The sequence below is a fragment of the Pseudoalteromonas sp. N1230-9 genome (assembly GCF_032716425.1).
Taxonomy (GTDB): Bacteria; Pseudomonadota; Gammaproteobacteria; order Enterobacterales; family Alteromonadaceae; genus Pseudoalteromonas.
In genome coordinates, this window is the sequence record NZ_CP090419.1 from 42,501 (window position 1) to 99,661 (window position 57,161).

Here is a 57,161-nt window from a genome sequence, read left to right on the forward strand (position 1 = left end):
GTGACACCTGCCCGGTGCCGGAAGGTTAATTGATGGGGTTAGTTTTCGGACGAAGCTCTTGATCGAAGCCCCGGTAAACGGCGGCCGTAACTATAACGGTCCTAAGGTAGCGAAATTCCTTGTCGGGTAAGTTCCGACCTGCACGAATGGTGTAACCATGGCCACGCTGTCTCCACCCGAGACTCAGTGAAATTGAAATCGCAGTGAAGATGCTGTGTACCCGCGGCTAGACGGAAAGACCCCGTGAACCTTTACTACAGCTTGGCACTGAACATTGACCCTACATGTGTAGGATAGGTGGGAGGCTTTGAAGCAGAGACGCTAGTCTTTGTGGAGCCGTCCTTGAAATACCACCCTTGTAGTGTTGATGTTCTAACGTTGGTCCCTGATCGGGATTACGGACAGTGCCTGGTGGGTAGTTTGACTGGGGCGGTCTCCTCCCAAAGAGTAACGGAGGAGCACGAAGGTTGGCTAAGTACGGTCGGACATCGTACGGTTAGTGTAATGGTAGAAGCCAGCTTAACTGCGAGACAGACACGTCGAGCAGGTACGAAAGTAGGTCATAGTGATCCGGTGGTTCTGAATGGAAGGGCCATCGCTCAACGGATAAAAGGTACTCCGGGGATAACAGGCTGATACCGCCCAAGAGTTCATATCGACGGCGGTGTTTGGCACCTCGATGTCGGCTCATCACATCCTGGGGCTGAAGTCGGTCCCAAGGGTATGGCTGTTCGCCATTTAAAGTGGTACGCGAGCTGGGTTTAGAACGTCGTGAGACAGTTCGGTCCCTATCTGCCGTGGGCGTTTGAGAATTGAGAGGGGTTGCTCCTAGTACGAGAGGACCGGAGTGAACGAACCGCTGGTGTTCGGGTTGTCATGCCAATGGCACTGCCCGGTAGCTACGTTCGGAACTGATAAGCGCTGAAAGCATCTAAGCGCGAAGCAGGCCTCGAGATGAGTTCTCACTAGACTTTTAAAGTCTCTGAAGGGCCGTTGAAGACTACAACGTTGATAGGCAGGATGTGGAAGTGGTGTGAGCCATTAAGCTAACCTGTACTAATTACCCGTGAGGCTTAACCATACAACGCCAAACGCGTTTTGTGGCAGCGTAACAGACAGAAGTTAAGAAACTAAAGTAGACATTTACTTAAAATCAGCATTCCGAATTTAGTAGTCGCGATTTTATATCGCGCTTACAACAGAATACGCTTGGTGACAATAGCGTTTTGGACCCACCTGACCCCATGCCGAACTCAGTAGTGAAACGAAACAGCGCCGATGATAGTGTGGCATTTGCCATGTGAAAGTAGGACATCGCCAGGCTCCTAATTAAAGAAACCCGTTGCAGCAATGCAGCGGGTTTTTTGTGTTTGTCGTCGCGCTCCATCCGCGAACAGACAGCCCATGATGCGGGATAAACCCGCTGCTACTCACTATCAAAATGCCAAAGCGTAGGCGTGATTGTATATTTGATTTTCACTCACTCCACAACCTTCCACTATATTTACTCTTTGTTGCAATTTTAATCTTGGTTTAGTACCTGAGCTATGTAAAACTATTTGGGATTTTTAAACCTCAATCAGGTGACATGAATGTCTCAAATTAAAGCTTGGAAACTTATAAGCCTGTTTTGTTTGATAAGCTTGCTTATGGGCTGTCAGTCTAAAGAAGAGCAGCTAAAACAAACAATTCAACAATCTATAGAAAAAGCTGAAGTCGAGTTGAACCAGCTAGGTACAGCGCTTGATAATGGCTCACTTCGCAATGCGACGATACTAAAACAATACGGAAAGGTTTTAGCTGAGCAGCAACCGCAACTTTCTGAGATCGCCCGTGTTATTAGCCTTGATGCGACTCGTGAAGGTGCTATCTATTCTGGCCTTACTCAGCGTTTAGCTGACGCTAAATCAACTTACTTAATTCCACCCTATGAAGATACGCTTCATCAACTTGATTTAATACGTGATGCTGCAAAACCGTCATTATTTCAAGATGCACTCACAGATCCCATCAATATGCTTGCAGATATGTCGAATGGCACGCTTGCACGTGTTGGCGCAATTAGTGGAGCAGCTGAAGGCGAAAGTGTCGGTAACCAGTTAGTTGGTAACCCTAACTATGGGCAGTGGCAAACGAATAGCAGCGGCACCAGCTTTTGGGTTTGGTACGGGATGTATCGTATGTTGGGCGATGTATTCGACCGAGTTGAATATGGTCGTTGGAGCCGTCATAGAAAGTACAGCTATTACAATGACTATGGCCGTTATCGTTATTCAAGCCCAAAACAGATTAAAGCACAGCAAACGGTAGAGACGCGCACTCGTCAGTCTTATCAACGCCAAGGTAAACAATTCACTAGTCCGTATGCCACTAAGCGCAGTGGCGCATCTGGATTAAGCCGTAGCAGCTATACGCCGCCACGCACACGTAGTAGCTATGCTTCTAGCAGTAGTTACAGTAAAAGCTCTGGGTCATTACGTAACAGCTCGAGCAGAACATCACGTGGCATTAGCCGCGGTAAGTAGTGAAAAGAATAACCACCGGAGTTACAACATATGTATGAATTTAATGGAATAACAACTTGGTCGTTGCAAGCTTTAGCAATCGACTTTGCAATCATTATCGCTTTATTTGTAAGCTTAAAATTTATTAAAGGCTGGGTATCTAACTTACACGCCAATGATGAAATTACTGAACGTGATAACTTTGCATTTGGTATTAGCTTTGCGGCAGGACTAGTGGCACTGGCTATTGTTCTAAGTGGCGTGAGCAGTGGCTCATTTGCACCGACCTTGCAACAAGAAGCATTACAAATGCTTGGTTATGGTGTGATGGCGATTGTACTTATTAAGCTAGGTCATTTCTTCCAAGACAAAGTAGCGCTACGTAAAGTGAGCCTGCACGACGAAATTGTAAAAGGTAATGCGACTGCTGCACTCATTGATTTTGGCCATGTAGTGAGTGTGGCTATCGTTATTCGCTCAGCTTTATTTTGGGTGGCGACCGAAGGCTGGCATGGTATTCCAATTGTGATCGCAGCCTTTGCGATTGGTAGCATCGCGATGCTACTGATCAGCCAATATCGAGTACAGTTATTTAAACGTACTAACCGCAGTGGTGATTGCCTACAACAAGCGGTTATTGATGGCAACTTAGCGGTGGGTATTCGTTACGCTGGCTTTTTAGTGGGTAGTGCATTGGCATTAACTGCTGCATCAGGTATTGCTCCTTATGCCGCTGACAACATTGTAGCTAGTTTAGGTTACTGGGCATTGAGTGCAGCAGTGAGCTTAGTTGCCTTCATTTTACTGCATTTAGTGACTATTAAAATCATCTTATCTGGTTGTGATATTTCAGATGAAGTAAATCGCCAAAAGAACGTGGGTGTAGCTGCTATCTCTGCAGCGGTTTCATTTGCGATAGGTTCGACCATGGCAACCTTATTAGGTGCCTAGTTAAGTGTCTACTACAACTACAGCCCCAAGTAGAGCCAATCTACTTGGGCATGATTTCCTATTAATAACTGTTATGGCCGTACTCGCTGGGTGCGGCCTTATTTATGAATACCTTCTCTCTCATTACGCAGGTCGTGTCTTAGGCTCGGTTGAGAGTGCTATTTATGCGATGATCGGCACCATGATTGTGGCTATGGGGATAGGTGCATTTTTAGCACGCTGGTTTAAAGATGCATTTACTGCTTTTGCTTGGTTAGAGAGTCTTATTGCTTTGGTCGGCATGGGCTGTATTTTAGCGATTGCCAGTGTTATCGCCGTTAGTTATTCATTACCACATATCTTCTCTGAGATTTTTAACCTACCAGCCGACACAGTACTCAATGGTTACGTGTTTGAAAGGCTGCAAGAATGGTCTCGTTTTTTACCTTATGTGTTTGGTTTATTACTTGGGCTATTAATTGGTATGGAGATCCCGCTAATTGCGCGTATTCGCCAGCAAGTTTATGGGCGCTTCTTAGAGAACAATGCGGGCACCATTTACGGCGCAGATTATATCGGTGCCGGTATAGGTGCTGCGATTTGGGTGAGCATTATGCTGGCGATGCCAATTATGCAGGCAGCAGCGTGGACAGCGTTATTTAATATTATTGCCGGTCTGGTATTTTTATGGCGCTATCATCAACACGTTCGCTTCGCTAAGTTACTGTTAGTTTGCCATGTACTGTTGTTGGTGTTTTTTGCGTTTGTGCTCGTGCTTGGCACTAACTGGATGAAAAACCTCAGTAATGTTTTATACAAAGACAAAGTCATCTACTCGCAAGCAACTAAGTATCAGCACTTGGTGTTAACTGAGCGTTTGAGTCGCAATCAGCCGAATGCAATTACCGATCTTTATCTCAATGGTCGTTTACAGTTCTCAAGTGTGGATGAGCAAATTTATCATTCAATGCTTGTCTATCCTGCAATGCTCGCCTCAAATCGTCACGACCGCGTACTGATCATCGGTGGTGGTGACGGGCTTGCATTGCGTGATGTTTTGAAGTGGCCAGTAAAGCATGTCACCTTGGTTGACCTAGATGGTCAACTGTTAAACTTATTTGGTAATGATGTGGGCGACTATGATGCACCAGAAAAGATCAGAACACGTTTAGCAACCCTTAATAATCACTCTATGAGTGATCCTCGCGCTGAAATACGTACTGCTGATGCCTTTTTAGAAGTTGAAGCTATGCTGGCAAAGGGCGAGCGTTTTGACACTATTTTAATTGACTTACCAGACCCTAATCACCCTGATCTCAACAAGATGTACAGTGACTATTTTTATAATCATGTGCGTCAGTTGCTCGCACCTGACGGGGCTGTGGCCGTGCAATCAACATCGCCTTACCATGCGAAGAAAGCCTTTTTGAGTATCGCTAAAACAATGAAAGCTGCGGGCTTTGGTTATGTTGAGCAATATCAACAAAATATTCCTTCATTTGGTCAGTGGGGTTGGACAATCGCGACAACTGCTGGTAAATCAGCAAGTCAACGAATTCGTGAAACTAATGAATTACCCGTGCCATCTCGTTGGGTAAGCAAAGAATATTTATTAGCTTCTTTTGTATTTCCGAATCATTTTTTTGAACAAATAAATACGATTGAAGTCAATAGATTAGGCTCTGGAACCTTGTACGATTATTACCGCCAAGCATGGCAAGTTGAAACCGAATTGTACAAAAATTGATATTTTACAGTTGACATAATATGTCGGCTATGCAAATCTTAACTCAAGACATAATATGTCAAAACGAAAAAGGTGAGACATGGAATTAAATGAACTATCAATCAAATTAGCGTCTTTTGAAACCGAAGGTGTGAGCTTTGAGTCTTTCTTGATTGCCAATCCAGGTGAGCAAGATGTGTTACAAGTTATCGTCGATGGGAATGATGAGTTACCTATCTTTGTTACTCAAACAGAAGAGCAATTACTGTGTATTAGCTACCTGTTTGCCGAAAACGAAGTGCAAGCAGATATGCGTAATGAGTTAAACGAAACGTTACTACGTTTAAATGTACCAATTCCATTAAGCGCATTTGCAAAAATTGATGATAAATACGCTATTTTTGGCGCACTATCGGTTAATTCATCGTTTGATGATATTACCCATGAGTTGGTAACACTGGCAGACAATGCGATTGATGCACTTGAAGCCGTGACCATTTATTTAAACGATTAATTAGCAATTTCTGGAGTTAAGATTATGAGTATTTTAAAGAAACTATTTACAGCTGTACGTGGTGGCGCTCGTGAAGCAGGACAAGCAATTGTTGATGCAAACGGTATCCGTATTTTTGAACAAGAAATTGCTGATGCACAAAATGCCTTGCAGCGTGCTAAGAAAAGCCTGACTGAAGTGATGGCAAAAGAGATGCAAACAAAGCGTAAAATTAGCGCATTAGATGCATCAATTGCAGAGCACGAAGCGTATGCAGGCCAAGCACTTGAAAAAGGCAATGAAGCACTTGCATTAGAAATCGCAGAAAAAATCGGTGATTTTGAAGCAGAGAAAGCTGAAAATGAAGAAGTGTTAGCTGGTTTTAGTAACCACATTGTGCAACTAAAGCAACAAGTTAAAGATGCAGAAAAGTCGATTAAAGAAAATCAGCGCCAATTAACAATGGTTAAAACGACTGAAAGCGTGCAACAGGCTACAATGGCTGTTAACAGCACGCTAAATACTAATAGCTCATCAATGACATCTGCGCGTGAGTCTCTAGAGCGTATTAAGCAGCGTCAACAAGACCGTCAAGACCAGTTAGGTGCGGCTAAGCAATTAGAAGCGGATACTAACGGCGATGATTTAAAAGCGAAAATGGCTGAAGCGGGCATTGGTGATACCAATCCGAAAAGCGCAGATATTTTGGCGCGTATTAAAGCAAAACAAAATAGCTAATTAGTTAGTGGAAAGGCAAAAGGTAACCCATGCACTGGGTTACTTTTTTGCTTCAACAAGGAGTCAGCCAATGTTTAACTTTTTCAAATCTAAAAAAGCACCGGAGCGTCAACTCACCGAGCCTAGCCAATTGCAAGTTGGTGATATGTTAAGCGTCATAGATTCATTTGCTTATCCGAGCTGGCTAAAGGGACAAACATTACGTGTTGTTGATGTACAAACGTATCAGTATCAACGTAGTGCGGAGTATGAGTTGGTACTTGAAAGCGAGTCAGGACAAGTGGTGTTTTTGCAAATTGAGTCTGATGACGGTGAACAGTGGGCAAACTTTGCGATCAAAATTCAACGCGACGATGTTGATGAGATTTTTTCCCTTGATGAGTTCGCTCGTATTTTTGATGAAGACGAATTAACGGCAATTAATGTGCAAAATAGCCCAGAGCGTTTTAGTCACTTTTTAGCATCAAGCTACAAACAAACAGAAGCACCTTATGTGTGTTATTTCCACAACAAAGATTACCGTAATAAGCCTTTACCTCGTTATGAAGACGAAGGCGGGGAGCCGTGCGAAATGATCTGTTTAAGCTCTGATGATGAATCACATGGTTTAAATATTGAGGTTTGGGAAGGGGGTGAAACAGAAGTATCACTGACGTTAACCAGACCAATAAGTGATATTGTTGATTTATTTCCTGGGGATGCCAAGTGAGTGATGCAAAAGCCAAGTGGCAGCGTCAGGAGCAAGCAGTTAGAGCAACGCAAATGGCGTTTGATTTAAGCTCTGAAGTGCAAAAATCAATTAAGAAGCAAGCCATTGACCAAGAGCTTACCCCCTCAGATATGATCCGTAAGATTTTGGAACTCGATGTTAAGTCGAAAAAAACCAGACAGCGTTTATCGTTTAACTTAAATGATGAAGAAATTGCCTTATTGGCTGAGCGGTTTGGGGTTGCTGCTGATGATAAGCGCGCAGTGAAACAACAAGTTGCTGAGTTACTGATTGCACACAGTAAAAAAAGCTAAGGTTTTGCCTTTACTTCTTTAAGCCCTTACACTGAGAAAAGATGTTTTAACGAAGTGGCATAACTGTGGATATTATTTTACTTGCTTATTTAGTTATTTTTGCATTATTTGGCACCGCGGCAAGTTACTTTGTACGTTACATTTATGCTTACTGGGTGCATAACACGATGCACATAAAATACATTTATAAGGCCGGTATTTGCATCATCAGTGTGGTGATAATATCCGGCCTTATTGCATTATTTACTTAATCTCGATTGCTTGACACTGCTGTGAAATACACAGCGACTGTACAGGCAGTACAGGCGAGCAATCATTCACAGTTAAGGACTGTTCTGTGTTTTTTTCTGCCATTGTAATTCGCTCGGCAAGTTGTTCAGCCTGTTCTTGCGCTGCGTTTAAGGTTGAATAAACAACGTAGCGGCTTGGCCCTCCACATGTGCGTTCTCCAACTTCTAATACCTTGCACTGGAAAGTTGCTGTGCAGCTATTGTTGCTCGCTAACTCGTTCAATTGTTCATTTAAATCGCTTAAATCAACCTTACTAGAATTGCTTGATGTTGTTGTTTCACAACCTGTTAATGCTATTACCGCAAATATACCAGTAGTGATGAAAAGTTTTTTTAACGTTGAACGAACCATTATTGCTTATTCCTTAGTACACACTTTGCGCAGAGCCATCGATTTTAACACAAGTGTTATTAGAACACTGCGTACTGGGCGTGGTTAAATGCTGACAAATACTCATCATGTCGTTCACTGCATTGAATTGTTTTTCGAGGGCTGTGATGTCTTTTGCAAGTTTTTCAACCTCAGCTGTGTTAGCTGTTTTAGTTGAATAAACAATAAAGTTACTTGGGCCACCACAAGCGCGACTACCTATAGGGAGCACTTTACATTGGCTGCTGTTATCACAGCTAGGGTCATCAATAAGTTGATTTAGTTGTTCATGTGTAGACTTAATCGTGGCTTGGTCTGGCGCAATTTTGTTAACATCAACAGCTGATTTTTTTACTTCAACGGTTTTTTGAGGATCAATAACTTTATTGCGATTGCTTGTAGTTTCGGCTTGCTCATTAATGACTGCATCTGAGCAGGCAGTGAGTAAAACAGGAAATAAAATAGCCAATAGAGGATAGCGCATAACATACCTAAAAATCGTTGAATAAGTACTCACTATCATACACATTGCTCAAAGTGGGGCAATAAAAACGTTAGCTTTCAGTGAGTAGCTCTGTATTCACAGAGCTACAGTAAGATGAAAGTTTTATACCACTCCACAATAAGTAGGTATTACAAACCACCTTGGGTTAGTTTGGCAGGGTTAAGTAACTCGCTCAGTTCTTCGCGCGAAATATCAGTATGCTCTGCAGCAACATCAATAATTGGACGGCCTTCTTGGTAAGCTAATTTGGCAATTTTTGCTGCTTTGCTATAGCCGATCACCGGATTGAGCGCGGTAACTAGGATAGGGTTTTTCGCGAGAGCTTTATCAACATTGCTTTGGTTTACTTTAAAGCTAGCAATCGCTTTGTCCGCAAGAGCTTCACTGCTATTGGCAAGCAGTTCGATACTTTGCAGAATATTTAAGGCAATCACAGGTAGCATCACATTGAGCTCAAAGTTACCCGCTTGGCCAGCTACGGTTATGGTGGCATCATTACCAATTACTTGTGCGCTGACCATAGCTGCAGCTTCTGGGATCACAGGGTTTACTTTACCAGGCATAATTGAAGAACCAGGCTGTAAGGCTTCAAGCTCAATTTCACCAAGACCTGCAAGTGGACCTGAGTTCATCCAGCGTAAGTCATTGGCTATTTTCATTTGTGCTACTGCCAAAACTTTGAGCTGACCTGAAAGTGCAACAATGGCGTCTTGTGACCCTATGTTATAAAAAAAGTTTTTGCTAGGGCTAAAGCGAATTCCTACATTCGCACTTAAATGCTGACAAAATTCACTGGTAAATGCTGGGTCGGCATTAATGCCGGTACCAACGGCTGTACCACCTTGCGCAAGTTCACAGACTCGTTCGAGTGTTTGGCGAATGCCAGCCATTGCATGATCCACTTGTAACTGCCATGCAGCGAGTGTTTGTGCAAAACTCACAGGCATAGCGTCCATTAAGTGAGTACGGCCGGTCTTAACTATATGGCCCACTTCGGCTTGTTTATTTTGTAGGCTTTGACTGAGCCTATCGAGTTTAGGAAACAGTTCATAAATGATGTTAATGGCGCTGCTTACTGCAATAGCCGTAGGGATCACATCATTTGAGCTTTGTCCCATATTCACATCATCGTTGGGGTGAATAGTCTCGCCTGCTAATTCACTGGCTAGTGTGGCAATCACTTCATTAGCATTCATATTTGAGCTTGTGCCAGAACCTGTTTGGAATACATCAACAGGAAACTCTGAAAAATGTTTACCGTCGATAATCGCTTGGCATGCTTGCTCAATGGCTTTGGCTTTACCTTGGCTTAAATGGCCTAATGCTGCGTTACTTTGTGCAGCGGCTTGCTTAATGTACGCGAGGGCGGTGATAAATTGCTTAGGCATGGCTAAGCCACTAATTTTAAAGTTGTTGATAGCGCGTTGCGTTTGAGCTTGATACAAAGCATTGGCAGGGACTTGTAACTCACCCATGCTATCAGATTCGGTTCTAAATTGGCTCATAAACACTCCTAAATCGGGTTAAATTCTTGGCTGAGAAGGCACGCTTCTCGCTCCAAACTGAAATACTTTTCAATACAGTTATGAGTTTTGTAGTAACGCTTTAGTGCAAGTTGCGGCTTGTAAAGCTGAGCTAAACATTGTTTACGAATTGCATTATGTATTAATGAATCACACATTTTTTCAAGTAGCTCATGAAAGGTACGTCTTAAATAAAGCTCTTGTAAAATAAAATTGTGGTGCTTTTCGTAATAGCGTGCAACGTTTAAGCCCGCTTCAACATAGTTAGCAACAAGTGCTGGGGCGTGTAACCCAGGTCTTTGGCAAACACATTTCATTTGCCATTGATAATGGAGCATAGCATTGTGAGTGTGCATAGAAAACCGATTAACTGTAATGATAATTGTTATCATTACAGTTAATCGGTTTTAGTGCAAGTTTTATGTAGAGTTATAAAGCTTGAAGTGACTAACTGTTTTGGTTTAATTGTAACCAAGAATAAAAATCTGGTCTGTTTCATGTTTTTTCGGCGCCTGTACATTTTCTTTATTACATTGAGAAAGAAGATCAATTACAGTTGCTCTGTCATCACAACTTGTTAAGGCGGCTTTTTCGCTTTCTGCTCGCTCACTGGCGGCAAGTGCTGCATCTACAGCGGTGTAGGGTGAAATATACATAATGTATCTCCAGTTGGTTAATTCATAGAATAAATAGCATAAGCTGTACCAGTCTTTATAAAAGTCCTTAACCCAATGAAAATATTGAATTTATAATTTTAAGCTATAAATTACCCGCGACTTTACGGGTTATTTTTGCTTTACTGTTGTGCACTGATTACCAAACATGGTGCACATAATTTGTATGGATAAACCCTTCTCTCAAGCCTGTGAAAACAACAAATTACCTATTTTAAACGTATTAGAAGCGTTCTTTTGTGATGTGACGGATGTATTAGAGGTCGGCTCAGGTACTGGGCAACATAGTGTGCATTTTGCAACGCATTTAGCACATTTACAGTGGCATTGTAGTGATCGCGAGGTTAATCACCCTGGGATTTTACAGTGGCATCAAGAAGCTGCACTAACGAATTTGCATGCGCCATTAACACTCGATCTCAATGATCCTTGGCCGATTGAAACTGTGAATGCTATTTTTACGGCGAATACAATGCACATAATTAGCTGGCCACTGGTAGAGCGTTTTTTCCAAGGTGTAGCAAAGCATTTAGCGCCTAAAGGTAAATTATGTATTTATGGACCATTTAAGTACCAAGGTAAGTATACCAGTGCCAGTAATGCAGAATTCGATGCTTTTTTAAAACAGCAAGATGCCAATAGTGCAATTCGTGATTTTGAAGCGATTTGCCAACTTGCAGAGCAAGCTGGCTTATCCTTTGTTGAAGATGTGCAAATGCCAGCGAATAACCAATTATTGCTGTTTAAAAGGCAGTAAGCTTTCGCATTGTGCTTTATAGAGCGTCATATGCTGGCGTTCTCTAATAATAAAGTCACTAATGGCTGCTGCAAACTCACCGTGCTGAATATGATGCAGTGAATAAGTATTTACGGGCTTAAAGCCACGACTTATTTTATGCTCACCTTGCGCGCCAGAGTGAAACTGTTTAAGTTTGTTGGCAATACAGTACTCAATGCCTTGATAGTAGCAAAGCTCAAAGTGCAAACTATCGAGCTCATAGTTCGTTCCCCAGTAACGACCATATAAACAGTTCTGATCTTTAAAACTGAGCGTGGCGGCAATCACCTCGCCTTTATACTTAGCGAACATTAACACTAGCTTGTCGGTAATGCTTTGCTGTAATAACTCAAAAAAGGCAGTATTCAAGTAACCATTGTGGCCAGAGCGTTTTAAATAGGTTTGTCGGTAAAAGTGACTAAATTGCTGCATGTGTTGTTTGCAGATGTCAGCACCTTCAAGCCATTCTATGGTTATTTGCTGCTCACTAATTTTACCACGTTCTTTTTTAATTGATTTACGCTTTCTTGCGGTGAGTGAAGCTAAAAAGTCATCAAAGCAATGATAGCCTTCGTTAAACCACTGAAACTGCACGCCCAGACGTTGCATTACGGTGTCGCTAGTTAACGCATTGGCTTGCTGTTGATGGCAAAAGTTTATATGCCACCCTGACCAGCCTAACTGCGCTGCTGTTGCTTTGAGTACATTATTAATATAGGTATAGACATCAGCGGGGTCAGTATCGTTGGTACCAATTCTTTGTCCTGCAATTGGGGTAAATGGCACACCACACAGCCATTTAGGATAGTAATCTAGGCCATGTTGTTGATAGGCTTCAGCCCAAGCCCAGTCAAATACATATTCACCATAAGAGTGATGTTTTAGATACCCGGCTAGTAAGGCAATGACCTGTTCTTTCTGGTAAATAACTAAGTGCATGGGCTGCCAGCCAGACTCTTCACTAACACAACCACTTTGCTCTAGGGCAGCTAGAAATGCGTGATCCGTAAAGGGTGTATCATCAAAAAATGACTGCCAAAGAGCGGCATCAATCTCGCTTATTTGATTAAACCAGCGGTGGCTAAATTCACTCATCGCGCAGCCGATTCAATATCGTTGATAAAGTCGTTGATATGCATAGCGAGCTTATCGAAATACGGGTTAAAAGTAAGCCGTGCAAAGGGTTTATGTTTTGCTAAATTGGCCTCTGTGCGCTCTCCGAAAACAATATTTTCCTGATACTTACAGGCTTTATACAAGGTGTCATCATCTAAATAGCTGCCACAATTACGATAATAGGCGTGCTGACCGTAATAAGGATTACTAGGCTTATTAACGATGCCTATGTGTGACATTCCTTGTATTTTTTTACAGGTATCGTTGTCGCAATCATCACGAATAATTTTGTAATCAGTCGGAAAGTTAGTTGGGATATTGCTATCGTCGCCATAATAAATAAGACGATCTAATTTATTCTTTATGCGCTTTTTAGGATCATGTAAAGCGGCCAGAAGTTTAAAAGTAACTTGGTTATCAATAGTGGTATCAATATCACTAAAGGTAGTGAATAACGCGATATTTGGTAATTGACGCGGTGCAAGTTCATCAATATTGATACGACTCATGGCTTGATGACTTGCTGTTGCAGCACTAAAGGGGAATGACTCATATTTTGCGAAGTCGAGATCAGCATCTTTATCAATCCAGTTGACAAAAGGTATAGCGTCAATCCACTTGGCTAGCCAACCATTTTTATTATGGGGTTCTGTGGCTGGAGAAAATAGCATCGCTGCTAAAATTTTTTCATTGGTAGGGCCTTGCGTTAAATAATCAATCACCAGTGCTGCCCCTGTTGAGTAACCTCCTAATATGACTTGATCAAAGTCTTTCAATGTACGCTCTATAGCGTAGATGCTGGCTGTTCGCCAGTCATCGGCATCCATGTCTCTAAGTGCTGCAGGCGCAGTACCGTGACCTGGCAAGAGGATAGTGCGTACCGTATAACCTTGTTGATAATAGACCTGTGCAAGGTCATGGTAGGTAAAGGGTGAATCGGTTAAACCATGAATCAATAGTACCGCCTTACGGCTATTGCCATGCTTTAGCTCAAACGGGCTTATTAAGTCGGCAATAGTGGCATTTTCGGGTCGCGAGCCTTGCGCAACCAGTTGTTGATAGGTGTCGGTATAAACAGGGCATGGCAAGTTTGCGCGTGGGTTTTCGCTGCTAATTTGTAAATAAGCTGCGGTTAAGTAGTCACTAAATGCCTGCTCGGTATTAAAGCTAAAAGTACTTTGTGTTCGAGGTAGCGGTTCTCTAAATAGCCCTTCGCGCTTACTTTTCATCATCAGTGCTTGGTCTTTAAGCTGAGTAAGGCAGGTTTGTTGCTGTGCCATTAATGGGCTACTAAATAGTCCACTGATGGTCAAAGAGATAGCAACTAAGGTGATGAATTTCATATTTTAAGCGTCCTTTTAAAGCCTGTTTTTAGCTTATCGAGTTATGTTTTATTTGCAAGCAAGCTGCGTCAAGCGAGCGGTAAGTGGCGCTTGGTAAATGCTTGTTTTAATACCACCGTCGACTCGATATTAGCGATGCAGTTAATACTGCCTAATTTATGTTTCACAAAGCTTTCATAGCTTTCTAAATCAGCGGCAATAATCTTGAGCAGATAATCATAACTGCCTGAAATAACAGAGCACTCAAGCACATGTTCAAGCTTCTCAACTTGTTGTTCAAATTGCTCAGCAGCGGCAACTGAGTTTTGGTTTAAGCGAACAAAGGCGTACACAGAGACATTTAAATCAACCGCTTTAGGATTGATGGCAGCATGGTAACCAATGATCACATTTGCTGATTCGAGCTTTTTAATGCGGCGTAGGCAAGGGGTATCTGACAGGCTAACCGAGTGTGCCAGCTCTGAGACAGAAGTTCTCGCATTATCTTGTAGCGCATTAAGTAATTGTTGGTCTTTTTTGTCTAATTTCATTTTTATTTGAGTGATTTTCACTAATCTAGATGGATTCTAGTCTATATTTTGGCGATTAGCACTCATTGAACTCTGTTAACATTATCGCAATATAATTATTTTGGAGTGAGCCTGTGACTGAGAACACCAAGGCATTTGATAGCTGGCTTCGCACCCGTTTTGTTGAGATCAACAGCGAATTAGAAAAACTATATTGGCAACAAGACGATAAAGCGAATGTAGAGGGTGTCGGTGAGCACTTAAAGCATCAATTAGAGCAAGAAGGTAATGAGCATATTCGCACCTTACTTGCAGAGGGTAATACTGATGAAGGCTTTGATAACGCCTTTGACTTGTTAGGTAATGTTGGTTTGTATATGGCGGCATGCCGTCGACATGAGATAACAGAGCCTTCTCGTGAAACAAGTTCACCGCTTGTTGAAGCTTCTGCGCTGGCAATGCACATTGGTGCATCAATTGGTGTAACCCCGCGTTTTGCTACGGCGCATTTAACCACCCACAATAAAGCGGTTGATGGTGTGTATAAGCGCTTTACTGACCTTGAAGATGAGAAAATCTTTATCGATTACAATACCAAGGGTATTTTAGCGTATAAGCGTGCGGCGGATGCTTTATTAAAAATTCAGCCGTTAGGAATATCGCATCCTATCACGGCAGATTTACTTGCAGTGGCAAAACAAGCGCTGCTTGATGTGATTGAGTCGAATAATGCGCTATACAACAAGCTCGATACAGACCGCTTTTTCTATTGTGTAAGGCCGTATTACAAGCCGTATCGAGTAGGTAAAGAGATATATCGTGGCGCGAATGCTGGTGATTTTGCGGGCATTAATGTCATCGATTTATTGCTTGGGCTTTGTTTTGCCAATGAACCTAGCTACTCGCAAATGCTGGTGGATAAATTCTTGTATATGATGCCTGAAGATCAGCAGATTCTGCGCGAAAGCATGCGTATGACAAGTATTATGGATGACTTTTTAGCGGCAGAAGCTGAGCGCGATAGCGAATGGCTACAAACTAACTTAAAACTGTTTATTCAAGTGTGCAAATTGCATGGTGATACTGCGATTGGCCACCATAATCAATTGGTCAGTAAATACATTGCGCAACCTTCACAGCAAATGCAGCAACAACATATGGATAAAGTCACAGCCAGTGGGCCGCCTTTGCATGTGTTACTAAACTCACTAGAGCAGTTGCGTGATCGCCGTGCGGCAGCAAAGCGGGATGATATTCGCACTCGGTTTGATGATTTAACTAAGTTAAAACAGTGGATTAAGTAATGAACAAAAACGATTTTCTAATTCCACAAGGCAGCTATTTGCTTAACCACTCTGTGGGGCGACCCTTAAAATCTGCTGAGCAGCATTTTCATCAGCAATTTTTTGCCGCTTGGCAAAATGAAAATAAAGAACCATGGCAACAGTGGCTGCAAGGTGTCGAGGCATTTACGAGTAGTCTCGCTAAATTATTTAACTCGCAAAGTGAGTTGTTTTGCCCACAGGTTAACTTATCGAGCGGTTTAACCAAGCTTTTGATGTCACACCCGCGACTTCAGCAAGAAAATTGCAAAGTGTTGATGGCCGAAAGTGACTTTCCAAGTATGGGTTTTGCAATGCAAAAAGCCCTACCTGAAAGTGCTGAAATTGTGTTTATTGGTAAACATGAAGATTTAACAGATGCACAGGTTTGGCAGTCATATTTAGCGAATAATAATATTGATTTAGTTTTTATCAGCCATGTTTATTCAAACACGGGTCAGCAAGCGCCTATTCATGAAATTATAAATATTGCAAAGCAACACAACACATTGAGCTTACTTGATGTTGCGCAGTCTGCGGGCATTTTAGAGGTCGACTTAACTAAGCTTGATGCCGATTTTATGTTGGGCTCGAGTGTCAAATGGCTATGTGGTGGACCTGGTGCTGCTTATTTATGGGTTAACCGCAAGCAGCTATCACTTTGTCAGCCACAAGATGTTGGCTGGTTTTCTCATCAAAATCCGTTTGAATTTGATATTAAGCACTTTGCTTATCATCAAACCGCGTTGCGCTTTTGGGGTGGTACCCCTTCAGTTGCACCTTATATCCTGGCTTCGCATAGTATTAATTACTTTGCAGAGCTTGGTATCGAAAAAGTGCGCGCATATAACTTAGCAATGCTTGCCCAGTTTCATGATCAATTAGCTGATTATATGGGTTCACCAATACAGGCTGACAAATGCTCTGGAACGGCCATTATGCATTTTGGCGAGCAACAAGCGGCTGTTAAAGCTGCGCTTATTGCAGCGAATATTGCGGTTGATGAACGTCACTTAGGCTTAAGAGTCTCTGCTCATATTTACAATGATCAGCAGGATATAGATGCCTTTATTACGACTGTGAAAAGCGCTTTATACCAACGCGCTTAATTAAGTGAGCTCTTTTGAGGCAATAAAACCTTGTTGATAACAAGGCAAAAATTTCGTAGTTAAGTTGTTCTTAATGAAAAATTTTTAACGCAGGTAGCGACAGGTTTTATCCCTCAAAATGATTAAGTATTATTGCGAGTTGGTATTACGTTAAGTGCTTGTCGAGCCTTTGCTTTGACTGAACGCCAGTGCGTCATTGGTTTTTCGGGGACCAATGCTAAAACTTGCGCAAAGTCGATGTCTTCGATACCGACTTCGTTACTGTGGGCAAACATAATTCGTTTGGGTTGCAGCGCTTTTAGCATGAGCAAAGAGTTTAAATACAGCTTTGGGTAAAAAACAGGAAAGGGTGGCACGAGCTGCCCTTTTACTTTTACCAATAAATCAGCAATGTAAATTCGCTCACTGGGAATATGGTACAGGCTAATATCTCGGTCGGTATGACCTGGGCTATGTAGTGCTTGCCAATCCTCAAAGCCCGGTAGGGTTGCATCTGCCCCAAGGTAATAATCAGCATCTAGATGGCGGCTGTACCAAAGATTGTGGCGTTTTTTATTTAACCTACCTGCGACCCACCAAGCAAGCGCGATATCGGTTAAGTGCATTAAGAAACCATCAATGCCTCTATACCATTGTCCTGGGGCGTTTGACGTGGCTATTTTAGCACCACTTAACTTTCTTAATGCGTGTGCTCCACCGGCATGATCTGGGTGCATATGGGTCACCACAATAAGCTTTAAGTCAGTGACAGGGCGCTTTAGTTGCTCGGTAATATAGTCAAATACAGTATTCACATCAGCACGGCAACAACCATCAAGCAGCATCAATTTATCTGGATATTCAACCAAATAGATATTTTGGATATAACCTTCGAGCGTGTGAATTTGCAAAACGATTGATCCCTAAACTTAATCAGCAAATCAGTTATATCATGTCTGACCAGTTTTGGTAAGCTAAGCTAATTGGATTGTGTACCTCGCTCTTTGAGCTGTTTTTTGCTTTCTTCTAGCTGTGCTACTTGCTTTTCTAGGGTGGCGATTTGACTTTTATAGTAAGCGTTAATACGTTCGCTTTGTTTGCTAATAGCATCGTCAATGGACGCTGCCCCCAATCTATTGGCGGCATCTTGCGTCATATTTTTGAGTTTATCGATGCGCTCACTTTGTTGTTTTTGTAGTTCTTTGAGCTCTAATTGGAGGCGGTCTATTTCGCGATCGACTTTTTGGATTTTTAAATAATCCTCAACACTTAAGTCTGCTGGTTTTTGCGGCTGCTCTGTGGCTGGGATTTGATTACTTGCTGGTGGCGGTGTAATTTTCACGATTGCTGCATCTTTACCACAAGGCTGCTCGGTAAAGGTGGCAACCCCGTCAATGATACACTGATAAATAGTGGCTTGACTGTTGGCGCTGGCAAATAGAGCAAGAGTAACAAATACAAAACGAAACATAGCATCACTTTGTGTAGCAAATAGATACTTAGCATGCATGAAATATAATGAGGTGTGCAAGTTTTTCGAGCATAAAAAAACCGCTAAAAAGCGGTTTTTAATAATAAAATGGTGGAGAAGGAGGGATTCGAACCCTCGATAGAGCTACAAACCCTATACTCCCTTAGCAGGGGAGCGCCTTCGGCCACTCGGCCACCTCTCCAGCGCATAATTCTGATTGTAATTTGCTGAAATAAATCAACAAATAAAAATAAGTGGTGGAGAGATAGGGATTTGAACCCTAGAGGGGCTACAAACCCCTGCCGGTTTTCAAGACCGGTGCATTCGACCACTCTGCCATCTCTCCACATCGTGATGCGAGAATAATACTTAGCTGAATCGGCTGTGTAAATAGGAAAAAGTTCGTTTGCTTGTTTTTTGAGCGTAAAGAGGGTGTTTTTTGTAAAAAGGTTTAATTATTTGCTGTTTTTAACTTAAAAGAAGGGTTGGAGCAGTAAACGGAGGAGCTAAAGAAGGATCTTCATTAGTGGTTGGGTGTTTACTGCACCGATAAAGTAACCATGGTTGGGGATTACTTGTGTTGTACTGCGCCGCCAAGTGCCAGTTTTTTTCCGTAACGGTTTAACTTAGCAAGCATTTTTGCTTTTCTGTTAGTTGGTTTTACGGCAACATGAGTTGCTGCACTTTGGTTTAGTGTATTAATCGGGTTCATTACTTTGCTCCAGGTTGTGTTTGGTTGAAAACATGGGTATTTTGCAACCAAAATGGACAAAAATAAAACGATAAAAATTGAGTCTATCGGATAACTTTTTTTAATCCGAATTCACTTTATTAACAATGGGTTAAGTTTTCTGTTTTGCTATAGTTTGCATGGTTATGCAAGGTGCTTTTTTATTAACTTTAGGCATATAAAGAGTTTTTGCTTTATGTTGTTTTGTTTATGCGTTTTTAAATTTATAAAGTGACTAAATATTCAGATTAATATAATTTGAATGAGTGGCTGTTTTTGCCCTGCTTGAAAAGAAGTAATCGTTGATGTTGATAATAATAAAGCCAAGCGACAAAAAAAATCATAAAAACAGTGTTGATTGGCTACTAAAAGAATGTAAAAAAAGACAGATTGAGCCTGAATTGTATTTAACCACAGGTAAGTTTGAGAATGATTGCGCTGATATTGCGCTTTTGGCTAAGAAGCAAACTCAAATCGTGGTGATTGGTGGTGACGGAACTTTACACTTAGCTGTTAATGCAGTCATAGAGAGTGATTGTTCAATTGCGTTAATTCCGGCAGGCACAGGTAATGATTTTGCTCGTGGCTTTGCGTGTAAACAACAGGCTTGGTATGAAGCCGTTTTTAATAGCCGTACAGAGTTAATCGATGTTGGACAAGTAAACCAGCGGTATTTTATCAATGTTGCGGGTATAGGCTTTGACGCTGAAGTGGTGGCTCAACTAAACAAAGCCGGAACTTTTAGCTCGTTTGGCTACACTTGGCAGGGTATTAAGCAGCTATTTTTATTTCAGGCACGGTCACTTCAGGGTGAGTTTAATGGTAAAGCACTCAACTACAGTAACTTAGCGACGATTTTTGCCAATCATCACTACTTTGGTGGTGGCTTAAAAATCGCTCCAAAAGCACAGCTAAATGATGGCCAGCTTGACTGTTACTGCATGCCCGCAGGTGGTTTGCTGAAAAACCTGCTCAGTTTTGTGTATTTACTACTGGTAAAGCATCATAGTTTGAAAAAGCTAGAATATTCACAACTAGCCAGTGCTGAAGTAACCACCACTGGACAGCTTATTGAGGCCGATGGTGAGTTGGTGGGTTTTACGCCTGCGAAGATCAGTATTCACCCGCAAGCGCTACGTTTTCATATGCCATAAAAAAGCGCCGGCAAAATTTGCCAGCGCTTGGTGTTAGAGGCGACATAGTCACTTCTAACTGGGGACGGAGCCTTTTTGCTGAATACTGCGAGCAGCAAAAAAAGCTTTAATTTGTTTTGTCGGTGTTAGCACAATGGCATTGCCAAATAAAACTAAGCTAAATCCGATAAAGGTGTTCGCTTGCCATTCGAATCCTTCAAATAAGGTACTTAGTACCACTGCAACCAGTGGGAATAATACGATCACATAACTTGCCCGTTCTGGGCCGATATTTTTTAGTAGTGCAAAATAACAAGCAAATGCGATTACTGTACCGAACACAGCTAAATAGAGCAGCGACACCCAATAACTTGTTGGAGCATTCAAGGTAAGCTCTACATCACTGACTAAAACATAAGCAGCCAAGCCTAAAGCGCTATATAACATACCCCACGCGTTGCCTTGTAGTACGCCAATGTTACGCTGAGAGTTTCGAACACTGACCATATTTCCCAATGAAGCCACAAAGGTTCCTGATAGCGCAAGTAGTAACCCGACCAACGCACCATTACTCAAGTTGAATTGCTGAATTTGTGGCCAAAACAAGCTAGCAATTCCCATCACGCCAAGAAGTGCACCAAAGTAAATTCGCTTGGCGATAGGTTTGGCAAAAAATAACCGTGTATTGATGATATTCATCAATAACAGCATGGAAAAAGCAATCGATGCCATGGCTGAAGTGAGGTAATTTTGTGCCCAATATAAAACAAGATAGTTTAAACCAAAGTTGAACAATGCCAGTAAAGCGAAAAAGCCATGGTCACGTAGTGAATATTGCATAGGTAGCTTTTTTATCAGCACGAAAGCCCACATTAAAACGGCTGCAATAGCAAAGCGATAAAACAAGGAGATTTCAACGGCAACATTGCCTAATTGAAACTCAATCGCTAGCCAAGTTGACCCCCAAATTAGTACCGTGACGAGGTAAAGAGCGGCACTTTTCATAGTTAGTACTCAAAAGTTTAAAGTATGTTCATTTTAGGCCTCTTCTGTATACTTAACATATACAGAAAACTAAAAATATAACCTATACAGTTTGGTGTCCGATGTCACAAGTAATCAGTCGCAGTAATAGTGAGTTTTTATATCAACAGGTGATTCAGCTAATAAGAGATCTTTGCTCTCAAGGGTCGTTATTGCCTGGAGAGAAGTTACCGTCGCTAAGAAAAATGGCTGATAAGTTAAACGTAAGTATCCCAACAGTGAAACAAGCTTATCAACTTTTAGAAGGGCAAGGGTTGATAGAAGCCAGAGAAAAGTCAGGATACTTTTTAAAGTCTTCTCAATTAAATCAATCGCGGCCGAAACGAGTGAAGCTAAGTCGCGAACCAATGATGGTGAATAAGCAAGGCTTGATTGAGCAAGTTTATAGTGCCATACATAAAGCCAATGTTGTGCCATTCGGTATTGCAAACCCTATTGCAGCAGCACCTACAGATAAAGCGCTAGCACGAACAATGCGACGTGTAATGACACTGGCTGGCGCATCGGCAATTAACTACGGTCCAATGGATGGTTTTGCACCATTGAAAAAGCAATTGATCCACCGCTATTTAGATTTTGGCATTGGTGTTGATAGTGATGAATTGGTGATCACCAATGGCGCACAAGAGGCATTGGCAATAGCACTTAAATGTGTCGCTAAACCTGGCGATATTATCGCCATCGAATCGCCTTGTTATTTTGGCATTATTGAATTAATTGAAAGCTTAGGCTTAAAGGCGCTGGAAATCCCCCTGTGTCCTGATGAAGGAATTTGGCTAGATGATTTGGCTCAAGCCCTCGATGAGCATGATATCAAAGCGTGTGTTTTTTCAACGTCGTTAAATAACCCCGTTGGTAGTTTTATGCCAGAGACTAAACGCGAGCAGTTAGTGACTCTTTTAGAAGAGCGTAACGTTGTGCTCATAGAAGACGATGTTTATGGCGATCTACATTTTACTGCTAAACGTGCTACACCAGCGCAAGCTTATTCAAAAAAAGGCTTAGTGATCACCTGTGCGTCGTTTTCAAAAACGGCTGCACCAAGCTATCGTATTGGTTGGATCATTGCGGGCAAGTTTGCAGAGCAAGCAAGGCGTTATAAACGTGCTCTGAGTTGCTCCGCGCCACTTATTAATCAATGGACTCTGTATGAGTTTATCGCCAGCGGTGAGTACGATCGTAATCTGCGTTTGTTGAGGCAGCGCTTGAGTACAAATAAAGAACGTATGATTTGGTGCTTACAGCAATATATGCCAAGTTGCGCGCGCATTAGTAATCCGCAGGGTGGCTGTGTGATTTGGATTGATCTTGGAGGGCAGTATGATGCGGTAAAGTTATTCCATTTAGCGTTAGAGGCGGGGATTAGCATTACTCCAGGGTTAATATTTTCAGCGGGTAAAAAATACCGCAGCTGTTTTCGCTTAAGCTATGGTTTACCTTGGTCTGAGCATTTAGAACAAGCAATTAAAACCTTGTCACAGCTCACAGTATTAGCCAAAAAATAAAAAGCGCAGAGCAAGCTCTGCGCAAAACCAAGTGCGTTGGTTCAGGGATATCTTACTCAGCATGCTGTTTAAATGTGAACAGCTGGTATTCTTTTAATTCAGGTACTAAAGCGACTAGCTCTTGCTCTTTATGGGCAATATCTGCAAAACTGCCACAGAGTGCATCGGCACGCTCTTCTAGTTGTGCGGCTTGGGTTTCTACGCGTGCTTCGATTTGTTCACCCATGTTTTCCATGCGCTTTTCAAAAGCATCCATATCACCACCTGAGCCGATTAATGCAGAACCAAGAGCAACTAAAATACTGCCCATTGATTTCATCATGGCTGACTCAACCGCGGATTCGATTTGCTCATCAAACTGATTCTCAAAGTTTTGGCCAAACTTTTCGAAATTTTGCTGACCCATAGTGAATGCACCTTGTTGATAGAAAGCGTTCTGCACTTCTACGCTAATGTCATCCATTAATTCAGATATGTCGTTTAGGCCGTCAATGTTAAAAGCATTAGCAACTTCTTCGATTGCTACACCTGCGATTTTTACCCCATCAAGCGCGATGTTTGCCACCTCAGGGAGTTGGCTGCGTAAGCTGTCGGAATAAGCGGCAATAGCCTCTTGCTGCGAAGAATTGAGGGATACGCTTTGACCATCAATATATAGATTATTTTGGTTGATGATTTTCATAGTACGATTATCGGCTGTGTAAACTTCTAGCTCGCTTGGCGTAATACGAACATCATTTTTAAATTCAACATCACATTGCTCACCACTGAATGAAATATTTGTATCATTATCGTTATGAGCCATAGCACTTGTGGCGATAAATAAAGAACTTGCTAACAATAACTTTTTCATTTTTTTCTTTCCTGTTTGAAATGACAAAATTTAGTAATCAAATAGAGTGCCAAGCTTTTAAAGTTATTTAATATCAAAAGCTTGCTTGTTTTTATTCATTTGTGGATAAGAAATAAAAATTAATTTTTAACCATTTTTTGGTCAAATTAACCAAAAAATCCATATACATAAATGAGTTTTATCGAAACGATAAAAAACTCTCACTTTTCAGAAATCGAATTTAGCGCTATTTATTCACAATATTGACATATCACCTATTTAGCATGGGGCTATGGCTTTATTTTGGTAGTTTTTAGGTACTAAATTACTACTGAGCTTTTTAAACTTTGCCAATTCATGGAATAAATTTAAAACCGTTGAATTGGTCTCAAACACTTTATGGAGTGGGTTGTGGGTAAGACATTTAGTTATGACGCGCTAGATGACGATTTTGTTGAAGACGAGTACGAAATGGTCGGGCGTAATCAACACGACAAGAAAAAGCAACGCGTTAAGAAGAAGTTGGAAGACTATCTTGAACAAAAACGCTTGCGAAGAAACTTAGGTGAAGATGATTTTGATGATTATTTGAACGACTAAGTATAAATTTAGATAAAGAGGTGCTGCGCCTCTTTATTGCTTTTTGACGTACGCTTTATTTATGTAATGCTGCTACAATGGTTGATTCTATTTGTTCTGGTTTTGTTAGTGGTGCAAAGCGTTTAATGGCTTTACCATCTTTGCCAATTAAAAACTTGGTAAAGTTCCATTTTATTTTGCGGGTGATAAAGCCAGGCAATTCGGACTTTAGATGTCGAAAAACGGGGTGTGCGTGTTCGCCGTTTACATCAACTTTGCTCATCATTAAAAAGCTGACACCATAGTTGATTAGACAGCCCTCTTTTATTTCTTTAGCGTCACCAGGTTCTTGCTTACCAAATTGATTACAGGGAAAACCTATAATTACTAAGCCCTTATCATGGTATTTTTCATGTAGCTTTTGGAGTCCTTCATACTGTGGCGTAAAACCGCATTCACTGGCTGTGTTTACCACGAGCACAACCTTATTTTCAAAGTCGGAAAAGTCGATAGTTTGGCCTTGAAGGCTAGTAGCAGAAAGTTGGTAAAATTCGCTCATAATGATAACTTTTTATTATTGTTACACTGATTCTAACTTGCTTGAGATTTTTCTAAAAGCGTAAATTTTAATCAGCGAATGCATCGGTTAAATGTTCTATCAGCAAACGTACGCGAAACGGTAATAGATCTTTGCGAGGGTATACTAACCAAGATGCATTATCGCTGACTTGAAACTCATCAAGTACACTCACTAATTGGCCATTACTTAAATAAGGTTCAACAATATCCAGAGCAAGGTGTGCAATACCAACACCCGCAACAGCAGCATTTAAAATAGCTTGTGGATGGTTGCTACGCCAATTACCATCAATGCGAACCTCTTTAACTTGATTATCAATATTAAATCGCCAGCGTTTTCGCATGGTAATTAGACAGTTATGCTCAGTGAGATCAAAAGGTGTGTTAAGAGTTGGATGCTTAGCTAAATACTCTGGGCTTGCTACGAGTGTCATTACGCGTTTACAGAGTGGTCGTGCAATTAAATTTGAGTCTTGCATTCTGCCAAAGCGAATAGCTAAGTCAAAACCTTCTTCAACTAAGTTAACGTTACGACTATTAAAGTCGAGGTCGACTTCAACCTCAGGGTAGCGTTTGACAAACTCTGCGACTTTGGGGGCGACTTGGTTTGCTACAAATTCGCCAGCACCTGTAATACGTATTAGGCCTTTTGGTTGGCGTTGCTCGCCCTGTAATTGATTGTTTGCATCAATCAATTCTTGGCGTATCGCTTTTAATTTAATGGCGTATTCACGCCCTGCATCAGTGAGGCTAATTTTTCGTGTGGTGCGTTGAAATAATACGGAACCTAAACGATTCTCCAGCTGTTGTACTTGCCGACTTATGTGTGAGGTGGATACTTCCATAGCCTTGGCTGCATGCGTAAAGCTACCATGCTCAACGACATATAAAAATTCTTCTAAGCCTTGCCACATTTTCGACCCTTAGGATGCTGCATTTAATTACGACTAGTTTATGATGATTATTGTTGCATGTCTGCAAAAGTGATTATTCATTTTCATCCTTTATCCCTATATAAAAATAACTACAATAGCCGGGTCACTGATTAATACTCACAAATATGAGAGAGTAAGCATGTTAAATTTTAGCTTTGAGAATCCAACCAAAATTCATTTTGGTGAACAACAAATTAAAGAAATTCAAAATGAGATCCCAAAAAATGCCAAGATACTGGTTACTTATGGCGGCGGCAGCATTAAGAAAAACGGTGTGTATGATCAAGTTAAAACCGCATTAAGCGAGCATACTTGGTTTGAGTTTGCTGGTATTGAACCAAACCCTAGCTACCAAACGTGCATGAAAGCAGTCGAACTAGTCAAAGAGCAGCAAATTGACTACATCCTCGCGGTTGGTGGTGGTTCTGTAGTTGATGGTAGCAAGTTCATCGCAGCTGCAGCTGAGTTTGCTGGCGAACCATGGGATATTTTAGCAAAAGGCGCTGAAGTAAAGTCAGCAGTCGCATTGGGTGTTGTTTTAACCTTACCTGCAACAGGGTCTGAATCGAACACCTTCAGCGTGGTATCAAATTTAGAGACACAAGATAAACTACCGTTTGCCAGTGAATTTGTGCGTCCTCGTTTTGCTGTGCTAGACCCTGCTGTGACATTCTCATTACCTGAGCGTCAGGTAACGAATGGTATTGTTGATGCGTTTGTGCATACGATGGAACAGTACCTAACTTATGATGTGGGTGCCAAATTACAAGATCGCTTTGCTGAAGGGATTTTAATGACACTTATCGAAGAAGGTCCTAAAGCATTCTCTGAACCCGATAACTATCAAGTGCGTGCTAATATTATGTGGTCAGCGACTATGGCACTCAATGGTCTAATCGGTGCTGGCGTTCCGCAAGACTGGGCAACTCACATGATTGGTCATGAAATGACTGCTGTGTATGGCTTGGATCACGCTCAAACATTAGCGATTGTATTACCACGTATGATGGCAGAGCAAAAAGACACTAAGCGTGGCAAGTTATTGCAATATGCTGAGCGAGTATTAGGCCTTGATATTAGCGATGAAGATACGGCAATTGATAACGCGATAGCTGCAACAGAAGCATTTTTCCACAGTGTTAAAATGCCAACTCGCTTAAGCGATTACGAGTTGGATGAAAGTGTTGCCGATAAACTTGTGGCTCAGCTTGAACGTCATGGTATGACGGCTCTTGGTGAGCGCGAGCAAGTTACGCTTGAGAAAAGCCGCGCGATTTTACTTGCAAGTGTCTAACTTAAGATTATAAATAATCCCATCCCTGCCAGTGTTGTGTAGTAAATATTGTGTGTTTTATAAGCCACAATAACGGATACGATTGCAGCACTTAGGTAGGGATTTTGCCAATCTAGATTTATCCCTTCGTCATTAATAAACACAATGGGTACCCAAATTGCAGTAAGTACTGCAGGGGCACTAAAACTTAAAAATTGCTGCATTTTCGGGCCGACTTTAAACGGTAGCGCACGGTGTAAAAATAAGTAACGGGTGAAGAAGGTGATACACGCCATCAATAAAATAGTCATCATCATTGTACGTGCTCCTCTTTTGCTCGCCAGCGACTAATTACATAACCCACCGTCATAGCGATAAGGGCTGCTGTGACTAGCCACAGCTGAAAGCCTTGGCTTTTCAATAGCGTTGCAACTGTACCTGCGGTGATCACGGTCGCCAAGGTAGCAAGGTTCTTTACGCCAGGAATAACTAAAGCAATAAAGGTGGCTGCAATGGCAAAGTCAAGACCGAGATTTGTTAAATCGGGGAGCAAGCTTCCCGCGACTATGCCTAGCAGGGTCCAAATATTCCACGCAATATAAAAACTAAACCCAGCACTTAAAGCATAAATAAGGCGTACTTTTGTTCGATAAGCTTTGCGATGGTGCGAGAAAGCAAATAATTCATCAGTGAGAACAAAACTAACAGGAAGCCGCCAACGAAAAGGCTGATCGATGACCTTGTGGCGTACTGCCAAGCCATATAAAAAGTGCCGCGAGCTAATAATGAGTGTGGTAAACAAAATAGTTAAAAGCGGCGTATTGCCAGCCATTAATTCTATGGCGACCAACTGCGCAGACCCTGCAAATACCAGTAACGACATCGCTTGTGTTTCAAATGCGCTAAACCCATTTTGAATTGCTAAAGAGCCACATAAAATTCCCCAAGGTAATACCGCAAGACATAAAGGAAGCATGTCAAAAAAACCTTTAAGTAAGGCTCTTAGAATGGGTTTTTGCATCTTATCGCTCTTGTTTGTTGTTATAGCTCAGATCAAAACACCTATTATTGGAGTGTGTCAAAATCGTCGAAGTTTGCAATAATATACATTTCTTAGGGAGGGTTACAATGTCTAAAGTCAAAGTATGGGATGGCTTTATAAGAAGTTTCCATTGGTTGTTGGTTGCGGCTATCGCGACACTTTATTTTAGTGCCGAAGAGGGCATGCTTGAGCTGCATTTTGCAGCAGGGTATTTCACCCTTGCATTGCTAGTTACTCGTCTTATCTGGGGTCTTATTGGTAGTAAAACTGCGAGGCTCTCAGCACTAATTCACTCTCCTGTTGCTGCGATTAAGTCGTTCACGAGTAATGAGCACAAAGCGGGTCATGGTGCGGCGGGTAGCTATATGGTGATAGCCTTTTTTGCTTTGCTCATCGTGCAATTAACCTCTGGCTTAATGACGAGTGACGATATATTAACGGATGGTCCGCTGGTGGCGCATGTATCCTCAGATACCGTGGAGTTTGCAGGTTGGTTGCATCATCTTAATTTTGATATTTTGTTGTATGCCATTGTGTTGCATGTTTTGGCGATTGTTATTTATCGTATAAAGGGTAAGAACTTGGTAAAGCCTATGCTTACGGGCAGTAGCGATCAAATCTCAGTCACGGAGCCTGTGACTAAATCACCCGTTATGGCATTCGTTATTTTTGCCGTGTGCTTAGTGGTATTATTTACGACTTGGGGAGCAGAGCCTTTAAATTACTTGTTTGGCTAAGGTGCTTCAAAACATTAAAAAAGGCGCTGATAAGCGCCTTTTTTGGTCAACGTTTTTTGCTAGTCTTTGAACGACTTATGGCAATCTTTACAACCTTTAGCCCATGCGCCAAATGCTTTACCAATAACTTTTTGGTCGCCACTTTGTGCTGCAACTGCTAGTTCATCAGCATACTGTTGGAAAGCAACGGCTTTTTTCATAAAGGTTTCGTTGTCGCTCCATACAGCTGCAAGTGCAGATGTATCGCCCTTATCAGAACCCGCTACGAAAGCTTCCCAAGGCATTTTTGATAGTGCTGCTGCATTGTTTGCACGCATCTGAAAACGTTCTGCATCAAAAGGTACTTTTCCTTTTAGCATATCGCCCATGTCACCAATTTGTACGCGAATCATTGAAAATGCCGCTTGGCGGTATTCGATAGCGTCACTTGGCTCTTCAAATACAGAGTCTGCCGATGCGCTAAGTGCCATAGTCGACAGTATCGTACCTAATACTAATTGTTTTAATTTCATTCCTTTTGCCCCTTAATATGTCATAAAGATAAATTAACCGAGTTTTATCTCAGCTAAATAGATTATTCAAGTGTAATGCGGTTAATCTTAACTTAAGTTTAATTTAATCATTTATGTCTATGTCTGCGAAGATCATACCACGGCGCATACTTCGTGTTGCTAAGAAAACTTCACCAAGTAGTGATAAAAAGGCAAAAATGAGTAATGCCATTGCTGCAACAAAGCAGCTGGCAATCGTCACACTTAAATTAATAGATTGAATGTGTGATAAAAACAGACACATGACCACAGCACAGACAAGTAGAGCACTAAGTACGCTTAAGCTAAATGCAATATGGATACAGCGCGAGCGTTTGAGCAAAGCTCTTAATTCGGTCGTTAATGATAGATTAAAATCTTCGTCGGTACTTACTTTTAGCTTTCGCTCAAGCTGTCTTGCGCGGTCGGTAATGCGTGCAAGACGATTAGATAAAACCCCCAGTGTTGCAGCAATACCAGTAATTAAGAAAACGGGGGCTACGGCTGTTTGGATTACCTTTGCCATCGTTAAAATGTTAATGACGTCTGAGTTCATTTCGTCTCGCTTTACGTTAAAAAATACAATATTCGTTTACAAACATTTACAACCCACTGTTTTTTATAAATTATTTTAAAAACAATGGGTTTGAAACGATGTTGTGTCTATTTTTGTGGTTATTGTAATCATAGTGTAATTATTTTGTTGTTCCTATTTGTCGTCCCGTTTTATATTGACGTCGAAACTCAGTTTCAATCACTGTCAAAACGATAACATAACATATCCTAGGGGACCCTATGTCTAATAATCTAATAAAAAGAACAACAGTCGCACTCGCTGTTGCAAGCGCAATGTGTGCAAGTGCTCAGGCAAATGATTTTTCAAAGTATAACCTAGCGGGTAAAAAACTAATTAAGCCAGTTGCTGTTACTAAACAAGAAAAAAATGTAAAAGGTGAAGCAACAAGCTGGTTGGTTAAACTCAAAGCACCTGCAACAGTTAGCGCAAAAACCATGGGGGCTGATATTGCCTCAGTACAAGCGGTTGCTAAGACGGCGCAAGCATCAGTAGAACAAACTATTGAGAGTATGGATTTACCTGTGCAAGTTATTGCTAAAACATCAACACTTGTTAGCTCAGTTGTTGTAAATGGTAGCAAGCAAAATGTCGCAATGCTTTTATCGAATCCTCAAGTTGAAGAGATATATCCTGTCTATGACTATGAGCTACATGTTGCTGGTAGTGCGGATTATATTGAAGCAACCCCACTTGTCTCAAATGGCTTAGCAACAGGCCAAGGGGTACGCGTAGCTGTACTTGATACAGGTATTGACTACACCCATACGGCATTTGGCGGCGAAGGCACAGATGCAGCCTATGCGGCAGCGACGGCAGACCCAACAAGCGTTGATTGGCCACAGGGTAAAGTTTTAGGTGGCTATGATTATATAAATAATGATGCTGATCCGATTGATGTTACAACTAACCATGGTACCCATGTATCTCACTCGGTAAATGGTATTGCGCCTAATGTGGACTTATTTGTTTACTCTGTTTGTGCGGCTAATTGTCCTGGCTTAGCGCAATTACTGGCATTAGAAAACGCAATGGACCCGAATGGCGATGGTGATATTTCTGACCGTGTAGATGTAATTAATATGTCTTTAGGTGGTGATTATGGTGATGTTGCCAATGATGCTGTGGGCTTATTTATAAATGAAGCTGTAAAGCTAGGCACAAATGTAGTTATCTCTGCTGGTAATGATGGTGCATATCCATTTATTGTTGGTGGCCCAAGTACCAGTGAAAATGCACTTTCAGTGGGTGCAATGACTCACCCTAGTGAACCTGATAATGTATTCACCAATGATTTAAATGGCGAAGAAATCGAAACGGGTTTAGCATCGTTCGGAAATACAGATGCGTTTGTCTTGACCAGCGAAGACCATGAGTTAGTTTACCCAAGTGACAATGCAACGGCATGTGTTGACTTTGCCGAAGATGTCGATTTTACCGGTAAAGGTGTCATTATCGATCGTGGTGAATGTGGTTTTTCTGCTAAGGCGTTGCGAGCACAGCAACGCGGGGCTGCTTATGTCATTATTGCAAATAATGCAGAAGGAGGCGCACCTGGCATGGCTGCAGGCCCAGAGGCAGACCAAGTAACTATTCGTGTTATCTCGGTAACACAAGGAGTAGGGCGTCAATTAAAAGAGCAGTTAGCGGCTGGTGAGCAGCCAGTATACCGTTTTCAGTTAGATAAAGTTGTGCTTTCAGGTGCTATCGCAGGATTTACTTCTCGCGGTCCATCAATGGGTGGCTTGCTTAAGCCTGAAATTACGGCTCCTGGTGTGAATATTATGACGGCTGAGCCTGGACTCGGCAATGGTTTAACGGGTGTATCGGGTACATCTTTCTCTGGGCCTATTACTGCAGGTGCTGTGAGCCTCTTAAAAGAAGCACAACCAGAGCGCAATGCGTTAGAGCTTAAAGCGACACTAATGAACACAGCAAATTTAGATGTCACCATGGAGCCTCGTGCAATAAACCCAGATGCTGAACTTGCGCCTATTAGCTATATTGGTGCAGGTTTAGTTGATGTTAATAAAGCTGCTAACTTACCTGTTGCTGCATGGGCTGCTGATACTAAACAAGCGGCACTTTCATTTGGTCTGGTTAACGCTTCTGAGACTGTTGAATTAACAAAAACTATTCAAGTTAAAAACTTCTCGAACGAAGTGAAAGTATATTCGTTATCACTTAATCAGCGTTATCAAAATGACATAGAGCGTGGTTCATTTTCATTAGAGTACCCTGAAACCATCACCGTTCCTGCTGGTCAAACAATGTCATTTGATGTGACGGCAACAATCGACCCTGCTACGTTGCCTGAGTGGACATTGACAGATGATAATATTGGTTCGCAAGCGACAACAGCAGATCTAACTAACTTGGAGTTAGATGGTGCGTTAGTTTTCTCTGATGGCGATGAGCCAGCTTTCCACTTGGTTTATCACGTATTACCAAAAGCAAATGCTGCCATGAGCTTTACACCAGTTGAAACTGAAAGTGGTGTAGCGCATCAGTTGACTAATACAGGCGCGACAACGCTAAACCCTGTTTTTGCACCAACAGTGATGACTGATGATATTGATGAAGCGCATCGCTTTGATCTAGCGGGAGCATCGATTGAAACATTCCCAGTTACGGCGGATATCTGTGAAAGCGGTTATGTGACTTTAACAACCGTTATTCTAAATGAGGGTATTACTCACTCATACGTTGCGGGCTTAATGGCTGACTTTGACCTTGATCAAGATGGTACATACGATGTAACAGTACAAAATGGTAAGCTTGAATGGTTTTTTGAAGATATTGAGCCGGGCACAGCAATCACTTTCACTCATGGTTATGGCAGCGCTTCTGGACAACTGGATAATATCTTTCAAATTATAGGTAATAATCATTTGACCTTACAAAGTTGTTTGGAGGCGTTTGGCTTAACGGCGGATGACCTAGACAATGTAACTGCAAATGTTCGTTTTAGAACAGAGGAAGAGTTGTGGACACCACTGGCGACAAACCTAGGTGATGTTGCAATGGGAACTTATACGTTCAGTGATGCATCTGAAAATGTCTACGCGGCCTTAATTGATGACGCAGGGAATGCTGTAAACTCATTAGCACCTGGAGAGTCTGCAACTATGCTTAATGCTGGTGCTGATTTTTTAATTTTATCTGATTCAGGTTCGAAAGCATATGTTGCTACTCCGCAAAGTGATGCTAACACTTCGCCTGTTTTAGCGGATGCTGAGTTCTCAGTGGATGAAAATGCAGAAAATGGCACGGTAATTGGCACGTTAGAAGCTAGTTTTGGTGCAGACCTTGCCAGCCCTGTTTCTGAGTTTATTGTAATCAGCTCGACTTCTACAGCTGTTTCAGTCACTTCCGAAGGTGATGTTGTGGTAATGCAACAAGATATTTTGGATTATGATGCAGGAATGACAGCCATTGAACTTGAAGTTGTTGTCAGTGATAAGTCAGGCAATATCTCGGATCCCGCCATGGTTACTGTACTTGTAAATAATCTTGCAGATGAAGCATCTGAGATGCCAGCAGAACCTGCTCCTACAGCAAATAGATCGCGTTCATCGGGTTCTCTTGCATGGTTAGCTCTTTTAGCTGCGCCGTTTGCATTTGTGCGTCGCCGTAAACAAAAGTAGATAATCAATACGTTTGAATAAAGGGAGCTGTAGCTCCCTTTTTACATAGCTTCACAAAGCCTACTTATATCGTGACTTAATTTTACTTATATTAAAGTCGGGATAAAAAATAACTCAGGAACCCTATGAAAATTAGTCACTCTCTTTGTTTATTGGCTGTACCACTCGCCATTGTTGCAGCGTGTAACAAAATTCCTAATTCTGTACATGAATCCAGCGCATTTTCTGCTGTAGAAAAAGTGAACACGTTGGCACCTGTGGCTAACAAAGTACCTTATGAGATGACTCTTCATGGTGATACCAGGGTTGATAACTATTATTGGATGCGTGACGATACTCGCACTGACCCACAAGTTCTTGCCCATTTAGCAGCTGAAAATAGTTATGTAGAAAAAATGATGGCTCATACAGATGCTTTACAAAAAAAGTTATTTGAAGAGTTGAAAGGACGTATTGAAAAAGATGATGAATCAGTACCTGTAAAAATGGGAAGCCATTATTATTTTTCACAAACTCATGGTGATAATGAATACCCTGTTTATATACGAAGTACTGATAAGCAAGGACTGCATCAGCAGGTTATTTTAGACGTAAATAAGCTTGCACAGAATCATGATTATTTTGCAGTAACAGGGCTTGATGTAAGCCCAAATGGCGCTTTATTGGCCTATGGTGAAGATACGTTAAGTCGACGTATATACACGGTAAAAGTTAAGGACTTGACTACTAATCAATTATTGCCGGATACAATTGAAGGCAGCGAAGGTGATGTTGTTTGGGCGAATGATAATAAAACCTTTTATTATATTAAAAAAGACCTACAAACCTTACTGGGATACCAAGTTTTTCGGCACAGGTTAGGCACGTCTCAAGCGGATGATGAGTTAGTGTACGAAGAGCATGACACTAGCTATTATACCAGTATTGAGAAGAGTAAAGATCACCAAGAAATTTATATCAAGCATAGTAGCACGAGTGCCTCAGGGGTATCGGTTATTGATGCAAACGATATCAGTGCCATGCCAAAACGTTTAATTGTACGTGAAACTGGACTTGAGTATGACATTAAGAAATTAGGTGATTGGTACTACATAATCACAAATTTAAACGCCGTAAATTTTCAATTAATGAAGGTGCGTCGTGAACAAGCTCACGATAAAGCAAATTGGCAAACGCTGGTTGCTGGGCGCGAAAACATCAAGCTGGAAAGTATTGAGTTATTTAGTAATCACCTCGTATACGAAGAGCGAAAAATGGGGCAAACCTATTTAACAATTCGTGATTTACGTGATCAGCAAGAACAAGTGATTGCCTTCAAGGACCCGACATATACAGTTTCTAGCTATGACAACTATGAGCTAGATAACCCTAACTTACGTGTTTACTATTCAAGTATGACCACGCCAAGTACAAGTTACGATATTAATTTAGAAAACGGTGAAAAAACGCTTCTCAAGCAGCGTAAAGTGTTAGGTGGCTTTAACCCAGATAATTATGCATCTGAGCGGATGTATGTGACAACGCGAGATGGTGTCGATGTACCTGTGAGCCTCGTTTATCGTAAAGATAAGTTTGATAAAAACGGTACTAATCCGTTATTACAGTATGGCTATGGTTCGTATGGTGCGACGATGGATCCAAGTTTTTCGAGTTCGCGATTAAGCTTACTTGATCGCGGGTTCGTATTTGCAATTGCGCATATCCGCGGCTCACAAATGCTAGGGCGCCCATGGTACGAAGATGGCAAGTTGCTTCATAAGAAAAACACATTTAACGATTTTATAGATGTAACAGAATCTTTAGTTGCACAAAAGTATGGTGACAAAAACACTATTTTTGCAATGGGGGGCAGTGCAGGTGGCTTGCTAATGGGGGCGATAGCAAACCAAGCGCCAGAACTTTATAAAGGAGTGATTGCAGCCGTTCCTTTTGTTGATGTTGTAACAACGATGCTTGATACCAGCTTACCGCTTACTACCAATGAATATGATGAATGGGGCAACCCTAATGATAAAAAGTATTATGATTATATGTTGTCATATTCACCTTATGATCAAGTGAAGCAACAAGCCTATCCAAATATGTTGATCACAACGGGGCTACATGACTCACAAGTACAATATTTTGAACCTGCAAAGTGGGTGGCAAAATTGCGTGAGCTGAAAACTGACAATAATGTATTGCTCTTTAAAACCGATATGGAAGCAGGACATGGTGGTGCGTCAGGACGATTCAAAAGTTTAGAAGATACCGCACTGTATTATGCTTTTATGCTTGATTTGGCAGGTATCAAACAATAATCAATATACGCACCAGTGGGTGATTCGACCTTAAACTGGTGCATGCTTCGTTAAGTTAAAGCGAAATTGGGTCCCCTTACCCAGGGTACTTTGTACTTCAATATCACTATTCATTAGTTTAAGTAGCTGTTTGCAAATAGCTAAGCCTAGTCCACCTTGACCCCGTTTAATGCTATTACGTGCTTGGTAGTGAGGTTCGAAGATTGCCGTTAACTCATCAGCGTGAATGCCTACACCCGTGTCAGAGACTGAGACAAAAACTTGTTCGTTGAGTTGAGACACTTCTACAGTGATTAATCCTTTGGAGGGGGTATGGCGTATCGCATTTTCTATAAGGTTAGTAAGTACACGCTCTAGTTTGGCAATGTCTGCTGTAACTGGAAAGTCGCAAATTTTGGGAGTGACTTTTATTGTTACCCCTGCTGCTTCAGCGTTTAATGCTAATTTGGCGACACAGTCGTAAATTAATTCGCCAAGATTAAACGTTTCAGTTTTTATCTTTACTTGCCCACACTCTAAATTAGCCAGTTCAAAAATTTGTTCAATTAACAGCTTCAATTGTTGGCAATTATCCATTGCCAAGGTCAGGTAACGTTGTTGCTCTTGATGACTGAGCTGAGAATATGGCTTTTTCATAACCTCAAGAAAACCATGTAGTGAAGCAAGTGGCGTTTTTAAGTCGTGTGATAAATGAGTAAGTAATTCTCGGCGCTGTTTATCTATTTGCTGCAAAGATTTAAACTGCTCATCAATACGGGATAGCATGCCATAAATCCCTTTACTTAAGTTGCCAATTTCGTTATTCCCCATATAGCTCGGGCTAAGCGCCATTTCTGTGAGGCTGTAGTTGGCAGCTTTTATTCGACTTACCTCTTTATTTAATTGTTTAAGTGGTGAGGTGAAAAAACGAAATAACAGTAACATAGTGATAAATAGCGCGACCATAGCAGCTACAAACCACATTGCCCCTAGCCAAACTGGATTATCACGTTTTACCTCGTGTAGCGTTGCATCAAAAGCTTGACCACCAATAATCATATACAAGTAACCTTGTAGTTTTTGTTGATTATAAACAGGGGCGGCAGAAAATATTTTTTGACCCTCAATGTTACGGGGGTCATCACCGTAAATAGGTGTAGAGCTTGGTTGTGAAATTAATTTTTTTATTGGGCTTAGATTTATTTTTTGCCTCACTACCTTGCCTGGTTTGGCTGAATAGGTCAGCAAATTACCTTCTGGGTCTACAAAGTAATATTCGAAAGCAGGTCCCAGCACCATTAAGGTATGAAATAAATTTTCCAGCGCCTTATAGTCATATACACCTTGCTTTATTAATGGGTTGTCGTTTACAAGGTGCTCAGCGAGGTGTATGTGTAATTGCTGTTGTGCTTGGTGCTGAGAGTGCTGTTCAAGCTTTTTGCTCCAATTAAATATAAGCGCACACAACAGGCTAAAAATAATGACTAGTGACCAAGCTAGTTTTTGGTAAAGGGTCATCGAAAACATCATTGTATATTTAACTGCCCTGGATTTAATCTATAACCGACACCCCAAACTGTTTCTATAAATAGAGCACGGTGGTGCTGTTCAAACTTACTGCGAAGGCGATTAATATGGGAGTTAACGGTATGCTCGTAACCACTGTGTTGGTACCCCCAAACTTGATCAAGTAGCTGCTGGCGACTGAAAACATGGTTAGGGTGCTTTGCAAAGTGTACCAGTAAATCAAACTCTGTCGCGGTTAAGTTGACGGCTTGATTTGCTAAGTAAGCTTGATGACTCGAAAACTCTATGTGTAAGGCTCCGAGTTGAAGTTGTGCTTCATCGGGTTTCTTTTTTATGGAAGATTGAGCTATAAGTAGTTGCTCTCGGTGGCGCAATTGAGTTTTTACTCTCGCTTGTAATTCTCTTGCAAAGAATGGTTTACATATATAGTCATCTGCACCCATTTCTAAACCAATAACTCTATCCATGTCACTGCTCAAAGCGGTAAGTAAAATAACCGATACCGTGGGGTAGTGCTCTTTAATCTTGCGGCATAAACTTAAGCCATCCATTTGCGGTAAGTTTATATCTAATATAACAAGTCCATAATCATTGCTTGCTAGTTTTTTTAATGCTGATTCAGCAGAATCGGCTTCATCAATATGTAAATTTAGGTTGCTAAGTTGAGTTATTACAAGTTGACGTATAGCACGGTCATCTTCAACAATTAAAAGTTTTTCTGGGCGCATAGTCTTGTCCTAATCGCTAAGGCACTTCCTTATGCCCTTAGCGCAAGTGAGTGCTATGTTATTGCGTCCGCGTAATGACAACTTGAGTCAATGGGTTATCAAACTTATGTTGACTGCTAAGTACTGAGCTACTTAGACCATCATGTTGACTAACGACACCTGGGTGCATAGCCACATAGTTAACATCATCACGCTCCTCATTAAACCCTTCGCCTGAATCAGCTGGTCCAGGGATTGTCCCTGCGGCTTCTGAATTAGCCTCTGTTCCAGCATCATAAGCAAATGTAGTAAAAGTAAGCGCTTCATCGACAGCTAACGAAGACACATCTATTGCATTAAGACCGGTAAATGCATCATTTGTATTCACCAGCATAGTTGCTAAGCTTATTTTTAATGAATCTAGTTGCTCTGTTGAGAGTGATAATGTTACCTGACTTCCTGGCGGAAGAGGTGCATCGGCAGATGCAACTGCGGTTGCAAAGTCAACCGCTAATAGGTCGCTGTTGTTTCCTCCTTCAGCCATTACCTCAAGTGCTGTCGATGCAGGGCTACCTATTTCCCAAAGCATGTTTTCGGTATGAGAAATCACAGCAATTGGTGATAATGGTTGTGCGGCAGTTAAGTTACTTACTTGTATTGTAAATTCGTATGTAACGACTGGACTAACAACGGGAGGTGACACGACTTCAGGCGGAGTCTCTGAGCGATTATTATTTGAGTCACCACAGGCCGCGAGGCTGGCGCCAAAAGCAATGATGATCAAGCTTTTTGTTAAACGAAGCATAATAGCTCTCCTACTTAACCGTTACTGTCAATTTAGCAACTGGGTTTAACCATCTGTGTACTGTGTTATCAAGGTCACTAATACCTGCTTCAAGATCATCATCACCTAAGTTACCAGGGTGAATATGTACCATTGTGTTGCTTTCACTGCTTGTGACACCACTACCGCCAGTGCCTGCATTTCCGCCTGGTGCGGCAGGAATACCGGGAACGCCCAAAGCCCCTGAGCCTTCAACAACGCGTTCATCATTTGCTTCAGTGCCTGCATCATAGCCATTTAAGTAAATAGTGTAAGTACCTGCTTCGGTAGGTATTTTCCAGCTATTCAAGCCGACAAAACCATCATTTGTTGGCAACAACATGGCTGTTAGAGATAAGTAGTCGTTACCTTCAGTTGTTGTTAGGCTTGCCATTGTCGATGCGGCCGGAGCAAGTAACCCTTCAGCTGGGTTGGCAACCATATCGCTATTTGCGGCTGTTGCCTCATCAACAAGAGGTGCAATGTTGCCACCTTCAGCCATTGTTTGTAGCGCTGTAGATGCTGGTGTTGCGACTTCAAAAAGTGATGCATCACTGCTGTGGGCTGTAATCAGAATAGGTGTAAAATGCACACCTTGAGTGAGATTTGTTAGTTTGATATCTAGCTCAGCAGCTTGGCTCGTGAAGCTAGAAATTGCTGTTGCAGCAAGCAAAGTTAAAGTTTTCATTATTTGTTCCTGTTTTTGACTGTTCAAAAACAGTATCAAATAGCAATATCATAAAAGCCTCACGAAGTTATCACTTTTTTATCACAGTAACGAGGTGGGGTGAAAACAGCGGGTTAAATCAACTCATGGTATATTAACTAGGCAAATATAACGCTATAGTGAAGATGAGAAAAAATAACAAGGAGTCATAATGGACGATAATCAAAAGGTTGAAGTTATAACGGATAATAAGGATCATCGAACGTGGGCAATGCTATGTCATTTAAGCTCATTTGCTGGATTATTAATTCCTTTCGGATCTGTCATCGGGCCACTTATTGTGTGGCTTGCTAAAAAGGATGAAATGCCGTTAGTGGCTGAGCATGGCCGTAAGTCATTAAATTTTCAGCTAACGATGATGATTGCATATATCATTAGTTTCTTGTTGATGTTTGTTGTTATCGGCGTCATTTTATTACCTGTCATCGCAATTTTCGCGTTTATTATGGTTGTTGTATCGGCAATCAAAGCCAATGATGGTAAAGAAGTGGATTATCCGCTGAGCATCGAATTTATAAAATAAAACTGAGAAAATTAGATATACTAGAAAAGCTCAGCAGTGTTGCTGAGCTTTTCTTTTTTTGGGTATGTATGGCCTATCTTTCGCTTTTTTTTACTGCATTTATTTCAGCAACTTTGTTACCTAGTTCATCAGAGTTGGTAATGACGGCAATGATTGCCAAAGGGAGCTACTCTCTTTGGTTACTATGGCTTAGTGCAACACTCGGTAATGTGCTTGGTAGTTGTGTTAATTATTGGCTTGGCACACAGGTCATGCGTTTTAAAGATCGTAAATGGTTTCCGGTCTCTAAAAAGTCCATTGAAAAAGCTGAAAAACAATTCAATAAATACGGTATTTACAGTCTATTGTTTGCTTGGCTGCCAGTGGTGGGCGATCCACTTACTGTGGTCGGTGGAATTTTTCGCGTTAAGTTCTTAACTTTTCTGGTACTTGTCGCCCTTGGCAAAGGTGCACGTTATTTAGCTGTGCTTGCCTTTGCTGTTGGGCTTGAAAAGTTTTTTTAGTTTTTCTGCCAATCGAGAGTCAGCGATACTGAGTCCGCAAAACGCAGCGCATGTGGCTTATCAACACGGACTTTGGCGTAATGAACACTTTTATGCTGGTGGCAAATAGCTAAAATCTCGGCAACGAGCTTTTCTAGCAGTAAAAAGTGACCTTCTTCGACTAAAGCGATAACTTCTTTAGTAATGGTCTTGTAGTTAAGTGCTTTATCAACAGCGTCAGTTTCACAAGCTTGCTCGGCAGGGTAGTGAATTTCAAGGTTAATCACGACATCTTGCTTTTTTTCACGCTCTTCAGGGTTAAAGCCAATAAAGGTTCTTAGCCTGAGGTTGGTTACATTGATAATTGCATTGGCCATGATTACCCTCTAACTAACTGCAAAAACTCATTACGGGTTTTTGGATCGGCTCTAAAGCTGCCAAGCATAACTGAGGTGCGCATGCTTGAATTTTGTTTTTCAACACCGCGCATCATCATACACATATGTTTTGCTTCAACAATAACACCAACACCTTTTGCACCTGTGACCTCTTCAACAGCTTTTGCAATTTGATGAGTAAGCTGTTCCTGAATTTGGAAGCGTCGTGCAAACATATCGACAATACGAGCAAATTTAGATAAACCGAGTACTTTACCATCAGGAATGTAAGCAATGTGACAACGACCAACAAATGGCAGTAAGTGGTGTTCGCACATAGAGTAAAGCTCAATATCTTGGATTAATACCATGTCGTCAGCATCAGAGGTGAAGACGGCGTTATTGGTAATTTCATCAAGAGTTTGGCGATAACCTTTAGTTAGGTATTCCATCGCTTTTGCTGCGCGTTTCGGCGTATCAAGTAAGCCCTCTCGTTGAGGGTCTTCGCCTACTGCGCTAATTATGTCTTGATAGCTCTTTTTTAAATCATCGTGCATAGATTTCTCAGTAATACGTTATTTTAAATGTCTGCCACCATCGACAGGTAATGAACGTCCTGTGATGTAGTGGCTGTTAAGTAGTAGCTCGACGCTATTAATAATTTCTGTGCAGCCAGGTTCTATTTCCATTAAAGACTTTTTGATGGTTTTGGCTCGGTATTCTTCACTGTCATGATCATTAAAAATAATGAGTGATGGTGCAATTGCGTTCACTTTAATTGCCGGTGAAAATTTCGCTGAAAATGATTTAGTTAAGTTATCGAGTGCTGCTTTACTTGCTGCGTAGGCTAGGTGTTTAGGGCTGCCTTTTTCCACCACATAATCTGTCATGTGGATGATATCGGCAGCTTGACCTGTATTCTGTTGATAATGAAGCAATAGATCAGCTGCAGCTAGATTGATTAAGTAAGGGGTTTTAGCATGAATGCGCATCATATTATCGAACAGCGTCGCATAATCTTGGTTGTTGGCTTCACAGTCCCAACTCGACGCGTTATGAATAATTGCTTTTAGCTGATTAGTATGGCTTTTTAGTTGTTCAATAAAATGTGTAATTGCTGCATCACTATCAAAGTCAGCATGAATACACGTTGCTCCTTTACCTGCGAGGATATCAATAGCATCGTGGCGAGTGCGGTATGTGACTATGATTGCTTGTCCTTGCGCTAAAAAGTGCTCGGCCAAAGCGAGTCCAATACGTTGGCCTGCGCCAGTAATTAAAATAGGCGATGACATAAACTATGTATAAATCCTTAGATGTCTGTGTGTTAAGCTTTCTATTTAGTTTGTACTCTAGCCACTATAAACCAAATTACAGAACGATTTCATCTTTACTGCAATTATGTTGCAAAACTTTTTACGGGCAAAGTTTTCACACCGATCATTTATCATATTGAGAAAACGCCGGTAATACTAGGGAAGGTGCATCAGTGTAGCGAGGAAAAGAGGGCAATTTATTTGCTGATTGCTATAAATCGCCCTTCGATATTTTGAGCTTAAAGCTCGTCATAAATAGTGGGTATAGCTTGGCGCTTATGTTGGGTACGTAAGTAGATAGCGGTTAGTTTATCTTCTACTTCGCTTGTCACATCTTTGCCTTCTAAAAAGTCATCAATTTGTTCGTACGTTAGGCCTAGCGCCTCTTCATCTGTTAAACCTGGGCGATCGCACTCTAAATCAGCTGTTGGTGCTTTATGAACCAGTAAATCAGGCGCTCCTAACTGCTCTGCAAGGGCTCTTACTTGACGCTTCGAAAGACCAAATAAAGGGGCTAAATCACATGCGCCATCACCAAATTTAGTATAAAACCCCGTAATATTTTCAGCACTGTGGTCAGTGCCCACAACTAAACCTTGGCTAAAACCAGCAATTTCGTACTGTGCTACCATTCGCTGGCGTGCTTTCACATTGCCTTTAATAAAGTCAATTTTTGCTTGATCAGGAAGCTCAACGCCGCCACCGACCACAGCCGCCATCGCTTGTTCGTGCATCCCGTCAACCGCTGCTTTGATGTTTACGGTCATGCGCTTACTGGGGTTAATAAAATCAACGGCCATTTGTGCTTCGTCTTCATCTGCTTGTACACCGTAAGGTAGGCGCACCGCGATGAATTGGTATTCGTTGGTGTTGTGTTCTTGGTTTAATTCATCAATGGCTAATTGGCATAAACGACCACATGTTGATGAGTCAACACCACCACTAATACCTAATACAAGCGAACGTGAATGCGCAGCTAGAAGTCGGCTTTTTAGAAAGTTGACGCGGCGCGTAATTTCCGCCTTCACATCAATCGTGGGTTGGACTTTCATTTCTGCCAGAATATCGGCACGCATGGTTGAGCTCCTATTTTCGTTGTGGTTGTTCAGCGTCTTGTACATTATGTTACGAGCAACGCTTTTATTAAAGACCTAAATGCGCTTTTATCGCGTTAATTTGTTGCTTAAGTTCTTCGATTTCGGCACGCAATTGTTGAACTTCGCTGTCGCTGGCCTGTTCAGGCTCATGATCAACTATATCTTTTGCTAAGCTATCTGAGTCAACAAATAAGTGCATATAACGGCTTTCTCGTTTACCTGGTTCACGGGCTAAACGAGCAACATGTTCTTGTTCGATCAGGGCATCAAGGGCGATTTCAACTTCACTCACATTAGAGAACTCGGCGAGGCGATTACTACGGGTGCGTAACTCGCCTGGGGTCTGCGGCCCTCTTAGCAATAATAAGCAAATAATCGCACGCTGTTGCTCAGTAAACTGTAAGCTGCCAAACTGAGTATTGCAAAAGCGATGCGCGTATTTGTTTACTCGACCCGAAAGGCCTTCATCAACAGTGACTAAACGTAAATTGGTCAGTTCATCTATGATGTTTTGTACATCAGACTCGCTCAGCGATAAAACCGGTTCACGGTTTGACTTTTGATTGCAAGCGTTCGTTAATGCATTTAAAGAGAGAGGGTAGTGCTCAGGGGTTGTGATTTGCTTTTCAAGTAAGCAGCCAATAACGCGTTGTTGGTTTGATGATAAGTGCATTGTTTTACTCTCTGTGTTTATGCGGGCTTAGCCACATTTGTAATTTTTTATTTAAAGCATCAAAGTTAAGTGGTTTGGTTAAATAGTCATTCATGCCAGCACTGAGACAGCGTTCTTTATCGCCTTGCATTGCATTCGCGGTTAAGGCCACGATATTAACGTCTTGATGAGCCACACCCGCTTCTGAAGCTCTAATTGAGCGTGTTGCTTGATAACCGTCCATTTCAGGCATTTGGCAGTCCATTAATACAAGCTCGTAAGGAGTGTCTTCTCGCTTGCTCAAATATGAGATTGCTTCAAGGCCATTTTCTGCAATATCAAAGCTCACTCCGGCTTGTCTCAACAGGGCACTTGCCACCATTTGATTTACTTTATTATCTTCTACTAAAAGCACTTGCGACTCAGTGTCAGTGTTAACTTCTGCTATTTTTGCGTTTACCGGTTCTTTGTTCGTGTGCTGTTGCTCAATGTATTTTTCATTAGCAAGCGAGTTAAATAAGTCCGAAGGGGTGAGGGGTTTAAAAATAATACTCTCTACTTTTAACACATGTCTCGTTTGCTTTTCCGTTAAACTCATCGGTGCCATTAAAATACGTTTACAACGGCTTGCATTAAAGTGAGTTTGAAACGCTTTTTGTTGAACTTTAGAGGCTTTAGCGAATAGCGCGTAGTCGATAAAAATAGCATCAAAATGACAGCCAGTTGGTTGTTGTGCACGGGCAAGTAAGTCGTCAATATTATTAATAACTTCTACTTTAGCACCCCATAGCTGTAATTGTTTTTTAGCAATACCGCTGCTTAGCTTGCAGTTGTCAGCAATGAGGATCAATTTCTTGTCGATAATATGACTCGGCTCGGGTTGTTGTTGTGCATGGTCTAGTTTTACTTTTACAGTAAAATTAAAGGTGCTGCCTTCACCTAGCGCACTTACTACCCCAACATCTCCCTCCATTAGTTGACAGAGCTGCTTCACAATTGCAAGCCCAAGTCCTGTACCGCCATACTGACGAGTTGTTGATGCATCGGCTTGAGTAAAAGAGTCGAACAATGTGGCTTGTTTATCTGCTTTGATCCCAACCCCTGAATCAATGATGGAACAACACAAGAAGCTGTCGTTGTCTGCTTCTTCGTAGCTGGCTATGACGATTATTTCACCGTCGTTAGTAAACTTGACGGCATTTCCTAGTAGGTTATTGATAATTTGACGAATTCGATTTGGATCACTAATGATAAATTCATGTTTAATATTAGTGGCATCAAGAATCAGCTTGGTGTTGTTTTGTTCTGCTTTGATTGCAAAGGACTCAATGGTATCTCCCAGTAGTTTCGATACATTGAACGATACATTCTCTATGTCTAGTTTGCCGGCTTCGATTTTTGAGAAATCTAAAATATCATTAATGATATGCAGCAAAGATTCAGCCGATGACTGAGCAAGTGCAATGTGATGACTTTGTTGAACATCAAGCTTGCTTTGTTTAATTATATTAAGCATGCCAATCACGCCATTCATTGGGGTTCGGATTTCATGGCTCATACTGGCTAAAAATTCGCTTTTGGCTTTTACCGCTTGCTCCGCCGCTTCTTTTGCTTGGACAAGCTGCTGTTCGGTTTCAATTCGTCGTTGACTGGCGTGTAAACTGCCAATGAGTGCCGCCACCGCAATTAAAAAGCTTTCCTCATTTTTGCTCCACTTACGTCGGTTGTGACACATTTCTGCGCAAACCACCCCCATCGTTTTGCTACCTGTGGGAATGATAACAGTTAGCATCGAACGAATATCAAAGTGTTCTAGGTAATCAACAGATAAGTCTTTTGTAAGAGAATCACATTGTGCATCACTTGCGCTTATCACAGCATGATTATTTATGGCGTCAAAATAATTAGGGAAGTCGATTTGCTGTAGAGCAATAGATTCGCTGAATTGGGGGTTGCTTTGGTCGTGTATCGCAAACGTATTAAGTGATTGTCTATCATCACTGAAGAGCCAGATTCCTGCACGGTCAACACCAAGCGCATGGCAAATTGCTTGCACAATAATATGTTTTGATAGGTTGAGGTTACCTGTTAAAACCGCATCATTAACAGTTAAAGAGGCTAAAATTTCGTTGTGGAGGGCTATTTTGCTGTTTTCAAGTTCAACACGTTTACGGGCATCTATATCTTGTAAAGAGCCAAACAGTTTCACGCATCGTTTGTTGTGATGTTCGGCTTCGCCATTGACAAGAACCCAAACAGGATTGCCCTCATTCGTTAATATTTGTACTTGTGTTTCAAAGCTCTCGCCATTTTTAATCGCTTTCTCTGTTAGATGACGAATTTTGTCTCTGCTGTAGCCAGGTTTGAAGTAATTAAAATTACTGGGCCATTCTGGCTGGCTTGAAAGAGGTAATTTAAAAATCAATTTGGTCATTTCTGACCAATACACTGTTTTAGTTTCGAGATTAAAGGACCAAGCCCCTATTTTTGCTAAACCGCTCATGGTTTCGAGCATGCGCTCGTTTCTATATTGGCGTTCAAGCATTTTCAGTAAAAAAACAGATGCACCTGCGAATAAAGCACAAATTAGAATAATCGCTAGCCGTAATGGCCAAATAGAAGAATTAGCAGGCTGCCAGCCTTTTTTAGGTGTGGCGTACATTTGCCACTGACCGCCTGAGAATGAAATGCTAAAGCTAAGTGGGTTAGTCTCTAGAATTTGTTCATCACCATAAAAGAACTCGCCATCCAGCCCTTTGCCATTTCGTCCTTGCAGTGCAAGTTCATACTCATTACTAAGCGACGTGAGTCCAGCGTTTTTATACACTTTATTTATATCTAAAACGACAGATAACAGACCCCAAAATTGATTGTTTGGCTGGGTAAATACGGGCACTCTAGCAATGAGTGCTTGGCCGCCTTGTACCAGCTCTAGGGGACCCGCCATAACAATTTTATTCTCATCCCGTGCTTTTATGGCATCTGAGCGTTGGGCTTTATTTTTTAAAAAATTTAACCCAATTGCTTTTTCATTTCCCTCAAGGGGATGGGTCATTCTTATTATCATATCGGGTGCACCGCCGATGTTTCTGAGCTCAGAGGAAGTTTCAAATAGTGGTGCTGCTATTTGTGAAAAGCGGGCTTGGTTAAGATTCGGCTCTGCAGCAACAGCAACAGCAAGACCCCGTACGAGTTGAATATTTGATATCAGCGTTGATTCCAACTCAGCGCGATAAGTACTTATTTTCGCAAGTTCTTGTGAACGGTAGGCGTCTTTCTCTCGAGTATAATTGATATGGTCAATGACTAGACCGATTAGGATAATCAAACCTAAAGAAAGCCAGAAGGTGAGCTTTAGTTTTTTTAGCTTTTTATTATCATTTTCAGTAGCTAGTGGCATGAGAGGTATCGGTTTTTATACTATCTACCTACTATAGACAATTTCTGTCGTAAATAAAAATGAAGCACACAATCGTAAAACTAAATTTAATTATTTGTATCGAAACACTATTTTTTCATAAAACACTGGTTACTATAGGCCTATAACTCCTGCGGAAGCGTATTTAATATGTTTAAAATAATTAAATGGTTGTTGATGAGTCTACTCATCGTTGCGTTATTGGCTACGGGCCTTATTTATGGGGCGTTGAACTTAAGCTTGCCAGCGCTGGATGGCAAAGGAAAAAGTACAGCAATTGAACAGTCCGTTAAAATCGAACGAGATGTGCTTGGTCAAGCTGTGATTCATGCACAAAGTCGTTTAGATGCGGCATATGCGCTTGGCTTTGCTCATGGACAAGATCGCTTTTTCCAAATGGATTTATTGCGTCGAAATGCAGCCGGAGAGTTAAGTGAATTATTTGGCAAAGCCGCGCTGGAACTTGATAAAACAATGCGCTTTCATCAGTTGAGAAAACGAAGCCAAATTTTATTCGAGCAATTGCCTTCGTCAGATCGAGCACTATTGGCGACATATGCGAAAGGTGTGAATGAGGGACACGCGCAAACGGGCTTTGATAGTTTTGAATATTTACTAACAGCTGCTACAGCGAAACCATGGCAAAGTGAAGACAGCTTACTGACTATTTTTAGTATGTATTTAGATTTGCAAACAGCGACTTTTGAACGAGATAAAACCCTGATTCAAATAGAGCAAATATTTGGTAAAGAGATGGTTGCTTTTATTACGCAACCTAGCATGTATCAGGCTGCTCTCGATAATAGTCAGCTAGAACCTTACAATCACTCGATCCCTTCCTTATCAGCACCTTTGAGTATGATCACGCATATTGAAGATACGAAGGAGTTAGGCAGTAATAATTGGGCTGTTACGGGGGATTTAACGCAAACAGGTGCTGGGATGTTATCTGATGATATGCATTTGTCGTTTGCGGTGCCGATTATTTGGTATAGGGCGCAGTTGAATTATCCTTTAAATGGGCAGATGCAACAAATAACAGGTGTTTCGCTACCTGGTGCCCCTGCAATTGTGGTTGGCACGAACAATAAAGTCGCTTGGGGTTTTACCAATGGCTACTTGGATACAGCTGATTGGATTGCACTCGACGGGCACGACAAAACATGGCAGATAGATGAAGCGATTTTACTTAATGATGGTAGTAGTGAAAACTATGCACTGACCATGAGTGAGTATGGTCCAGTAAAAAATATTAACGGTAAGCCTTATGCACTAAGTTGGGTGGCACATCATGATTATGCGGTTAATATGGACCTAATAAAGCTTGAGCAAGCAAACAATGTTGATGATGCGTTAGCGCTTGCAGCTGATGTGGGTATTCCTGTACAAAATCTAATGGTTGTAGATGATAGTGGGAATGCTGCTTGGAAGAACATGGGGGCGATTCCTGCACGCAAAGTCCCTAGTGAACTTGCTGTCTCGGAGCAAAATTACCCTGTAGGGTGGCACGAAAATGAAACTGAGCGACCCTATGTTAAAAACCCTGCAAGTGGTCGACTTTGGACTGGGAACTCACGTGTTGTTTCGGCTGAAGATAATAAACGCTTTGGTAATGGTGCTTATGCGATGGGCGCACGTTCAGCTCAGATCCGCAACCGTTTATTTGAAAAGCAGCAATTCACAGAGAGTGATTTTTATCAGTTGCAGCATGATAATGAAGCTCGCTTTTTAACAAAATGGCATAACCTACTTGTAAAGCAACTTGAAAGTAGACCCGATGAGTATAAAGCTTATCTATCAGAGTTAAACAATTGGCAAGCATGTGCATGTGCAGATTCAATTGGTTATACGTTAGTGAAGTACTACCGTGATGAAGTGATTAATGGCCTCTTCAGCCCGCTGGAAAACGAACTGCAAACGTTTGATGGCAGCTTAAAGCACGTGAAGCGAGATCTTGAACCTGCTGTTTGGCAACTAATAAATACTCAACCGAAAGGTTGGCTAAATCCTGATTATGCTGATTGGTCTGAGCAAATGCGAGCAGCATTTGATCGTACCCTTGATAAGCTGACCACTCAATATGGACAGAACATGCAAAATTGGCAGTGGGGAAGCGTGAATGAACTCGTTATTGAGCACCCATTCGCAAAACAAATTCCCGTACTCAAAAAGTTGCTCAACATGCCAGCAGCTCCAGGGTTTGGTGATACCTTTATGCCAGCCGTACAAGGGCGTAGTTTTGGTGCCTCACAACGATTTATTGTACAGCCTGGGCACTTAGATAAGGCTATAATGGCAATTCCTGGCGGTCAGTCTGGGCATCCACTGTCTGAGTTTTATCGTGCGGGATTTGATGACTATGTTAGTGAAGGTCTCACCCCTCTAATGCCACAGAGCATTATGCATAGTATTACGATAGATGCGGTTAATTAACCGCATCAGTATCATCCAGTTGTAAACAGAATGCTTTTACAACCGTGGTAGTATTTCTTCCTGCATCTTTACTGTCATATAGCGCTGCATCAGCTTGCTGCAACATGCTCTCTAAAGATGCAAGCGGTTGCCATTCAATTAAGCCAAAACTCATTGTCACCGATAAGTTTGGCAGCTCTTGGTGAGCGTCTAGTGTCGCAATATGTTCACGCAAGGCCTCTATTTTTTGTAACCCGTGATGCTCATCGGTATTATCGAGTAAGAGCAAAAACTCCTCACCCCCCCAACGTACAGCTATATCTGTTTCATTTAAAAATTCACATATTGCTTGTGTAATATTAACTAAAATCGTATCGCCTTTGTCATGACCATAGGTATCATTGATTTGTTTAAAGTGATCGATATCAGCCATGACAAGGCACAAACTTTGTTCCGCTTCGATGCTTTTTCTGTATGTTGCTAAAATTAATTTTTTAGCAAAGCGGCGATTATAAAGTTTGGTGAGTGGATCTCGTGATGCCATTTCGGTTAATTCAATACGTTGTGAAAGCGTAATTTCTCTGATCAGCCCAATAGCGTAAACCATAGGCAAACCAGCAATGATAATATTTGTTAAATGTACATAAGGAATAAGCTGCGGGTAGGTATATTGATAAGGTACATCGTTGAAAAAGATGTATAGAAGAGCAAAGGTAGTGATCATCAATAAGCTGTATAGTGCAGCGCGTTTTAGTGATAATTGGTAGTCAATCATCAAAATACAGGAGATAGTCCATAAATAAAATTGAAACCCTAAATCGAGCCCTAATGTGGCGCATACCACTACAGCATGGATAAGCACTTCTAAACAAAATACTCTCAATGCTAAAGAGGTCAAGCCTTGTTTTATTAGAAAGATACCGCTGCCCCAAGCAACGACACTAAGAATATTGACTAAAGCTAAAGTAATAGCGCCCACATGGGCAAAAAGTGGAATGAGCAACGCATGCACTACCAGTGCGAAATATGCGATTTTAGAAATGATTAAAAACTTTACTTGTTCTATTTCTTCTAAACCTGACTGCTTTGATTGTTTTAGTAAATGTTTTATCAAATGAACCTCATACAAGCAGGCGTTTAAACACAAAGTATAGATGAAAATAGCCTTGCTGATGAATAAATCACCAATATCACCTTGAATCATTGATAAGTTTATTGTGAGTGGATTTAATTAAACGCATATTCATACGATGTTTATTATGCTGATACTTGGCATAGTGTGTAATTGATGCCACTCTAAAAAGAGCTATTTTAAAGGTGTTACCGTATAGTTTGCTTTGTGTTTCCTGTTATGCCCTAAAGGAGTATGTATGTCGGCTGAAAAAACGCATCTAGAGATTTGTAATTTAACCAAAGAGCAATATCCACAAATCAAAGTTCTGATGGATCAAGCGTACCCAGGCCTAGGTGGAGCGTGGCCAAGCCACACCATTTTTCGTTTAATCGATCAGTTCCCTGAAGGTCAAATCGGCATTGTTGATGACGGTGTGCTTGTGGGTATCGCCTTGAGTGTGCAAGTCGATTACGCACGTTTTTCTAACCCGCATACCTACGAAGATATTGTTGATGGTCACGACCGTGTTTTTAGCGACCCAGAAGGCGATGCACTTTATGGTTTAGATGTGGTTATATCATCAACTCACCGGGGTATGCGCTTAGGCCGACGCTTATACGATGCGCGCAAAGAATTATGCCGTCAGTATAACTTACGCGCTATTTTAGCGGGTGGGCGTATTCCACGTTATTACAATCATAGCTCTGAAATGTCACCCATGGAGTACATCGAAAAGGTTGATCATAAAGAGCTTTATGATCCAATTCTAAGTTTTCAACTTTCTAACGATTTCCAAGTAAAGCGCTTACTTAAAAAATACCTACCAGAAGATCAGGAGTCAGTGGGTTATGCCACTTTACTAGAGTGGAATAACATTATGTTTGAACCCACTGATACGGTACTTGAATCAACTAAATCTATAGTGCGTGTTGGTGCTGTACAGTGGCAAATGCGCTGCGTCGACTCAGTTGAGGAGTTACTTAAGCAAGTTGAGTATTTTGTTGATACGGTGTCTGACTATAAAAGCGACTTTATTTTATTTCCGGAATTTTTCAATGCGCCGTTAATGGGTTTAACCGAGCAGTGCACTCAAACGGAAGCCATTCGTTATTTAGCCGAATACACTGAAACGTTCCGTGATGCGATGTCGCGCATGGCAGTTGAATACAATGCCAATATTATTACCGGCTCAATGCCGCTCGCTGAAGATGACAAGATTTATAATGTCAGCTATTTGTGCCACCGTAGCGGTAAAATTGATGAGCAGCGCAAAATACATATCACGCCCCATGAGCAAAATGACTGGGTAATCCAAGGGGGTGACAAGATTGCCGTATTTGAAACGGATGCGGGTCGTGTCGGTATTCAAATTTGTTACGATGTAGAGTTCCCTGAACTGTCACGTATTCTCGCTAAGCAAGGGCTTGATATTTTATTTGTACCATTTTGGACGGATACTAAAAATAGCTACTTACGTGTTCGCCATTGTGCGCAAGCACGTGCAATCGAAAATGAGTGTTATGTTGTGATTGCAGGCTCGGTTGGTAACCTACCTGAGGTAGAGAGCTTAGACGTACAGTACTCGCAATCGGCAGTGCTTACCCCTTCTGATTTCTCATTCCCGCATGATGCGACCTTGAACGAAGCAACACCGAATACCGAAATGCTGTTATTCAGTGATTTAGATATGGATAAACTAAAAATTCTTCACAGTGAAGGCACGGTAAGAAACTTAAAAGATCGCCGTGAAGATTTATATGACGTGATCCTGAAAAAGCGAGATCAATAATGGCGTGGTTGTATTTAATTGTCGCAGGGTTGTTAGAAATAGGCTGGCCAGTCGGTCTTAAAATGTCTCAAGAATCAGAGAGTCGCTGGTTAGGCATTGCGATAGCCGTCGCCTTTATGGTCGCTAGTGGTTTTATGTTGTGGTTGGCGCAAAAGGATATTCCGATGGGGACATCCTATGCAGTATGGACAGGAATCGGTGCAGCGGGCACTTTCTTGGTCGGTATTTTATTTTATGGTGATGCTGCCACATTTGGCCGCATTGCCGGAGTACTGCTGATAATCAGTGGTGTGATAACCCTAAAAATTAGTCATTAAAAAAGCGGCTATGCCGCTTTTTAATGACTAGAAACACATCTAATTGGGTAGCATTACTAGAATGGCTGCCAGCGCAATTAACACAAGCCCCGCTGTGTCTTGGCGCTTTAACGGCTGTTTTAACCAAAGAATCGATACCAAAATGGTAAAGAATACCTCTATTTGCCCCAGTGTTTTAACATAAGCAACATGCTGCAAGCTCATGGCGCTAAACCAACCTATGGAACCTAAACAGCTACAAACACTAACAGCGGTAGTGGTGCCTTTGTGATGCCACATTTTCTTAAATGTATCGCGCTCCTTGAGTGCAATATAAGCGCACAGCATCAGCGTTTGTAAGCTAATTATCAGTACCAGTACCCAAGCTGCAGAGTGTGGGAAAGTCAGTCCTGAATTTAAACTTGCCTCACGGATCCATGATGATGAAAGAGCAAATGAGGTACCACAAGCAAGCCCAAGGAGTGCAGTGCCCAAATTAAAGTGTTTTACATTCGCAATGCCACTTAATAGCAATACCGCAATTGCACCAATAAATACCCCAACCCAACCTAGCAATGATAGTACTGAGCCAAAGAACATAACACCTAAAATAGCGGCCATCAGTGCTTCACTTTTAGCAAGCCCTGCACCGACTGCAAAGTTATTCATTTTAAACAGTTTAACCATTAAACCTGTGGCAACAATTTGGACGATACTGGCGCCAACAATGTAGCCAATAAAAGCCAGATTAAAGTCAGGAAGTGCGGCGTCTTGATACTGATAAAGTGCAAATAAATACAGGGCAGCAATTGGGCTGGCAATGATAAAGCGAGCAAGCGTTACCCCAGCAACACTCACTGTTGCACTGAGTTGACTTTGCAGAGCGTTGCGCCACGACTGCATAAATGCCGCAAAAATAGTTAAGAAAATCCAAGTCATATTGAAAATACATTAATGAGGGGCTTGGGTATAGAGTAACAAAACCAAAGTATGAGGGCATCAGCTTATCGACCAACTTGAGGAAAACTCAGCTGTGACAATATGCCGCAGGGCTTTTATGCGGTCATTAGGCTATAGTGACAATGATGCTATTGCTGGCCGCTGCTGTTATAAGTAGCGGCTTTTTTTTGTTTGCGATAGGGTAGTGTTACAAACAAAATAAGGAAATATCATGACCACACTTATTATCTGCGCACTCATCGCAGTGTTCATACCTTATTTAGCTAAAGCTCCCGTGGCTTTTGCGCAAAATAAGCTTGAAGGATATGACAATAAACACCCAAGAGATCAACAAAGTAAGTTGACAGGTTTTGGGGCGAGGGCGCTGGCTGCTCATCAAAATAGTTTTGAGTCATTAGTCGTTTTTGCTGTTGCTTTAGCGGTGGTAATTGCGACCAACAATGTTTATCAAGCTACTGAAATGTTAGCTGTTGTGCATATAATTGCTCGTGTCCTATATTGTATTTTTTACTATATAAACCAAGATATTTTGCGCTCGTTAGTTTGGCTTGTTGGCTATGTAAGTGCTGTGGCAATGATTGCTCTTTCCCTCTAGTCAAAAACCACAAAGCAAGCGGCTTAAATAAGGCGCTTGCTTTAGGGTCTTAAGTGGTTACTCTTACTTAGAGCTAACTTTAATTTTCTCTATTAAATCCTTTGCTTGATAGTTTTCGTCTAAGGCAAAATCGAGTTGTACCAAGGCGTTTTTATAGCCAGATTCAGATGGCGCATATTGCCATTTTTTTAAGGCTCTTTTCGCTTCTCGATTGAAAACAGCTTCAGGCTCTGCGCTTACCACACTGACATTGCTGGTGGCGCCACTTGGTAAAATATCGTATTTCAAAACGACTGAACCGCTAATGCCTTGCTCCGCAGCTTGAATGGGGTATATCGGCTCTACGCGCATAACCGCTTGATAGTCTTTTGTCTTTTCAACTGACATCGGCTGTTTTGCAATGGCAAAGCTGCTAAGCATGCCTGTTGTAAAAATAACTAACGCTGTTTTTGCGATAAATGAGCTGTTGTCGATCTGCTTTATTTGATTTAGACGTTGTAACATGGTGTTTTTATCTCCGTATTGTGAATAAGCCATTAAGCCTGCTCTGCTAAAGCTTGCACAGTGCACTAATGCCTTACTGTATAAAATTCGTTGTTCAGTTGATTTATTTTTGAGTACTTGCTCATCACATGAAAGCTCTTGAATACGGCGAAGACTTGCATAGCCAAGCCAAGCGACAGGGTTAAACCACAGCAAAATAGTGGCACTTAAAGCGATGGCATTAATTAGGTTATCTTTGCGTTTAATGTGCACTGATTCATGCTCTAAAATTAGTGCTAAAGCATGGCTATCGTAGTGGCTTTGGTAGTTTGTTGGCAGCACTAGCTTAGTGTTTATAACTCCTACAACCATCGGTGAGCTCACTTGTTTACTTTGGTATAAGCGCATGTTTTGGTTGCTGTGATGATCAATCGTAATTGGTGCTAATTGCAGTTTTGCTAAAAAACGGTAATGAAAATACACGGCAGTGATCAGCAGTGCGGCACTAATAAAACCATAAATAGCAAACCAAGTTAGCGTAAATTGCGGCATTACTTCTGTGTTTGGCGTGATAGTCAGCTTACTGATAAAGTCGTTTTGAATTGGCTTTAAGTGATCAGGTAAGTTCGCTAACAATAAACTAATCGGTAATAGCGCCCACAGTGTATAAACTAAGCGTGCCGACAGTTGGCTTAGTAGCTTTCGCTCTAGCAGCAACAAAAACAAAATTGCAGATGAGATCAAAAGCTGTTGATCTAACAGCCAATTAAAAAATGCATCTAACATAACAACGCCTTACTTTTGCTGTTTTTCCCAATCATCAATGACCTTTTTAAGCTCATCAATATCATGTTGCGAGAGTTGCTCTGACTTAGCAAAACCACTTACTAATGGTGCAATACGGCCGTTAAAAAAGCGTTCAATAAAGCTTTGGCTTTCTTTTAATGTGTATTCTTCACGGGCAATGCAGGGAGTGTAGTTATATTGGCGACCTTGTTTTTCGAAGCTTAGCGCGCCTTTTTTAACTAAACGACTTAGTAGCGTTTTGATGGTTTTTTCGTGCCATTCTTTATCGTCACTTAAACGCGCAATTACTTCACTTGCCGTGGCAGGGTAGTTAATCCACACAGCATCTAATACTTCGAATTCAGCCTTAGAAAGTTCAATCATTTTTATGCCTACAGATGTAATCTTTAATTTAAGATTACACGCGTAATCAATTAATGCAAACTTTTTTGTTAGATAATGTCACTTTTTTTGATACTGACTATCTGTCCTTCGGGCAAATCCAGCGTGGTGAGTGAAAGCTTTGCGATATCTGTGCGGTAAAGATCGATGACTTTGTAGCCACAAAAACGTGCCATTTTACGTATTTGCCGATTTAAACCTTGTTTTAAGACGATGCAAAACTGCGTTTCGCCGACTTGAGTCACCTCGCAAGGGAGGGTTATTTGTTTATCGACAGGCACACCGCCCGCCATTTTTTTACAGAAGTCGCTATCAAGTGGTTTATCAACGGTGACTAAATAGCGTTTAGGTTGGTGGTAATCAGGGTGGATCAGTTGATTACAAAACTCACCGTCATTGGTCAAAATCAACAAACCTCGGGAGTCTTTGTCGAGCCGGCCAATTGGGTAAACGCGAGTGGTTTTAGGCAGGCTATGAATAAGGCTTGTTGGGTCGTCAGCATTTAATTTGCAATCTATACCAACAGGCTTGTGATACGCAAAGTAGGTAAGTGGTGCTTTTGCTGAAATTTTCTCGTCAAGTACCATCACATCATCGTGCTCATCAACATGATCTATATGATTTGCAGCACGGCCATTTACTGTTACCTTACCTTGATCTATCAAGCGCGATGCTTGCTTTCGAGAACAAACACCTGCATGGGCAATAAATTTAGCAAGTCGTACTTTTTCTGACATGGGTGATTTTTGTACAGTTAATTTGATCACAGTATATCAAACCCGCGTATAAGAAGAAAAAAGGGGGTTCGACATGGCAATTAAGTTATCTGAACTTGCAGCGCACCAACCACTGC

General features: G+C 41.5%; 59 protein-coding genes, 2 tRNA genes and 2 rRNA genes (2 of these 63 cut by a window edge). 27 read left to right on the plus strand and 36 right to left on the minus strand.

Annotated features, from left to right (window positions below; all coding sequences use genetic code 11):
- From LY624_RS00210 to LY624_RS00255, 10 genes are all read left to right on the plus strand, one after another.
- Positions 1–1,081: ribosomal RNA gene (locus tag LY624_RS00210) — 23S ribosomal RNA — on the plus strand; it begins 1,802 nt to the left of the window's first position.
- 127 nt (positions 1,082–1,208) lie between these two features.
- Positions 1,209–1,323 (plus strand): 5S ribosomal RNA (rrf, locus tag LY624_RS00215).
- A 269-nt stretch (positions 1,324–1,592) separates the two neighbouring features.
- Positions 1,593–2,525: a CHAD domain-containing protein gene (locus tag LY624_RS00220; protein ID WP_130150229.1), complete on the plus strand. Its 933-nt coding sequence runs from the start codon at positions 1,593–1,595 to the stop codon at positions 2,523–2,525.
- Between the two features lie 30 nt (positions 2,526–2,555).
- On the plus strand, positions 2,556–3,455 hold the full coding sequence (locus LY624_RS00225) for a DUF350 domain-containing protein (protein WP_135923113.1): 900 nt from the start codon (positions 2,556–2,558) through the stop codon (positions 3,453–3,455).
- Positions 3,456–3,528: 73 nt separating this feature from the next.
- Positions 3,529–5,181 (plus strand): polyamine aminopropyltransferase, encoded by a 1,653-nt coding sequence (locus LY624_RS00230; RefSeq protein WP_445936728.1) that lies wholly within the window; start codon positions 3,529–3,531, stop codon positions 5,179–5,181.
- Positions 5,182–5,260: 79 nt separating this feature from the next.
- Positions 5,261–5,674: a YjfI family protein gene (locus LY624_RS00235; RefSeq protein ID WP_062569423.1), complete on the plus strand. Its 414-nt coding sequence runs from the start codon at positions 5,261–5,263 to the stop codon at positions 5,672–5,674.
- A gap of 24 nt (positions 5,675–5,698) precedes the next feature.
- The gene (locus LY624_RS00240; RefSeq protein WP_062569424.1) at positions 5,699–6,391 is read left to right on the plus strand and encodes a PspA/IM30 family protein; all 693 of its coding nucleotides are present in this window, start codon (positions 5,699–5,701) and stop codon (positions 6,389–6,391) included.
- Between the two features lie 70 nt (positions 6,392–6,461).
- A complete protein-coding gene (locus LY624_RS00245; protein ID WP_341803617.1) occupies positions 6,462–7,100 on the plus strand; it encodes a hypothetical protein in 639 nt (212 codons plus the stop codon).
- On the plus strand, positions 7,097–7,414 hold the full coding sequence (locus LY624_RS00250) for a hypothetical protein (protein WP_062569426.1): 318 nt from the start codon (positions 7,097–7,099) through the stop codon (positions 7,412–7,414). Before LY624_RS00245 ends, LY624_RS00250 begins: the two co-directional genes overlap by 4 nt.
- Positions 7,415–7,479: 65 nt before the next feature.
- Positions 7,480–7,665: a hypothetical protein gene (locus LY624_RS00255; protein ID WP_062569427.1), complete on the plus strand. Its 186-nt coding sequence runs from the start codon at positions 7,480–7,482 to the stop codon at positions 7,663–7,665.
- Here the strand turns inward: LY624_RS00255 and LY624_RS00260 are convergent.
- From LY624_RS00260 to LY624_RS00280, 5 genes are all read right to left on the minus strand, one after another.
- Positions 7,658–8,056 (minus strand): hypothetical protein, encoded by a 399-nt coding sequence (locus tag LY624_RS00260; protein WP_341803618.1) that lies wholly within the window; start codon positions 8,054–8,056, stop codon positions 7,658–7,660. The genes LY624_RS00255 and LY624_RS00260 overlap by 8 nt on opposite strands.
- A gap of 13 nt (positions 8,057–8,069) precedes the next feature.
- Positions 8,070–8,558, minus strand: a complete 489-nt coding sequence (locus tag LY624_RS00265; protein ID WP_341803619.1) for a hypothetical protein — start codon at positions 8,556–8,558, stop codon at positions 8,070–8,072.
- Between the two features lie 149 nt (positions 8,559–8,707).
- Positions 8,708–10,084 carry a class II fumarate hydratase gene (locus tag LY624_RS00270; RefSeq protein ID WP_341803620.1) on the minus strand — a complete coding sequence of 459 codons (1,377 nt, stop codon included), beginning with the start codon at positions 10,082–10,084 and terminating at the stop codon, positions 8,708–8,710.
- Positions 10,085–10,092: 8 nt separating this feature from the next.
- Positions 10,093–10,458 (minus strand): hypothetical protein, encoded by a 366-nt coding sequence (locus tag LY624_RS00275; protein ID WP_237120386.1) that lies wholly within the window; start codon positions 10,456–10,458, stop codon positions 10,093–10,095.
- 105 nt (positions 10,459–10,563) lie between these two features.
- The gene (locus tag LY624_RS00280; RefSeq protein WP_054554610.1) at positions 10,564–10,758 is read right to left on the minus strand and encodes a hypothetical protein; all 195 of its coding nucleotides are present in this window, start codon (positions 10,756–10,758) and stop codon (positions 10,564–10,566) included.
- A gap of 184 nt (positions 10,759–10,942) precedes the next feature.
- Between LY624_RS00280 and LY624_RS00285 the strand changes: the two genes are divergently transcribed.
- A complete protein-coding gene (locus LY624_RS00285; RefSeq protein ID WP_341803621.1) occupies positions 10,943–11,533 on the plus strand; it encodes a DUF938 domain-containing protein in 591 nt (196 codons plus the stop codon).
- Here the strand turns inward: LY624_RS00285 and LY624_RS00290 are convergent.
- The 3 genes from LY624_RS00290 to LY624_RS00300 form a co-directional block, all read right to left on the minus strand.
- Positions 11,510–12,649: a GNAT family N-acetyltransferase gene (locus tag LY624_RS00290; RefSeq protein WP_341803622.1), complete on the minus strand. Its 1,140-nt coding sequence runs from the start codon at positions 12,647–12,649 to the stop codon at positions 11,510–11,512. The two genes, LY624_RS00285 and LY624_RS00290, sit on opposite strands and share 24 nt — an antisense overlap.
- Positions 12,646–14,013, minus strand: a complete 1,368-nt coding sequence (locus LY624_RS00295; RefSeq protein WP_341803623.1) for an alpha/beta hydrolase — start codon at positions 14,011–14,013, stop codon at positions 12,646–12,648. The genes LY624_RS00290 and LY624_RS00295 overlap by 4 nt, the downstream gene beginning before the upstream one ends.
- 68 nt (positions 14,014–14,081) lie before the next feature.
- On the minus strand, positions 14,082–14,543 hold the full coding sequence (locus LY624_RS00300; RefSeq protein WP_341803624.1) for an Lrp/AsnC family transcriptional regulator: 462 nt from the start codon (positions 14,541–14,543) through the stop codon (positions 14,082–14,084).
- Positions 14,544–14,656: 113 nt separating this feature from the next.
- Here LY624_RS00300 and LY624_RS00305 point away from each other — a divergent pair, with 113 nt between their 5' ends.
- Positions 14,657–15,826 carry a PrnB family protein gene (locus LY624_RS00305; protein WP_130150252.1) on the plus strand — a complete coding sequence of 390 codons (1,170 nt, stop codon included), beginning with the start codon at positions 14,657–14,659 and terminating at the stop codon, positions 15,824–15,826.
- Positions 15,826–16,953: an aminotransferase class V-fold PLP-dependent enzyme gene (locus tag LY624_RS00310; protein ID WP_341803625.1), complete on the plus strand. Its 1,128-nt coding sequence runs from the start codon at positions 15,826–15,828 to the stop codon at positions 16,951–16,953. Before LY624_RS00305 ends, LY624_RS00310 begins: the two co-directional genes overlap by 1 nt.
- Positions 16,954–17,075: 122 nt before the next feature.
- Here the strand turns inward: LY624_RS00310 and LY624_RS00315 are convergent, their stop codons facing one another.
- The 5 genes from LY624_RS00315 to LY624_RS00335 all read right to left on the minus strand — a co-directional run bounded on the left by LY624_RS00315 (position 17,076) and on the right by LY624_RS00335 (position 19,115).
- Positions 17,076–17,843 (minus strand): MBL fold metallo-hydrolase, encoded by a 768-nt coding sequence (locus LY624_RS00315; RefSeq protein WP_130150256.1) that lies wholly within the window; start codon positions 17,841–17,843, stop codon positions 17,076–17,078.
- Between the two features lie 68 nt (positions 17,844–17,911).
- A complete protein-coding gene (locus LY624_RS00320) occupies positions 17,912–18,403 on the minus strand; it encodes a DUF4124 domain-containing protein (protein ID WP_165381465.1) in 492 nt (163 codons plus the stop codon).
- A 109-nt stretch (positions 18,404–18,512) separates the two neighbouring features.
- Positions 18,513–18,605, minus strand: a tRNA-Ser gene (locus tag LY624_RS00325).
- Between the two features lie 53 nt (positions 18,606–18,658).
- A tRNA-Ser gene (locus LY624_RS00330) sits at positions 18,659–18,749 on the minus strand.
- A gap of 225 nt (positions 18,750–18,974) precedes the next feature.
- Positions 18,975–19,115, minus strand: coding sequence for a hypothetical protein (locus LY624_RS00335; protein ID WP_165381466.1), 141 nt, complete (start codon positions 19,113–19,115; stop codon positions 18,975–18,977).
- 323 nt (positions 19,116–19,438) lie between these two features.
- Here LY624_RS00335 and LY624_RS00340 point away from each other — a divergent pair, with 323 nt between their 5' ends.
- Positions 19,439–20,287, plus strand: coding sequence for a diacylglycerol/lipid kinase family protein (locus tag LY624_RS00340; protein ID WP_341803626.1), 849 nt, complete (start codon positions 19,439–19,441; stop codon positions 20,285–20,287).
- 54 nt (positions 20,288–20,341) lie between these two features.
- Here the strand turns inward: LY624_RS00340 and LY624_RS00345 are convergent, their stop codons facing one another.
- A complete protein-coding gene (locus tag LY624_RS00345; RefSeq protein WP_341803627.1) occupies positions 20,342–21,271 on the minus strand; it encodes a DMT family transporter in 930 nt (309 codons plus the stop codon).
- Between the two features lie 101 nt (positions 21,272–21,372).
- Here LY624_RS00345 and LY624_RS00350 point away from each other — a divergent pair, with 101 nt between their 5' ends.
- The gene (locus LY624_RS00350; protein ID WP_130150262.1) at positions 21,373–22,815 is read left to right on the plus strand and encodes an aminotransferase-like domain-containing protein; all 1,443 of its coding nucleotides are present in this window, start codon (positions 21,373–21,375) and stop codon (positions 22,813–22,815) included.
- A 52-nt stretch (positions 22,816–22,867) separates the two neighbouring features.
- Here LY624_RS00350 and LY624_RS00355 read toward each other — a convergent pair whose 3' ends face one another.
- Positions 22,868–23,668 (minus strand): YggN family protein, encoded by an 801-nt coding sequence (locus tag LY624_RS00355; protein WP_341803628.1) that lies wholly within the window; start codon positions 23,666–23,668, stop codon positions 22,868–22,870.
- Positions 23,669–24,058: 390 nt separating this feature from the next.
- Between LY624_RS00355 and LY624_RS00360 the strand changes: the two genes are divergently transcribed.
- Entirely contained in the window at positions 24,059–24,247 is a 189-nt protein-coding gene (locus tag LY624_RS00360) for a PA3496 family putative envelope integrity protein (RefSeq protein ID WP_083515317.1), read from the plus strand.
- 55 nt (positions 24,248–24,302) lie between these two features.
- Here the strand turns inward: LY624_RS00360 and LY624_RS00365 are convergent, their stop codons facing one another.
- Both LY624_RS00365 and LY624_RS00370 read right to left on the minus strand, forming a co-directional pair.
- Positions 24,303–24,785: a glutathione peroxidase gene (locus LY624_RS00365; protein ID WP_130150266.1), complete on the minus strand. Its 483-nt coding sequence runs from the start codon at positions 24,783–24,785 to the stop codon at positions 24,303–24,305.
- 67 nt (positions 24,786–24,852) lie between these two features.
- Positions 24,853–25,719 carry a LysR family transcriptional regulator gene (locus tag LY624_RS00370; RefSeq protein ID WP_341803629.1) on the minus strand — a complete coding sequence of 289 codons (867 nt, stop codon included), beginning with the start codon at positions 25,717–25,719 and terminating at the stop codon, positions 24,853–24,855.
- A gap of 160 nt (positions 25,720–25,879) precedes the next feature.
- Between LY624_RS00370 and LY624_RS00375 the strand changes: the two genes are divergently transcribed.
- Positions 25,880–27,034, plus strand: a complete 1,155-nt coding sequence (locus LY624_RS00375) for an iron-containing alcohol dehydrogenase (RefSeq protein WP_341803630.1) — start codon at positions 25,880–25,882, stop codon at positions 27,032–27,034.
- Here the strand turns inward: LY624_RS00375 and LY624_RS00380 are convergent.
- Together LY624_RS00380 and LY624_RS00385 are read right to left on the minus strand one after the other, a co-directional pair.
- Positions 27,031–27,330: an AzlD domain-containing protein gene (locus tag LY624_RS00380; protein ID WP_130150272.1), complete on the minus strand. Its 300-nt coding sequence runs from the start codon at positions 27,328–27,330 to the stop codon at positions 27,031–27,033. The genes LY624_RS00375 and LY624_RS00380 overlap by 4 nt on opposite strands.
- Positions 27,327–28,034, minus strand: a complete 708-nt coding sequence (locus tag LY624_RS00385) for an AzlC family ABC transporter permease (RefSeq protein WP_341803631.1) — start codon at positions 28,032–28,034, stop codon at positions 27,327–27,329. Before LY624_RS00385 ends, LY624_RS00380 begins: the two co-directional genes overlap by 4 nt.
- A gap of 107 nt (positions 28,035–28,141) precedes the next feature.
- On the opposite strand from LY624_RS00385, the gene LY624_RS00390 reads away from it, so the two are divergent.
- Positions 28,142–28,792 (plus strand): cytochrome b/b6 domain-containing protein, encoded by a 651-nt coding sequence (locus LY624_RS00390; RefSeq protein ID WP_130150275.1) that lies wholly within the window; start codon positions 28,142–28,144, stop codon positions 28,790–28,792.
- Between the two features lie 59 nt (positions 28,793–28,851).
- Here the strand turns inward: LY624_RS00390 and LY624_RS00395 are convergent, their stop codons facing one another.
- On the minus strand, positions 28,852–29,304 hold the full coding sequence (locus tag LY624_RS00395) for a c-type cytochrome (protein ID WP_062569450.1): 453 nt from the start codon (positions 29,302–29,304) through the stop codon (positions 28,852–28,854).
- Positions 29,305–29,407: 103 nt separating this feature from the next.
- On the minus strand, positions 29,408–29,878 hold the full coding sequence (locus tag LY624_RS00400) for a DUF2721 domain-containing protein (protein ID WP_062569451.1): 471 nt from the start codon (positions 29,876–29,878) through the stop codon (positions 29,408–29,410).
- A 239-nt stretch (positions 29,879–30,117) separates the two neighbouring features.
- On the opposite strand from LY624_RS00400, the gene LY624_RS00405 reads away from it, so the two are divergent.
- Together LY624_RS00405 and LY624_RS00410 are read left to right on the plus strand one after the other, a co-directional pair.
- The gene (locus tag LY624_RS00405; protein ID WP_130150277.1) at positions 30,118–33,543 is read left to right on the plus strand and encodes a S8 family serine peptidase; all 3,426 of its coding nucleotides are present in this window, start codon (positions 30,118–30,120) and stop codon (positions 33,541–33,543) included.
- Between the two features lie 125 nt (positions 33,544–33,668).
- Positions 33,669–35,843 carry a S9 family peptidase gene (locus tag LY624_RS00410; RefSeq protein WP_130150279.1) on the plus strand — a complete coding sequence of 725 codons (2,175 nt, stop codon included), beginning with the start codon at positions 33,669–33,671 and terminating at the stop codon, positions 35,841–35,843.
- Positions 35,844–35,873: 30 nt separating this feature from the next.
- On the opposite strand, the gene LY624_RS00415 is transcribed toward LY624_RS00410, so the two are convergent.
- From LY624_RS00415 to LY624_RS00430, 4 genes are read right to left on the minus strand one after another with little or no spacing between them, the layout of a single operon-like run.
- Positions 35,874–37,340 (minus strand): sensor histidine kinase, encoded by a 1,467-nt coding sequence (locus tag LY624_RS00415; RefSeq protein WP_341803632.1) that lies wholly within the window; start codon positions 37,338–37,340, stop codon positions 35,874–35,876.
- Positions 37,341–37,348: 8 nt separating this feature from the next.
- Positions 37,349–38,077 carry a response regulator transcription factor gene (locus LY624_RS00420; protein WP_130150281.1) on the minus strand — a complete coding sequence of 243 codons (729 nt, stop codon included), beginning with the start codon at positions 38,075–38,077 and terminating at the stop codon, positions 37,349–37,351.
- A gap of 58 nt (positions 38,078–38,135) precedes the next feature.
- Positions 38,136–38,861, minus strand: a complete 726-nt coding sequence (locus LY624_RS00425) for a spondin domain-containing protein (RefSeq protein ID WP_130150283.1) — start codon at positions 38,859–38,861, stop codon at positions 38,136–38,138.
- Positions 38,862–38,871: 10 nt separating this feature from the next.
- Positions 38,872–39,567 carry a spondin domain-containing protein gene (locus tag LY624_RS00430; protein ID WP_341803633.1) on the minus strand — a complete coding sequence of 232 codons (696 nt, stop codon included), beginning with the start codon at positions 39,565–39,567 and terminating at the stop codon, positions 38,872–38,874.
- Positions 39,568–39,757: 190 nt separating this feature from the next.
- Here LY624_RS00430 and LY624_RS00435 point away from each other — a divergent pair, with 190 nt between their 5' ends.
- Positions 39,758–40,129: a DUF4870 domain-containing protein gene (locus LY624_RS00435; protein WP_062569457.1), complete on the plus strand. Its 372-nt coding sequence runs from the start codon at positions 39,758–39,760 to the stop codon at positions 40,127–40,129.
- Between the two features lie 68 nt (positions 40,130–40,197).
- Positions 40,198–40,632 (plus strand): YqaA family protein, encoded by a 435-nt coding sequence (locus LY624_RS00440; protein ID WP_130150286.1) that lies wholly within the window; start codon positions 40,198–40,200, stop codon positions 40,630–40,632.
- On the opposite strand, the gene folX is transcribed toward LY624_RS00440, so the two are convergent.
- The 6 genes from folX to LY624_RS00470 all read right to left on the minus strand — a co-directional run bounded on the left by folX (position 40,629) and on the right by LY624_RS00470 (position 47,453).
- Positions 40,629–40,988 carry a dihydroneopterin triphosphate 2'-epimerase gene (gene folX, locus LY624_RS00445; RefSeq protein ID WP_062569459.1) on the minus strand — a complete coding sequence of 120 codons (360 nt, stop codon included), beginning with the start codon at positions 40,986–40,988 and terminating at the stop codon, positions 40,629–40,631. The two genes, LY624_RS00440 and folX, sit on opposite strands and share 4 nt — an antisense overlap.
- A gap of 2 nt (positions 40,989–40,990) precedes the next feature.
- Positions 40,991–41,545: a GTP cyclohydrolase I FolE gene (gene folE / locus LY624_RS00450; protein ID WP_062569460.1), complete on the minus strand. Its 555-nt coding sequence runs from the start codon at positions 41,543–41,545 to the stop codon at positions 40,991–40,993.
- An 18-nt stretch (positions 41,546–41,563) separates the two neighbouring features.
- The gene (gene folM / locus LY624_RS00455) at positions 41,564–42,283 is read right to left on the minus strand and encodes a dihydromonapterin reductase (protein WP_130150288.1); all 720 of its coding nucleotides are present in this window, start codon (positions 42,281–42,283) and stop codon (positions 41,564–41,566) included.
- A 260-nt stretch (positions 42,284–42,543) separates the two neighbouring features.
- A complete protein-coding gene (gene nadE, locus LY624_RS00460; RefSeq protein ID WP_130150290.1) occupies positions 42,544–43,380 on the minus strand; it encodes an ammonia-dependent NAD(+) synthetase in 837 nt (278 codons plus the stop codon).
- Positions 43,381–43,447: 67 nt separating this feature from the next.
- Complete coding sequence (locus LY624_RS00465; RefSeq protein WP_130150292.1) at positions 43,448–44,074, minus strand: YceH family protein; 627 nt, start codon at positions 44,072–44,074, stop codon at positions 43,448–43,450.
- 4 nt (positions 44,075–44,078) lie between these two features.
- Positions 44,079–47,453: a response regulator gene (locus tag LY624_RS00470; RefSeq protein ID WP_130150294.1), complete on the minus strand. Its 3,375-nt coding sequence runs from the start codon at positions 47,451–47,453 to the stop codon at positions 44,079–44,081.
- A 168-nt stretch (positions 47,454–47,621) separates the two neighbouring features.
- Between LY624_RS00470 and LY624_RS00475 the strand changes: the two genes are divergently transcribed.
- Complete coding sequence (locus LY624_RS00475) at positions 47,622–49,904, plus strand: penicillin acylase family protein (protein ID WP_130150296.1); 2,283 nt, start codon at positions 47,622–47,624, stop codon at positions 49,902–49,904.
- Here LY624_RS00475 and LY624_RS00480 read toward each other — a convergent pair.
- Complete coding sequence (locus LY624_RS00480) at positions 49,897–50,997, minus strand: GGDEF domain-containing protein (RefSeq protein ID WP_341803634.1); 1,101 nt, start codon at positions 50,995–50,997, stop codon at positions 49,897–49,899. The two genes, LY624_RS00475 and LY624_RS00480, sit on opposite strands and share 8 nt — an antisense overlap.
- 256 nt (positions 50,998–51,253) lie before the next feature.
- Here LY624_RS00480 and LY624_RS00485 point away from each other — a divergent pair, with 256 nt between their 5' ends.
- Together LY624_RS00485 and LY624_RS00490 are read left to right on the plus strand one after the other, a co-directional pair.
- Positions 51,254–52,786: a carbon-nitrogen hydrolase family protein gene (locus LY624_RS00485; protein ID WP_341803635.1), complete on the plus strand. Its 1,533-nt coding sequence runs from the start codon at positions 51,254–51,256 to the stop codon at positions 52,784–52,786.
- Positions 52,786–53,103, plus strand: a complete 318-nt coding sequence (locus LY624_RS00490; protein WP_130150301.1) for a DMT family transporter — start codon at positions 52,786–52,788, stop codon at positions 53,101–53,103. The genes LY624_RS00485 and LY624_RS00490 overlap by 1 nt, the downstream gene beginning before the upstream one ends.
- A gap of 39 nt (positions 53,104–53,142) precedes the next feature.
- Here the strand turns inward: LY624_RS00490 and LY624_RS00495 are convergent, their stop codons facing one another.
- Entirely contained in the window at positions 53,143–54,021 is an 879-nt protein-coding gene (locus tag LY624_RS00495) for a DMT family transporter (protein ID WP_341803636.1), read from the minus strand.
- 232 nt (positions 54,022–54,253) lie between these two features.
- Here LY624_RS00495 and LY624_RS00500 point away from each other — a divergent pair, with 232 nt between their 5' ends.
- Complete coding sequence (locus LY624_RS00500; protein WP_341803637.1) at positions 54,254–54,637, plus strand: MAPEG family protein; 384 nt, start codon at positions 54,254–54,256, stop codon at positions 54,635–54,637.
- Between the two features lie 63 nt (positions 54,638–54,700).
- Here the strand turns inward: LY624_RS00500 and LY624_RS00505 are convergent, their stop codons facing one another.
- The 3 genes from LY624_RS00505 to LY624_RS00515 all read right to left on the minus strand — a co-directional run bounded on the left by LY624_RS00505 (position 54,701) and on the right by LY624_RS00515 (position 57,045).
- Positions 54,701–55,906 carry a M56 family metallopeptidase gene (locus tag LY624_RS00505; RefSeq protein WP_341803638.1) on the minus strand — a complete coding sequence of 402 codons (1,206 nt, stop codon included), beginning with the start codon at positions 55,904–55,906 and terminating at the stop codon, positions 54,701–54,703.
- A gap of 9 nt (positions 55,907–55,915) precedes the next feature.
- On the minus strand, positions 55,916–56,290 hold the full coding sequence (locus LY624_RS00510) for a BlaI/MecI/CopY family transcriptional regulator (RefSeq protein WP_130150308.1): 375 nt from the start codon (positions 56,288–56,290) through the stop codon (positions 55,916–55,918).
- Between the two features lie 68 nt (positions 56,291–56,358).
- Positions 56,359–57,045 (minus strand): pseudouridine synthase, encoded by a 687-nt coding sequence (locus tag LY624_RS00515; protein WP_341804373.1) that lies wholly within the window; start codon positions 57,043–57,045, stop codon positions 56,359–56,361.
- Between the two features lie 73 nt (positions 57,046–57,118).
- Between LY624_RS00515 and LY624_RS00520 the strand changes: the two genes are divergently transcribed.
- Positions 57,119–57,161, plus strand: partial view of a DUF6482 family protein gene (locus LY624_RS00520; RefSeq protein WP_063700650.1) — the 5' end (the start) only. It continues 263 nt past the right edge of the window; the window shows 43 of its 306 coding nt (coding positions 1–43); it begins with the start codon at positions 57,119–57,121; its stop codon lies beyond the right edge, outside the window.

Coding starts and splice junctions, on each gene's coding strand:
- LY624_RS00505 (WP_341803638.1), bottom strand. CDS start 55,906: ATGTTAGATGCATTTTTTAATTGGCTGTTAGATCAACAGCTTTTGATC.
- LY624_RS00290 (WP_341803622.1), bottom strand. CDS start 12,649: ATGAGTGAATTTAGCCACCGCTGGTTTAATCAAATAAGCGAGATTGAT.
- LY624_RS00335 (WP_165381466.1), bottom strand. CDS start 19,115: ATGAACCCGATTAATACACTAAACCAAAGTGCAGCAACTCATGTTGCC.
- LY624_RS00270 (WP_341803620.1), bottom strand. CDS start 10,084: ATGAGCCAATTTAGAACCGAATCTGATAGCATGGGTGAGTTACAAGTC.
- LY624_RS00435 (WP_062569457.1), top strand. CDS start 39,758: ATGGACGATAATCAAAAGGTTGAAGTTATAACGGATAATAAGGATCAT.
- LY624_RS00430 (WP_341803633.1), bottom strand. CDS start 39,567: ATGAAAACTTTAACTTTGCTTGCTGCAACAGCAATTTCTAGCTTCACG.
- LY624_RS00470 (WP_130150294.1), bottom strand. CDS start 47,453: ATGCCACTAGCTACTGAAAATGATAATAAAAAGCTAAAAAAACTAAAG.
- LY624_RS00370 (WP_341803629.1), bottom strand. CDS start 25,719: ATGTGGCAAGGCTTAGAAGAATTTTTATATGTCGTTGAGCATGGTAGC.
- LY624_RS00240 (WP_062569424.1), top strand. CDS start 5,699: ATGAGTATTTTAAAGAAACTATTTACAGCTGTACGTGGTGGCGCTCGT.
- LY624_RS00365 (WP_130150266.1), bottom strand. CDS start 24,785: ATGAGCGAATTTTACCAACTTTCTGCTACTAGCCTTCAAGGCCAAACT.
- LY624_RS00295 (WP_341803623.1), bottom strand. CDS start 14,013: ATGAAATTCATCACCTTAGTTGCTATCTCTTTGACCATCAGTGGACTA.
- LY624_RS00285 (WP_341803621.1), top strand. CDS start 10,943: ATGGATAAACCCTTCTCTCAAGCCTGTGAAAACAACAAATTACCTATT.
- LY624_RS00355 (WP_341803628.1), bottom strand. CDS start 23,668: ATGAAAAAGTTATTGTTAGCAAGTTCTTTATTTATCGCCACAAGTGCT.
- LY624_RS00300 (WP_341803624.1), bottom strand. CDS start 14,543: ATGAAATTAGACAAAAAAGACCAACAATTACTTAATGCGCTACAAGAT.
- LY624_RS00385 (WP_341803631.1), bottom strand. CDS start 28,034: ATGCAAAAACCCATTCTAAGAGCCTTACTTAAAGGTTTTTTTGACATG.
- LY624_RS00280 (WP_054554610.1), bottom strand. CDS start 10,758: ATGTATATTTCACCCTACACCGCTGTAGATGCAGCACTTGCCGCCAGT.
- folE (WP_062569460.1), bottom strand. CDS start 41,545: ATGCACGATGATTTAAAAAAGAGCTATCAAGACATAATTAGCGCAGTA.
- nadE (WP_130150290.1), bottom strand. CDS start 43,380: ATGCGTGCCGATATTCTGGCAGAAATGAAAGTCCAACCCACGATTGAT.
- LY624_RS00275 (WP_237120386.1), bottom strand. CDS start 10,458: ATGCACACTCACAATGCTATGCTCCATTATCAATGGCAAATGAAATGT.
- LY624_RS00225 (WP_135923113.1), top strand. CDS start 2,556: ATGTATGAATTTAATGGAATAACAACTTGGTCGTTGCAAGCTTTAGCA.
- LY624_RS00410 (WP_130150279.1), top strand. CDS start 33,669: ATGAAAATTAGTCACTCTCTTTGTTTATTGGCTGTACCACTCGCCATT.
- LY624_RS00465 (WP_130150292.1), bottom strand. CDS start 44,074: ATGCACTTATCATCAAACCAACAACGCGTTATTGGCTGCTTACTTGAA.
- LY624_RS00245 (WP_341803617.1), top strand. CDS start 6,462: ATGTTTAACTTTTTCAAATCTAAAAAAGCACCGGAGCGTCAACTCACC.
- LY624_RS00345 (WP_341803627.1), bottom strand. CDS start 21,271: ATGAAAAGTGCCGCTCTTTACCTCGTCACGGTACTAATTTGGGGGTCA.
- LY624_RS00400 (WP_062569451.1), bottom strand. CDS start 29,878: ATGAACTCAGACGTCATTAACATTTTAACGATGGCAAAGGTAATCCAA.
- folX (WP_062569459.1), bottom strand. CDS start 40,988: ATGGCCAATGCAATTATCAATGTAACCAACCTCAGGCTAAGAACCTTT.
- LY624_RS00220 (WP_130150229.1), top strand. CDS start 1,593: ATGTCTCAAATTAAAGCTTGGAAACTTATAAGCCTGTTTTGTTTGATA.
- LY624_RS00485 (WP_341803635.1), top strand. CDS start 51,254: ATGTCGGCTGAAAAAACGCATCTAGAGATTTGTAATTTAACCAAAGAG.
- LY624_RS00375 (WP_341803630.1), top strand. CDS start 25,880: ATGTTAAATTTTAGCTTTGAGAATCCAACCAAAATTCATTTTGGTGAA.
- LY624_RS00310 (WP_341803625.1), top strand. CDS start 15,826: ATGAACAAAAACGATTTTCTAATTCCACAAGGCAGCTATTTGCTTAAC.
- LY624_RS00475 (WP_130150296.1), top strand. CDS start 47,622: ATGTTTAAAATAATTAAATGGTTGTTGATGAGTCTACTCATCGTTGCG.
- LY624_RS00405 (WP_130150277.1), top strand. CDS start 30,118: ATGTCTAATAATCTAATAAAAAGAACAACAGTCGCACTCGCTGTTGCA.
- LY624_RS00350 (WP_130150262.1), top strand. CDS start 21,373: ATGTCACAAGTAATCAGTCGCAGTAATAGTGAGTTTTTATATCAACAG.
- LY624_RS00320 (WP_165381465.1), bottom strand. CDS start 18,403: ATGTTTCGTTTTGTATTTGTTACTCTTGCTCTATTTGCCAGCGCCAAC.
- LY624_RS00495 (WP_341803636.1), bottom strand. CDS start 54,021: ATGACTTGGATTTTCTTAACTATTTTTGCGGCATTTATGCAGTCGTGG.
- LY624_RS00260 (WP_341803618.1), bottom strand. CDS start 8,056: ATGGTTCGTTCAACGTTAAAAAAACTTTTCATCACTACTGGTATATTT.
- LY624_RS00230 (WP_445936728.1), top strand. CDS start 3,529: ATGGCCGTACTCGCTGGGTGCGGCCTTATTTATGAATACCTTCTCTCT.
- LY624_RS00440 (WP_130150286.1), top strand. CDS start 40,198: ATGGCCTATCTTTCGCTTTTTTTTACTGCATTTATTTCAGCAACTTTG.
- LY624_RS00390 (WP_130150275.1), top strand. CDS start 28,142: ATGTCTAAAGTCAAAGTATGGGATGGCTTTATAAGAAGTTTCCATTGG.
- LY624_RS00380 (WP_130150272.1), bottom strand. CDS start 27,330: ATGATGATGACTATTTTATTGATGGCGTGTATCACCTTCTTCACCCGT.
- folM (WP_130150288.1), bottom strand. CDS start 42,283: ATGTCATCGCCTATTTTAATTACTGGCGCAGGCCAACGTATTGGACTC.
- LY624_RS00265 (WP_341803619.1), bottom strand. CDS start 8,558: ATGCGCTATCCTCTATTGGCTATTTTATTTCCTGTTTTACTCACTGCC.
- LY624_RS00340 (WP_341803626.1), top strand. CDS start 19,439: ATGTTGATAATAATAAAGCCAAGCGACAAAAAAAATCATAAAAACAGT.
- LY624_RS00420 (WP_130150281.1), bottom strand. CDS start 38,077: ATGCGCCCAGAAAAACTTTTAATTGTTGAAGATGACCGTGCTATACGT.
- LY624_RS00425 (WP_130150283.1), bottom strand. CDS start 38,861: ATGCTTCGTTTAACAAAAAGCTTGATCATCATTGCTTTTGGCGCCAGC.
- LY624_RS00490 (WP_130150301.1), top strand. CDS start 52,786: ATGGCGTGGTTGTATTTAATTGTCGCAGGGTTGTTAGAAATAGGCTGG.
- LY624_RS00510 (WP_130150308.1), bottom strand. CDS start 56,290: ATGATTGAACTTTCTAAGGCTGAATTCGAAGTATTAGATGCTGTGTGG.
- LY624_RS00500 (WP_341803637.1), top strand. CDS start 54,254: ATGACCACACTTATTATCTGCGCACTCATCGCAGTGTTCATACCTTAT.
- LY624_RS00415 (WP_341803632.1), bottom strand. CDS start 37,340: ATGACCCTTTACCAAAAACTAGCTTGGTCACTAGTCATTATTTTTAGC.
- LY624_RS00235 (WP_062569423.1), top strand. CDS start 5,261: ATGGAATTAAATGAACTATCAATCAAATTAGCGTCTTTTGAAACCGAA.
- LY624_RS00395 (WP_062569450.1), bottom strand. CDS start 29,304: ATGAAATTAAAACAATTAGTATTAGGTACGATACTGTCGACTATGGCA.
- LY624_RS00515 (WP_341804373.1), bottom strand. CDS start 57,045: ATGTCAGAAAAAGTACGACTTGCTAAATTTATTGCCCATGCAGGTGTT.